Source organism: Nonomuraea recticatena (genome assembly GCF_039533245.1).
Lineage (GTDB): Bacteria > Actinomycetota > Actinomycetes > Streptosporangiales > Streptosporangiaceae > Nonomuraea > Nonomuraea roseola.
Genome location: NZ_BAAATE010000001.1, coordinates 617,773 through 672,380 on the forward strand (window position 1 = coordinate 617,773; position 54,608 = coordinate 672,380).

Sequence of the window (54,608 nt, forward strand, 5' to 3'; positions counted from 1 at the left end):
TGGCGTTGAGGTCGGGCATCTTCGTCTCGGCGATGCTGCGCAGCTGCTCGCGGCTCAGCTTGCCGACCTTGTCCTTGTGGGGAACCGCAGAGCCCTTGTCGAGGCCGAGCGCCTTCTTGATCAGCTCAGGCGCCGGGGGCGTCTTCGTGATGAAGGTGAAGCTGCGGTCCTCGAAAATGGTGATCTCAACGGGGATGATGTTGCCCCGCTGGGCCTCCGTGGCAGCGTTGTACTGCTTCACGAAGTCCATGATGTTGACGCCGTGCGGACCGAGGGCGGTACCGACCGGCGGGGCGGGCGTGGCCTGGCCAGCGGGAAGCTGGACCTTGACCAGTGCCGCGATCTTCTTCTTCGGAGGCATGTGTCCTTCTCCGGGTCCTGATTGCGGTGCTGTCCACCCGCGGGTGCGGGCGGACATGTCGGAAGGCCGCCCTTCGCGAGGGACGGCCTGCCCAACGTCTGTGACGACAGGGACGTGCGGGGGACTCCGGCGGCTAGAGCGCGCGCGGAGTCACACGTTCCCCATCGAGTGTATGCGAGGCTGTCAGATCTTCGAGACCTGGTTGAACGACAGCTCGACCGGGGTCTCGCGACCGAAGATCGACACCAGCACCTTGAGCTTCTGCGACTCGGGGCTGATCTCGCTGACCGAGGCGGGCAGCGTGGCGAACGGACCGTCCATGACGGTGACCGACTCGCCGATCTCGAACTCGACCGCGGGGCCCGTGGAGGCCTTGGCGGTGGCCTTCTTGGCCTCCTCGGTCGGCTCGGGCGCCAGCAGCTTGGCGACCTCGTCGATGCTGAGCGGGCTCGGCTTGTTGGAGAGGCCGACGAAGCCGGTCACGCCGGGCGTGTTACGCACCGCGGCCCAGGACTCGTCGGTGAGGTCCATGCGCACCAGCACGTAGCCGGGCAGCACGCGCTCCTTGACCGGAACCTTCTTGCCGCTCTTGAACTCCTGGACGGTGTGCGTGGGCACCTCGACCTGGAAGATGTAGTCCTCCATGTTGAGCGACACGTTGCGGCTCTCGATGTTGGACTTCACGCGGTTCTCGTAGCCGGCGTAGGAGTGAATGACGTACCACTCGCCGAGCTGGCCGCGCAGGGAGCGCTTGAACTCCTCGACGGGGTCGATCTCCTCGACCTCGTCGTCTCCCTCTTCCTCGACGACGGCCACCGGAGCCTCGTCGGACTCCTCGACGTCGTCGGCCTCGGGCTCCTCGACGTCGGTCTCCTCGACCTCGTCGATGGACTCCTCCGCGGCGACGTCGTCGTCCCACTCCTCGCGAGGGGTGTCTGAAGTCTCGGACACGGTGACTTTTCCTCTTTCGTCGAATCGAATGGTGGCCCGTCGGGCGTCACCCGCCGGCGTGGGATCAGCTGCCGCCGAAGATCCGCAGGACGCCCTCCGTGAACAGGGCGTCAAGCCCCGACACGATCGCAACCATGATCAGAACGAATACCAGAACGACCGTGGTGTAGGTGATGAGATCCTTGCGCGTCGGCCAGATGACCTTGCGCAGTTCATTGACGACCTGCCGATAGAAAAGGGCAGGAGAAGTGCGCTTCTGCTTCTTCTCGCCGCTCGGCTTGCCTGCGGTCTCGCTGTGCGTGTCGATCGCCACAGTCCTCACCTGATCTGTCGTATCCAACGCAGTTGCGCGGCGCGCTTACACGCCTTGCTGCGCGGACCGCACTCAGCAGGGCACGAGGGACTCGAACCCCCAACCGCCGGTTTTGGAGACCGGTGCGCTACCAATTGCGCTAGTGCCCTATGTCGTCAACCACACTACATGGATTGACTTACTGCCCGGGCCGATCGCCGCATCGACATGCGGCGGCAGGACCAGGCGAAAGTGTACGGAAGAATGACGGCTACGTCGAACCAGAACGAGATCGCCCTGGTCACAAGCCACTTGCCCGCATGGGCGTGTCGCCGTCTGTCACCATGTGAATATGTCCAGCCGCATCTCCGCACGCATCTCCGCGATCTCCGAGTCCGCCACTCTGGCCGTCGACGCCAAGGCGAAGGCCATGAAGGCCGCGGGCCGTCCCGTCATCGGCTTCGGCGCGGGCGAGCCCGACTTCCCGACCCCCGGCTACATCGTCGAGGCTGCGGTCGAGGCGGCGCGCGAGCCGCGCTTCCACAAGTACACGCCGGCGGGCGGCCTGCCCGAGCTGCGGCAGGCGATCGCCGACAAGACCCTGCGCGACTCCGGCTACCGGGTCGACGCCTCGAGGGTCCTGGTGACCAACGGCGGCAAGCAGGCCGTCTACCAGGCGTTCGCCACCCTGCTCGACCCCGGTGACGAGGTCCTGGTGGTCGCTCCCTACTGGACGACCTACCCCGAGGCGATCAAGCTGGCCGGCGGGGTGCAGGTCGACGTCGTCACCGACGAGACCACCGGCTACCTCGTCTCCGTCGAGCAGCTGGAGGCGGCCCGCACCGAGCGGACCAAGGTGCTGCTGTTCGTCTCGCCGTCCAACCCGACGGGCGCGGTCCACCCGCGCGAGCAGGTCGAGGCGATCGGCCGCTGGGCGGCCGAGCACGGCCTCTGGGTGGTCACCGACGAGATCTACGAGCACCTCGTGTACGGCGACGCGGAGTTCACCAGCATCGCCACCGCCGTGCCGGAGCTCGGCGACAGGGTCGTCATCCTCAACGGCGTCGCCAAGACCTACGCCATGACCGGCTGGCGGGTCGGCTGGCTCATCGGCCCCTCCGACGTGGTGAAGGCCGCGACCAACCTGCAGTCGCACGCCACCTCCAACGTCTCCAACGTCGCCCAGGTCGCGGCGCTGGCCGCGGTGAAGGGCGACCTGTCGGCGGTGGAGCGGATGCGTGAGGCGTTCGACCGTCGCAGGAAGACCATGGTCAGGATGCTCAACGAGATCCCAGGGGTGCTCTGCCCTGAGCCGCAGGGCGCCTTCTACGTCTACCCGTCGGTGAAGGCGCTGCTGGGCAAGGAGCTGCGCGGCAGGCGTCCGCAGACCTCGGCCGAGCTGGCGGAGCTGATCCTGGAGGAGGCCGAGGTGGCGGTCGTCCCCGGCGAGGCTTTCGGCACGCCGGGCTACTTCCGCCTGTCCTACGCGCTGGGCGACGACGACCTGGTCGAGGGCGTCAGCCGCCTGCAGAAGCTGCTGTCCGAAGCCGTCTGATCCACTCGGTGCGGCCTTGTCCTGGTCAGGAGGGGGCCTGGACGGAGGCCGCCAGGGGCAGCAGGTCGGCGGAGAGGGTGTCGCTGACGCGGATCCATGCGCCGGTGCCCGTGCGTTCGAGCCAGGCGATCATCATCCCGCCGCTCGGATGCCTGCCGACCAGGGCGGGTTTGCCGCGCACGGTGGTCTCGCGCGGCGAGGCGAGAACGGCGCGCTTGCGGTAGGTCTCCCAGTCGGCAGCGACGGTGCCGTGTTCCACCTGCACCTCGACGAAGCTCGACCCGGCGGCGTAGCGGGCCCATCCGCCCTCGACGCCGGGCTCGGGCGCGATGGAGCCGCCTCCTGTGCGGCTGAGCCCGGCAGGCAGATAGGTGAGCCAGAAGTTGTCGGCCACGACCGTGATGCCGGGCGAGGTGGCGGTGGGGGTCGAAGGAGGCGTGGGGGCGAGGGTCGGGACAACCGTGACCGGTGAGGTCCTGCCGAATCCCGAGGAGAAGATGGCGATGATCGTGAGGACGGTCACCGCCAGAGCGGCGAGGGCGAGCGCGGCCCGCCATCGCCCGCCGTGGGCGGTGACCAACCCGTCAGGCGCCATACCCCCTTAGATGCCCGCCTTCCCCTCTCTGATCACTCCGCTGGGCGGATCCCTTGCGCGATCTTCTGCAGCTCGGTGGAGACCGCCTCGGTGCCGAGCTTCTCGGCCCTGTCAGGGCTCATCATCACCTCGACCGCGAGGTCGTCGCGCACCTTGAAGCCGATGGTCGGAGTGCTCGGCTCCCTGCCCTGCTGCGTACCGGGCTTCCCGACCTCGCCCCCCTCGCCGACGTTGGCCACATAGGCCTGCCTGCCGCCGAGGTCGACGAGTTCGACACCGTCGCGCTTCAGGCGGGCCTCGACCTGCCTGCCCGCCTTGCCCTCGTGCACCATGACCTGGATGCCGTACCTGCCGGGGCGGCCGTCAGGAGTGTCGTAGCTGGTGGTGTAGCTGGTCCCGCCCCGTGCCTTCTTGCCGGACCACTTGTTCGACCACTTGCTCCACACCAGCCCTTCGGGCAGGTAGCCGAGCGTGATGCCGCCGAACGTGCGGCCGTCGCCCAGGTCGCCGAGCGTCTGGGGCCTCTCCTCCACCAGGTAGAGCTTGACGGTCGAGCTCGTAGACACCTCCGTGCCCGGCTTCGGCTCCTGGTCGAAGACGTGCTCGTGCCCTGTCAGCTTCTCGCCGACGAGACCTACCGCCCGCAGCGCCGCCTGGGCCTCGGCCAGCGTCATGTCGGTCAGGTCGGGCACCGTCACCTCGGTCACGATCTTCGCGGTCGTGGGCGTCTGCGCCGCGTCCGAGGAGCCCGAGCTCATCGGCAGGACCACGGGAGCCCCCGCCGCCAGGGCGGCGGTCACGAGGGCGGCCCCCGCGACCCTGAACCTGATCACGTGCCTGCGGTGCCTCCTGCGCACGCTGCCGCCCATCGTGGACGGCGCGTGCACGTCGGCCACCCGGGCGGCCATAGCCTCGGCCAGCCCCTCTTCGACCTTCATACGAGCGCTCCCTCCTTCATGTTCTCGCGGATTCTGGCGAGCCCCCGCGCCGCCTGACTCTTGACCGTGCCGAGCGAGCAGCCGAGCGCCGCCGCCGTGGCCGACTCCGACAGGTCCTCCCAGTAGCGCAGGACCAGGACGGCCCGCATCCGTGCGGGCAGCCTGCGCAGCTCGGCCATGAGCGCGTCGCGCAGGTCGAGGTCGGGCGCCGCCGCCTCGGTCTCCGGCGGCCTGGCGAACGTGATCTCCTGAATGATCTTGCGGCGGCGGGCCGCCGAGATGGCCGCGTTCACGACGACCCTGCGCGCGTAGGCGTCGGGGTTGTCGTGCCCGATCCTCGGCCAGTGCCGGTAGACCTTCTCCAGCGCGTGCTGGACGAGGTCCTCGGCGTCGTGCTGCGACGCCCCGCATACCAGGATCGCGGTGCGCAGCAGTGACGTGCTTCGGGCGGCCAGGAACTGGTCGAAGGCCGCCTCATGTTCTTCCGTCATCAACGAGGTCCCCTTTCGCCCCTCCCAACGCGTCAACCCACCGCGAGGTTGAGTGGCACCATATGGAAATGCCACGTCCCCTGGCCGAGCTGCCCAAGGCTCATCTGCACCTGCACTTCACCGGCTCCATGCGGCACTCGACGCTGATCGAACTGGCCAGGGAGCAGGGCCTGCACCTGCCCGACGCGCTCGAGGAGGACTGGCCGCCGCAGCTCCACGCCACCGACGAGCGGGGCTGGTTCAGGTTCCAGCGCCTGTACGACATCGCCAGGTCGGTGCTGAGGCGCGAGGAGGACATCTACCGGCTGGTGCGCGAGGCGGCGGAGGACGAGGCGGCCGAGGGCTCGCGCTGGCTGGAGATCCAGGTGGACCCGTCGGGGTTCGCCTCACGCTTCGGCGGGCTGACCGCGACGCTGGAGCTGATGCTCGACGCCGTCGAACGGGCCGCCAGGGCGGCCGACATCGGGATCGCGACGGTCGTGGCGGCGAACAGGACCAGGCATCCGCTCGACGCCAGGACGCTGGCCAGGCTCGCCACGCAGTACGCCGGCAGGGGCGTGGTCGGGTTCGGGCTGTCCAACGACGAGCGGAGGGGAAGGGCGCGCGACTTCGAGCACGCCTTCAGGATCGCCAGGCGGGCGGGGCTGCTGGCCGTCCCTCATGGGGGTGAGCTGCTCGGCCCCGAGAGCGTCGCCGAGTGCGTCGACGACCTCGACGCCGACAGGGTCGGGCACGGCGTGCGGGCGGCCGAGTCCGAGCGGCTGATGGAGCGGCTGGCCGACAGGCAGATCTGCTGCGAGGTGTGCCCGACCTCCAACGTGGGGCTCGGCGTGGTCGCGGGGCCCGAGGACGTGCCGCTGCGCAGGCTGTTCGACGCGGGGGTGCCGATCGCGCTGGGCGCCGACGACCCGCTGCTGTTCGGGGCCAGGCTGCTGCCGCAGTACGAGCTGGCGCGCGACCTCTACGGCTTCGACGACAGGGCGCTGGCCGAGCTGGCGCGGCAGTCGATCAGGTCGTCGGCCGCGCCCGAGTCGGTGCGCAAGGAGCTGATGAAGGGCGTGGACGACTGGCTCACCGCGCCCTCAGCGGAGTGAGGAGGCGATCTCCACCGCCCGCTCCTTGGAGGTGACGCCTTCGAGGCGGTGGGCGAGGTCGCCGTCGAACCAGATGAGAGTGGGTCCCGCCAGTCGCAGCGGGAGCCGGCTGCCGTCCTGCCTGTCGAGGCGGCTGAGCGTGTGCTCCTTGGCCAGCCACCAGCCGTCGCCGCCGACGTTCTCCGGCCACGGCTCGCGCAGCTGCTTCACGAAGTAGGGGGCCAGGCCCTCGAACTGGTCGAGCCGCACGCCGTCCGCCCAGAACAGCGAGACGATCCTGTCGCCGTCGCTGACCGTGACGCGCTCGGGCTCGCCCAGCGCGGCGGGCACCTTGACGGGGAACCCCGTGAGCCGCCGCGCCTCGGCCAGGTCGACCTCGTGCTCGCCCGGCAGCGGCACGGGTGTCGCGGGCGGCGCGCCCTGCTCGCCGACGCGCACCTCGATGCCCGCAAGGCGCAGGATGTGCACGACGGCGGCCCTGCCCTGCGGGGTGGCGGCGGTCAGCGCCACGATCACGACCGCGATGGCCGCGACGAGCCGCCACCTGGGCCGCCTTCTCGCCGGTGGCGCGGGCTCGGGCGAGGGCTCCTCGATGCGGGCCCGTACGGCCGCCGCCACCTCGGCGGGCGGCGGGGCGGCCGGCAGGTCGACGAAGTCGGCGAGCGCCATGAGCTCCGCCTCGAGGTCGTCGTCAGGCGAGGTCACGTCCCACCTCCTCCCTCAGTCTGGCCAGTCCGCGATGCGTCCTGGACTTGACCGTGCCGACCGGCCAGTCGAGCACCTGGGCGGTCTCCTGCTCCGACAGCTGCAAGAAGTACCTGCAGACCACGGCCTCCCGTTCCCGATCAGGCAGTCTGCGCACGGCGGCCAGCAGGCGCTCCCTGCGGTCGCCCGCGACGGCCGTGCCCTCGGGGTCGTCGGAGGCCTGCGTGGCGGCCATCGCGCCGAGCTTCAGCGCCAGCTCCGACCTTCGCCCTCGCGACCTGGTGAGGTTGTGGGTCTCGTTGGCGACGATCCGCAGCAGCCACGGGCGGAAGGGCGCGTCCCTCCTGAAGCCGCCCAGGTGCCTGAACGCCTTGACGAACGCTTCCTGCACCACGTCCTGCGCCTCGTCGCCCGCGCCGAGCATGGCGGCGGTGCGGTGGGCGAGCGCGCTGTAGCGGGCGACGAGCGCCTCGTAGGCGGACAGGTCACCGTCGAGCGCGCGGGCTATCGCCTCGTCGTCATCCATGGGCGAGTCAGATTCCATCCCATGCGGGGGCTCGCGCGAAAGAGGAAAGCGAGAAATGAAAGGCGGTGAGACGGCCCCTCCTCCACCTCACCGCCTTCGCCGACCGACACCCCCGGTCGTCGAACGGCTGCGAACAGTCTTCACGTCCTCACGTATCGTCACATCCGTAGATCGGCCCACGCGCATACCTATTTCTCGTGGCGAGGCGGAGGTCGGCAGGGCAGCCGAACAGCGGCGCCACCTCCGTCCGGCCGCGTCGAGCGGCGCCAGGCGCGCCCCACGGACATGGTCAGCTCGGCAGGGAGGTCACCCATGCCGCGATCTGCGCTCTGGACGAGAACCCGAGTTTGTCGAGGATGTGCTCCACGTGCGCGTCCACCGTCCGTTTGGACAGCACCAGCTGCTCGGCCATCTCCCTGTTCGACAGCCCCTCGGCGACCAGCTGGGCGACCTCCCACTCGCGGCGGGTGAGCGGGAGCTCGGCGCGTGGCTCCCTGCCGCCCGCCGCCGCGGAGACCGCCTCGTCGAGGCCGAGCCGCCGGCCTCTGGCGTAGGCCGCGGCGTAGACCCTGCCGCCCAGCTCTCGCTCGGCCTGCTCGACGCAGATGAGGTGGGGCCTGTTGAAGTGCCTGGAGTCGAACAGCAGCGGCCCGACCGAGCGCCAGATCGTGCCCGCGGCGCCCTGCAGCACCGCCGCCACCTCCGGCTCGCCCGCCTCGGCCCTGAGCAGGGCGACCAGTTCGACCGACAGCACGATGCCGACCAGGTCGTGGAAGCGGTGACTGACGCGCAGGCTGCGCAGCGCGAGCGACAGCGCCCGCCCCCTCGCCCCCTTCGCCCAGGCCGCGTACGCCTCCACGTAGTCGACGTAGGACAGCACCCACTGCTCCCCCACGCGCTCGCAACGGTCGCGCACCTGGTCGCACAGCTCGGCGCAGGAGTCGAGCTCACCGCGGAAGGCCAGCACGATCGCCAGTTCGACGCAGGCCATGAGGACGTTGCACTCGAGCACGCCGAGCTTCGCGTACCTCTCGACGGCCTCGGTGAAGAGCGGGACGGCACGGTCGTGCTCGTCGGCGATCAGCGCCGCGCACCCCAGACGATGGACGGCGTAGGCGACGGCCCGCTGGTCCCCGTGGTCCCTGCACTCCTCGAGGAAGCGCGTGCCCGAGTCGCTCTCGCCGATGAGGACGCAGACGTAGCCCGCCACCCACAGCGCCCTCATCCGCGCGGAGGTCGGCTCGGGCGCGGCCGACAGCGCGCGGCCGAGCCAGTGGCGGCCCTCGCGCAGCTGCCCGCAGCCGACCCAGTAGAACCAGAGGGTCGCGGCCATGTCGAGCGCCTGCTCGTGGGCGTCGAGGCAGCGCTCGAAGGCGGCTCGCAGGTTGCCGAGCTCGGCGCGGGTGCTGGAGAAGATGGCCTGCTGGCGGGGGCCGAACCAGTCGGCCTCGTTGGCGCGGGCGAGCCTGAGGTAGAAGTCGGTGTGGCGGGCGCGCAACGCGTCGGCCTCCGCGGCGCCGAGCCTTTCCAGCGACTCGGCGCCGTACTCCCTGACGGAGTCGATCAAGGAGTAGCGGACGCCTTCCTCCCGCTCCTCCCTGATCAGGATCGACTTGTCGACCAGGGCGCCGACCAGGTCGACGATCGCCGCGCGCGGCAGGCGCCCGCCGGAGCAGACCGACTCGGCCGCCACCAGGCCGAAGCCGCCGCTGAAGACCGACAGCCGCGCCCACAGCAGCCGCTCGTCAGGCGTGCACAGCTCGTGGCTCCAGCCGATCGCCGCCCTCAGTGTCTGGTGCCGGGGGCCGCCCGCCCTGCTGCCGAGGTCGAGCAGCTTGAACCGGTGGTCGAGACCCTCGACGACCTCCTCGACCGACAGCGCGCGCAGGCGGACCGCCGCCAGCTCGATCGCCAGAGGGATCCGGTCGAGCCTGAGGCACAGCTTCCTGACCAGCGCCTCGTTCTCCGCCGTGACGGCGAAGGCGCCGGTCGCGGCCTGGGCCCTGTCGGCGAGCAGGGCGACCGCGTCGGAGAGCGTGAGCGAGGGCACCGGCAGCAGGTGCTCGCCCTCGATCTCGAGCGCCTGCCGTCCCGCCACCAGGATCTTGAGCCCAGGCGACATTCTGAGCAGCAGCTGCACCAGCTGGGCGCAGCGCCCGACCAGGTGCTCGGTCCCGTCGAGGACGAGGAGCAGGCGCTTGTCGGCCAGGTGGGCGGTGAGGACCTCCTCATCGGTCCTGGCGGTCTGGTCGGTCAGTCGCATCGCGTCGGCGATCGCCGTCTCGATCAGGCCGGGATCGTGCAGGGTGCTCAGGTCGACGAAGAACACACCGTCGTCGAAGGCCCTGCGCGCGGAGTGGGCCGCTCGCATGGCCAGCCGCGTCTTCCCTACGCCGGCGACGCCGGTGAGCGTGACGAGCCGCGCCCTGCCGAGCAGACGCCTGACTTCCTTCAGCTCTGCCCGCCTGCCGACGAAACCGGTGACGTCGGCAGGGAGGTTGCCTCTCTCCATCACTGCCTCGTGTGTGGGGATTCACGGGTTAGCGCATAGTAACGCGCCGAATGCGCCCCGGAGTGTCCGTTCGCGAGTTCGGCGGATGAAGTGACCCGGAGATCCGAGCGGGCACTAGACTCTGCGGCACCGCATTCTTGGAGGAACAGCTCTCATGTCATCTGGGTACGACCGCGTGGTCCAACCGGCGGCCGGCGACGAGGCTCTGGAAAACCACCTCGGCGGCGACGAGGCCAAGAACTACCGGCAGTACGAGTTCGACATGGTGGCGCCCCACGTCGGTCGCTCCATGCTGGAGATCGGCTCGGGCCTCGGGCACTTCGCCGAGCAGTTCCTGCCCCGCCTCGACCGGCTCGTGGTCAGCGACTTCGACCCCTACTGCGTCGAGCAGCTGCGCAAGCGCTTCGCCGACCGCTCCGACATCGACGTGCTGCACTTCGCCCTCCCCGACGCGGTTCCGATGGAGGAGAAGGTCGACACCGTCGTCATGATGAACGTCCTCGAGCACATCGAGGACGACGCGGGGGCGCTGCGCTCGCTGGCCCGCGTCGTGACGCCCGGCGGCAGGATCATCATCTGGGTGCCCGGCTACATGCAGCTCTACGGGGACTTCGACAAGAAGGTCGGCCACGTTCAGCGCTACACGCCCAAGACGCTGAGCAGCTCGGTGGCGAAGGCGGGGCTCGACATCGACGTCATCAAGCCGATCAACTTCCTGGGCGGCATCGCCTGGTGGGCCGCGGTCCGCCGCGGCGGGGTCGGCTACCCCGACCCGCGCCTGGTCAAGATCTACGACCGCACGGTGGTGCCGGCGACGCGCCTGATCGAGCGCTTCATCCGCCCCCCGTTCGGCCAGACCGTCTTCTGCGTCGCCCGCGTGCCTTCCTGATCCATCCGCCTGGTAGCTCGCGCGGCGCTTTCCCGCCGCTCTCCGAGCCCGCCTCTTCAGGACCCTGTACGGCGAAGCCACCCCACGGCCACCGGAGTCACCGGTGGCCGTCGGTCTTTCACGCATGCTCCAGCAGGACTCCGGCCGATCACCGCAACGTCGCCCGTGAACCCGCGAGCCGGTGACCCCGAACCTGTGCCTCCCGCGAGCCGGTGACCTCTCATGCCCGCGGGCCGTGGGAGCCGGCGAGCTCTCGCGCCCACGCCCGCCCGGTCCCCGAAGCCGCCACGCCGGCGACCCCGCCGTCACGCGACCCCGGCCACGCGCGCTCGATGGCCGTCTCCCTGGACAGACCCTGGCCACGTGCCGAGGGTGGGCATGACCCGACCAGGCCGTACGGGATGATCATGGAAGCGGGTGTCGACGGCAGGCGAGGGGAAGGACAGAATCGGAGGAACGCGAGCGGAGGCCGTTATGACCGAGTACGCGCGGGCGCGAGAGGTCGCCGAGCAGGCCAGGCAGGCCGAGTGGGAGCGGCCGAGCTTCGGCAGGCAGCTCTTCCTCGGTGACTTCCGGCTCGATCTCGTCCACCCGATCCCCACCCTCGACGAGTCGGCCGCCAAGAGGGGCGAGGAGTTCGTCAGGGCCCTGCGCAGGTTCCTCGACTCGCGGGTGGATCCGGCGCAGATCGAGCGGACCGCGACGGTGCCCGACGAGGTGGTCAGGGGTCTGGCCGGCCTCGGCGCCTTCGGCATCACGATCGAGGAGGAGTACGGCGGCCTCGGCCTGTCACACCTGTACTACAGCAGGGCGCTCATGCTGGTCGGCTCCTACTGCCCCGCGCTGTCGGCGCTGCTGTCGGCGCACCAGTCGATCGGGGTGCCGCAGCCGTTGCGGCTGTTCGGCACCGAGGAGCAGAAGCGTGAGTTCCTGCCGCGCTGCGCCCGAGGGGAGATCTCGGCGTTCCTGTTGACCGAGCCCGATGTCGGCTCCGACCCCGCGCGCCTGTCCACGACCGCGACCCTCGACGGGGACGACTACGTGCTCGACGGCGTCAAGCTGTGGACGACCAACGGCGTGGTGGCCGACCTGCTGGTGGTGATGGCCAGGACCGGCAGGAAGATCAGCGCCTTCGTGGTCGAGGCGGACTCGCCCGGCATCACCGTCCAGCGGCGCAACTCCTTCATGGGCCTGCGCGGGATCGAGAACGGGGTGACGCGGTTCGAGGGGGTCCGCGTCCCCGCCCGCAACAGGATCGGCCGCGAGGGCGACGGTCTGAAGATCGCGCTCACCACGCTGAACACCGGCCGGCTGTCACTGCCCGCCACGTGCGCGGGCAACGCCAAGTGGGCGGTGAAGATCGCCCGCGAGTGGTGCAACGCGCGTGTGCAGTGGGGGCACAGGGTCGGCGAGCACGAGGCGGTGGCCACCAAGGTCGCGTTCATCGCGGCCACCGCCTACGCGCTGGAGGCGGTGTGCGACCTGTCGAGCAGGCTGGCCGACGACGAGTCCAACGACATCAGGATCGAGGCCGCGCTCGCCAAGCTGTTCGCCAGCGAGATGGCCTGGCGGGTGGGCGACGAGCTGGTCCAGATCAGAGGCGGGCGCGGCTACGAGACGGCCGAGTCGCTGGCCGCGCGCGGCGAGCGCGGCGTGCCCGCCGAGCAGATCCTGCGCGACCTGCGCATCAACCGGATCTTCGAGGGCTCCTCGGAGATCATGCGGCTGCTGATCGCGAGGGAGGCGGTGGACGCGCACCTGTCCGTCGCGGGCGAGCTGATCGACCCTGACGCCTCCAGGCAGGACCGAGCCAGGGCGCTCAGGCGGGCCGGCGCCTTCTACGCCAGGTGGCTGCCGGGGCTGGTCGTCGGCGAGGGCACGCTCCCCGTCGCCTACGGCGCCTTCGGCCCGCTGGCCCATCATCTGCGGCACGTGGAGCGGACCAGCCGCAAGCTGGCCAGGTCCACCTTCTACGCCATGTCGAGGTGGCAGGGCGGCCTGGAGCACAGGCAGGCCTTCCTGGGCAGGATCGTCGACATCGGCTCCGAGCTGTTCGCGATGACCGCGGTCTGCGTGCGGGCCGAGGAGGACTCCCGCGACCTCGGACGGCGTCCCATGGAGCTGGCCGACGTCTTCTGCCGCCAGGCCAGGATCAGGGTGGACACGCTGTTCGACAGGTTGTGGGACAACAGCGACGCCCATGACGCGAGGGTGGCGGGATACGTCCTCGACGGCCGCTACACCTTCGTGGAGGAGGGGATCCTCGACCCCTCCGTCGAGGGCCCGTGGATCGCCGCTCCTGCGGACGGCGAGAACGTCCACCGGCACATCCGCTAACGGCGGCGCATCAGCGGGCTCGGCGACCAGCCGGCTGTGTCGTCCCTGCACACCGGGGGACGCTCTCGGCCGCGCCCCCTCTCCTGGCAGGCGGCGGCCATGGCGCAGGAGGACATCCGCTCTCGGCGGGTGGATATGGTGATATGCGGCGTTTTGTAGTACTTCGCCGGGGGCGATCGCGAGGGGGACGGGTGGCGGAGTCGTTCGGCAGGTTGCTGCGAAGCTTGCGACACGCCGCCCAGTTGACGATCGAGGAGCTTTCCCACACGTCCGGCGTGAGCGTACGGGCCATCGGCGACATGGAGCGCGGAGCCAGCAGGGGCCCGCAACGGCGCACCGTGGAGGCGCTGGCCGAGGCGCTGCGGCTCGACGACGCGCGGCGAGTGGCGCTGTCCGAGGCGGCACGGGCCGGACGACCGCGCCAGGAGGCCCCCGCGCCGGGGGCGTGTGAGCTGCCCCGCGGGGTGGGCGACTTCACCGGGCGGACACGGGAACTGCGTGCGCTGCGCGAGCTGGCGGCTCGTGCGGGAGACGAGCAGGCCGCCGTCGTGGCGGCCGTCTCCGGAGCCGCCGGCATCGGCAAGACGGCGCTGGCCGTGCGAGCCGCAGGGCAACTGGACGATCTGTTCCCCGACGGCCGCTTCTACCTGGACCTGCGCGGCATGGATCCGATCCCGCTGGACCCGGGGACGGCGCTGTCCCGGCTGCTCAAGGCCCTGGGCGTGGCCGAGCGACGCATCCCCGCCGACGAGGAGGACCGCGCGGGCCGATACCGGGCCCTGCTGCGCGAGCGGCGGTGCCTGATCATCCTGGACAACGCGGCGCACGAAGGCCAGGTGCGTTCGCTGCTGCCCTCGGCAGGGCCGGTGATGACGCTGGTCACCAGCCGCAGGCCGCTGGCAGGGCTGGAGGGCGTGCACCAGCTCCCGCTGGCGCATCTGGCCGCGGAGGAGGCGGCCGCCCTCCTGGGCGCGATCGTCGGCCCTGAGCGCGCCGCGGCCGATCCTGACGGGGTTGCCCAGGTGGCGAGCCTGTGCGGGAACCTGCCGCTGGCGCTGCGCATCGCCGGGAACCGGCTGCAGAGCAGACCCGGCTGGACGGCAGGGCAACTGGCCGCACGCCTTGGCGACGAGGGACGGCGAGTGGAGTCCCTGTCCGCGGGAGACCTGTCCGTGGCCGCCGCCTTCGCGCTGTCGTACCGGCAGCTCTCCCTGCCGGCCCGGCAGAGCTTCCGCCGCCTGGCGCTGGCCGCGGCGCCGGAGTTCGGCGCGCCGATGACGGCGGTCCTGGCCGAGCTCGGCAGGGCCGAGGCCGAGGACGCCCTGGAGGAGCTGGTCGACCTCGGCCTGCTGCAGTCGCCGTACGTGGGCCGCTACCGCTTCCACGACCTGGTACGGCTGTTCGCCCGCGCCCGGCTGTCCGAGGAGGAGCCCGTCCAGGCCCAGCGGCAGGCCCGGCGGCGTATGGACGACTGGCTGCTCGAGGTCGCCACGATCGCCGGGCGCTGGTTCGAGCCGGACTACGGCGCCCCGCCGCAGGACTGGAGCTCCCTCGTCGAACTGAACAGCTCGCAACAGGCGCAGGAGTGGCTCCAGACGGAGGGCGAGGCCTGGCTGGCGGCGCTGAGACAGGCCTTCCGCGTCGGCGAGCACGCGCGCGTCGTCGAGGTGGCCGAGGCCATGCACTGGTTCTCGGACCTGTGGATGCACTGGGGGCACTGGCCCGAGGTGTTCGATCTGTCCTCCAGGGCCGCCCGCGCCATGGGCGACCGCGCACAGGAGGCGGCGCATCTCAACTACCTGTCCTGGGCGCAGACCTACTGCCAGGCTCGCTTCGACGAGGCGGAGGCGACCGCCCTGCGCGCGCTGGAGCTGGCCCGCGAGATCGGCGACGTGCGCCAGCAGGGCTGGTCGCTGATCTACGCCACCTGGTCGCTGTGGGCTCGCGACGACCAGCCGAGCAAGGAGAGCGGGCTGCGCTACACCCGTCAGGCGGCGGAGTGCTTCCAGCAGGCAGGGGACACGGAGGGCTACGCCCAGGCCATGAGCAGCATGGGAAACTGCCTGCGCAGGCTCGGCCGGGTGGAGGAGTCCGTCAGGCACAACCTGGCCCTGGTGGAGCGGCTGCGCGATCCCGCCTTCGGCGGCTCGCCCGCCATCGTCAACCAGGCCGTCGGCGCGACGCTGGATCTGGTGGGTGACGGCTACTCCGCCCTCGGACGCTGGCAGGAGGCCGCCGACCACTACCGCCAGGCGTTGTGGGAGATGAGCGAGCGCCCGATCAGCCGGGCCGTGGCCACGACGCTCACCAGCCTGGGCAAGGCGTTGGTCCAGCTGGAGCAGGTCGAGCAGGCCCGCGAAGCGTTCCGTGAAGCCATGGAGCTGTACGAGGCCTCCGGTGACGCCGTCAGGGCGGCCAGGGTGCTGGAGCTCCTCGAGCAGGTCGCCCGGTCAGCTGCAGTCACGCGTCCACAAAACGCTGGATGAACGTCAGGGCGGTGCCGCAGACCTCGCGCCAGCCGCCGTCGACGGTCAGCGAGTGCCCGCGGCCGGGCATCTCGAGGATCTCCGTCAGGTGGTGCTCGTTGCGGACCTGCCTCTCGTAGGAGGCGTGGGCGACGGCCCAGGGGACGACGCGGTCCATCTCGCCTGACATGAGCAGCAGCGGGCCCCTGTCCTTCGCGGTGCGGTCGACCTCGGGCTCGCTCCACGGGTCGAAGGCGGCGGCTGCATGGAGTGGCGGCACACCCGGCGCGGGGACGGCGAACGTCTCGTACAGGCGCTCGGCCTCCGTCTCGTCGACGGCGTTGGCGAAGGCGTGTCGGAACTGGTCGTAGGTGAGCGGGACGGCGCTGTCGGCGACGGCCTGGTCGGCCGGCGCGCGGACGGGGGCACGCGGAGGGGAGAACGGCAGCGGCAGCGCGCCCTGGACGGGCGCGGGGCTGATCGCCACGGCGGCGCAGGCCAGGCCGCGCCCTGCGAGGATCTGCGTGAGCAGGCCGCCGGTGCAGTGGCCGACCACGGCGGGCCTGCGATCGAGCCCGCCGATCAGGTCCGCGAAGTGGCCGGCCACCTCGCCTGCCGTCCTGGCAGGCGCCGTCCCGGCCGGCGCGGCCCCGAGCGGCGCCGCGCTGGGCCAGGCCGGAGTGACGGGGGCGAATCCCGCCTCGGCGAACACCTGAGCCCAGCGCTCCCAGCTGGTGGGCAGCAGCCACAGGCCGTGGACGAAGACGACGGGGATCCTGCCGGTGAGGTTGGCGTGGCGTATCTGGGCGTGCTCGAAGCTGGAAGGCATCAATCCGTCCCTGGTCGGGGGGTCGGCACGGGACCGCCGGCTTGGCGGCGGTCCCCGTACGGGTCAGGAGGACGGCCTCAGCTCGTGGCGAGGGCCTTCCGGAGCGTGCCGACGGCCAGCTCGATCGCCGACCCGGCCGCCTGGGTCTCGCGCAGGGCGTTGAGCATGACGAAGTCGTGGATGATCCCCTGGTAGCGCACGGCGGTCACGGGCACCCCTGCCGCGCGCAGCTTGTTCGCGTACGCCTCGCCCTCGTCCCGCAGGACGTCCGCCTCGGCGGTGATGACCAGCGCCGGAGGCAGGCCGGTCAGCTCCTCGGTCGTGGCGCGCAGTGGGGAGGCGGTGATCTCGGCTCGCTGGGCCTCGTCGGTGGTGTACTGGTCCCAGAACCACTGCATGCCGTCCCTGCGCAGGAAGTAGCCCTCGGCGAACTGCTGGTAGGAGCCGGTGTCGAAGGACGCGTCCGTCACCGGGTAGAACAGCACCTGCTGCCGCAGCGCGACCCCGCCGCGCTGCTTGGCCATCAGTGTCAGCGCGGCGGCCATGTTGCCGCCGACGGAGTCGCCGGCCACCGCGACACGCGTGGAGTCCAGACCCCTGGCCGCGCCCTCGGCGACGATCCACCGGGCGACGGTCCAGTTCTGCTCGATCGCCACCGGGTAGCGGTGCTCGGGCGACAGGTCGTACTCGGGGAAGACGACGGCGGCGCCCGCGCCCACCGCCAGCTCACGCACCAGCCGGTCGTGGGTGTGGGCGTTGCCGAAGACCCAGCCGGCGCCGTGGATGTAGATGATCACGGGAAGGTCGCCCGTGCTGCCCGCGGGCCTGACGACGCGGGCTCGGACCTCCTCGGTGGGGCCACCGGTGATCGTCACCCACTCCTCATCCACGGCGGGCTTGTCGACGGGGCCGGACTGGACGTCGTTCACGATCGTGCGGCCCTCGTCCGGCGTGAGCTGGAAGAGGTAGGGCGGCTGGGCGGTGGCCTCGGCGAAGGCTCGCGCGGCAGGTTCCAGGACAGGCTTGCTCATCATTACTCCAAAGGGGAAAGGCGGGGCCCTCGGCACAGGGGGGCTCCCGTTCACCGCACATCCAAGCAAGCGGCACCGGGCGAGGACGAGGCAGAAGCACAGGCAGAAGTGCGCTTCCGCCTCGTCTCCCCTTGTCGTGGCCTGTTTGGATCGCCGCTGAAACCACTGACCCCTTGCCGACAAGGAGCGCTTCCATGACGGAGAGCACCACCCCTACCGTCGTCCTCGTGCACGGCGCGTTCGCCGACGCCGCCAGCTGGTCCGGCGTCATCACCGACCTGCAGCAGCACGGCATCCCCGTGGTGGCCCCGCCCAACCCGCTGCGCGGCCTGGCCTCCGACGCGGCGTACGTCGCCTCCGTGGCTGCCCAGATCGACGGCCCCGTCGTACTGGTCGGCCACTCCTATGGCGGTGCGATCATCACCGTGGCAGGCGCGACCGAGAACGTCGTCGGTCTCGTCTACGTCGCCGCCTACGTCCTCGAGGAGGGCGAGAGCCTCGGCGAGCTGCAGGGACGATTCCCGGAGCCGCCGCTGGCGGCGAGCCTGCGGCAGGCCTTCTACCCGGTCGTGGGCGCCGAACCCGCCGTCGAGTTGACGATCGCTCCCGACAGCTTCCCTCACGTCTTCGCCGCGGACGTGCCCGGCGAGGTCACCAAGGTTCTGGCGGTGGCGCAGCGGCCGCTCGCCGCCCAGGCCTTCACCGAGACCGCGAGCACGGCGGCCTGGAAGACCAAGCCCTCATGGGCGGTCATCGCCGGCGCCGACCAGGCGATCAACCCCGACGTCCAGCGGTTCGGGGCCAAGCGGGCGGGAGCGGCCGTCGTCGAGGTCGCGGGCGCTTCGCACGCCGTCGCGCTGTCCCACCCGAAGGAGGTCTCCGACGTGATCCGCGAGGCGGTTCGGGCCACCTCGGCCTGACCTCTGTTTGACTGATCCGGTCTAGACCGGCTTCGGCGCGTTGTTTTCAAACCGATACGCGCCGGTATAGACCAGGTGATGAATCCCGCCCTACCCTGACGCAAACGCGTGGTGCTGACAGGCGCGCGCATCTCATCCCTGGGCGGGTTCCGCCGGCTGGTATGGACCAACGGCCCGTCCGACGAGAAGGCGGTATCTACGGTGAACATCAAGCTTGTGGGCGGCGCCGCTCTCGGCCTCGCCACCATGCTGGTCCTGTCCAGCTGTGGCGGCGGCGACGCCGGCACGCCCGCCGAGGGCGGTTCGACGGGGGCGGCGGCCGGCGGCGAGCAGGTCACGCTGAAGATGGTGGCCGCCGACTACGGCGACAACCCCACGGCCGACAACGCCGGCACGAAGTTCTGGAAGTCCGTGGTGGACGGCTTCCAGGCGGCCAACCCGAACATCAAGGTGGAGGTCCAGGTCATCTCCTGGAACGACATCGACAAGCAGGTCGCCACCATGGTCCAGAACGGCCAGGTGCCCGACATCCTGCAGACGGGCGACTACTCGGGCTTCGTCAAGGACGGCCTGCTCTACAAGACCGACGAGGTCCTCTCCCCCGAGGTCTCGAAGGACATGCTCACGAAGTTCGCCGACTTCGGCAAGGTCGACGGCACCGCGTACGGCATCCCGTTCGTCTCCTCGGCCCGCGCGCTCTTCTACAACAAGGAGCTGTTCGAGAAGGCCAAGATCACCGAGCCGCCCAAGACGTGGGACGAGCTCAAGGCCGCCGCGGAGAAGCTGAAGGCCGCGGGCGTCAGCCAGCCGTTCGGTCTCCCGCTCGGCCAGGAGGAGGCCCAGGCCGAGTCCTTCCTGTGGATGCTCGGCAACGGCGGCGGCTACACCGACGCCTCAGGCAAGTGGACGATCAACGCCCCCGCCAACGTCGAGGCCTTCCAGTACGTGAAGGGCCTGGTCGACGCCGGCCTGACCACCCCGAACCCCGGCACCAAGGACCGCAAGACGGTCTGGGAGGACTTCGCCGCGGGCAAGGTCGGCATGGTCAACGGCGGACCCATGTCGATTCCGATCTTCGACAAGGGCGCTGTGAACGGCAAGTACGCCGTGGCCCCGATCGCCGGCAAGACCGGTCCTCTCGACACCACGCTGGGCGTCATGGACTGGATCATGGCGTTCAACAAGAACGGCCACGCCGCCGAGATCAAGAAGTTCTTCGACTACTTCTACACCGGCGACGCCACCCAGAAGATCGTCGACAACTACAAGCTGCTGCCCGTCACCAACGGCGGCATCGAGAAGCTGTCGGGCGACGAGAAGCTCAAGCCGTTCCTCGACGCGCTGCCCAACGCGAGCTTCTACCCCTTCAAGGACCCCAAGTGGTCCGAGGTGAACACCGCGATCAAGCAGACCATCGGCGGGGCCGTCAAGGACGACCCGGCGAAGGTGCTCGGCGACCTGCAGAAGGTCGCCGAGGGCAGCTGATCCTCGGAGTCGGTACGGCCGGCGCTGCCCCCAGCGCCGGCCGTACTCCCATGGAAGGTTCTTCATGAAAAGGTTGCGCGTTCTGGAACCCCTGGCCTGGGTGGGGCCGGCGGTGGTGCTGATCGCCCTGGTCGTCCTGTGGCCGGTCATCGAGATGGTTCGGACGTCGTTCCTCGAGGTCAGCCGGTTCGGCGTGGTCCGCGGCTGGAACGGCACCGAGAACTACGACAAGCTCTTCGCCGAGACCGACTTCTGGCCGGTGATGCTGCGCAGCCTCATCTGGGTGGTCGCGGTCGTCGGCTTCACCGTGCTGATCTCGCTGGCGCTGGCCCAGCTGTTCAACCAGCGCTTCCCCGGGCGCAAGATCGCCCGTTGGGCGCTCATCGCCCCCTGGGCCGCCTCGGTGCTCATGACGTCGATCATCTTCAAGTGGATGCTCGACCCCGAGGTCGGCATCATCAACCTCATCAGGCGTGATCTCGGGCTGATCCCCGCGATGGGCGGCGCCGACGCCGACCAGCTCGGCCAGGCCGCCACCGCGTTCCCCTGGCTGATCTTCGTCGCGGTGTTCGTGTCCGTGCCGTTCACCACGTACGCGCTGCTCGCGGGGCTGGCGACGATCCCCTCGGACGTCTACGAGGCGGCCAAGATGGACGGCGCCTCCAAGTTCAGGACGTACTGGTCGATCACGCTGCCGCTGCTGCGGCCCGCGCTGACCGTCGCCGCGCTGATCAACGTGATGAACGTCTTCAACAGCTTCCCGATCATCTGGTCCATGACCCACGGCCAGCCGGGCTACTCCACCGCGACCTCGACCATCTTCATGTTCATTCTGAAGGGCTCGAACATCGGTGAGTCGGCGGCCATGTCAGTCGTGAACTTCGGCATGGTGATCGTCCTCACCGCCATCTTCCTCAAGATCTCCAAGTGGAAGCAGGAGGTGGCGTGATGGCCCACTCCCGTCCCGTGGCGGGCGGCGCGATGCCGTCGGTCAAGAAGGTGGTCATCGCGGGCTCGGCCTACGTGATCGCGTTCATCTTCCTCTTCCCCTATCTGGTCATGCTGCTCACCGCCCTGCGCCCGCAGAGCAGCCTGCGGGAGGCGGAGTACTTCCCCTCGTCCTTCGAGTGGTCGAACCTGCTGAACTTCTGGACGGGCGGCCTGGCCGACAACCTCCTCGTGACGCTGAAGGTCGCGGCGGGCTCGACGCTGCTGGTGCTGCTGGTCGCGCTGCCCGCGGCCTACTACTCGGCCAGGCACAACTTCAGGGGGCGCACGGCCTTCCTGATCCTGGTGCTGATCACCCAGATGTTCCAGCCGACCGCGATGCTGGTGGGCATCTACCGCGAGTTCTACCAGTTCGGCCTGGTCGACTCGACGTGGTCGCTGATCCTCGTCAACGGCGGGTTCAACCTGGCCTTCGCGGTGTGGATCCTCAACGCCTACTTCGCCTCCATCCCCAGGGAGCTGGAGGAGGCGGCCTTCATGGACGGCAACGGCCGCTTCGGCGCGCTGTTCAGGATCACGCTGCCGCTGGCCATGCCCGGTGTCATCACCGCGCTGATCTTCACCTTCATCGCGGCGTGGAACGAGTTCGTGGTCGCCCTGACCCTGACGACCAGCCCGGAGAACCAGCCGCTGACAGTGGCGCTGAACTCCTTCATCGGTCAGTACTCGGTCGACTGGCAGAACCTGTTCGCCGGTTCGGTGATCGCCACCCTCCCGGTGATCATCCTGTTCGCGCTGATCGAGCGCAAGGTCGTCGGCGGCCTGACAGCCGGTTCGATCAAGTAGCGCCGATCTCGGTGGTGTCCTCCGAGATCGGCGTCGACGATCTCGGAGGGCTCCTGGCCCGTCACGGGCGGCTCCCTCTCCGCCGACATTAATCCGTTGCGTGCCGCGCTCGCCCTGCCTTAATGTCTGAGCCATGCGCCTTTACCTGTAATGCGCGGGGCTGACCAGATCAGCCACCCGCCACTCAGCACTTGAGACCCGTCCGTCCAGACGCGGCAGCTGAGCTTGCCCGACCGGCCATCTTCGATGCGGCCGCGTCGCAAGTTGCGTAAAGGAGCACTCTTATGCGAGTTCGTTCAGGCAAGAAGAAGCACGGCACCAACCTGCCCGGCAGGCAGGCACCGCAGCTTCCCCGCCAGATGCCCAAGATGCCGCAGCGGCCCATCGCGCCGCCGCGCCGCATCCCGCCCAAGGGCCGCTGATCTACGGGCAGATCGATTCATACGGCTCTCTCGGCAGGTGCCGCTGCCACTCCCTCCTGATGAAGGAGTCGCCCGCTACCGCGCAGACCGCCGGTAGCGGGTCGGAGGGAAGAGCGACGTCCCACAGGCGTACCAGGCCGTCCCTGCCCGTCGTGGCCAGCGTCTTCCCGTCCGGAGTGAACGCCACGTCGTAGACATCTCGACCGTGGCCCATGAGGGGCTCGCCGACAGCCCGGTGGGTGGCGACGTCCCACAGCCTGATGGCTCCACCGCTCCCCACGGTGGCCAACGTGGCGCCGTCGGGGCTGAAGGCGATCGCCTGGATCGCGCTGTCATCTCCCGCGAACGGGGCGCCGTGCGGACTTCCGGTGGCGGCGTCCCACAGCTGGACGAGTTCGGAAGGGCTGCCCGTCGGATCCGCCGCCACCGTGGCCAGGACCTTGCCGTCGGGGCTGAAGGCCGCCATGTTCAGGTCGCTGTGCCCGTCGGTGAGCGGCCGGCCCAGGCGGCGGCGCGTCGTCAGATCCCACAGCGCGGCCTCGCCGTCGTTTCCCGTCGTGGCCAGTGTCCTCCCGTCAGGGCTGAAGGCGACGGAGTCGATGCCGGTGACGGGTGGCACGATCAGCGTCCCGTCAGGATCGTCCACCTGCGGCTTCTCCACGCCGTGGGCGGTCTCGATCACGCCTGCCGGCCCAAGGGTGCGCAGATCCCACAGTCGCACGCGCTGGTCTCCGTGCGAGGTCGCCAGCCACCTGCTGTCGGGGCTCGCCGCCAGGCCTGAGACTCCGCTCGTGCCCGCGAGCGGCTCGCTGAGAGTACGGCCGTCCCACAGCACCACGCCCTCCCCGTATTGAGGACCAGCCTCCTGCCGTCGGCGGTGAAGAGCATCGCGGCCGCTCCTGTCGGGAGGTCGCGGATGGGCCGTCTGGTACGCAGGTCCCAGAGCCTGACGCGCTCGGCGTCGGCCGCGGCCAGGGTGTGCCCGTCGGGGCTGATCGCGAGAGTGTCGAAGCCGGTGCCCTCGAGCCTGTCGAGCTGCCTGAAGGTCGACACGCGCCACATCATGGCCGCGTCGCTGCCTCTGCTGAGCAGCGTCCTGCCGTCCGAGCTGAAGGCGATCGACTGGATGGTGGCGGTGTGGCCGGTGAGGGGCGCTCCCAGCTGCTGTCCTGAGGACAGCTCCCAGATTCTGATCCTCCTGTCCTCGCCTGTGACCGCCAGCGTCCTGCCGTCAGGGCTGAAGGCGATGCCGGTGGCGTTGACGGACGTTGGTGCCGACCCCTGAGACCGCGGCGATCGCCGCAGCCGCGACGGTCGTCCCCGTGATCGCCGTCCGCGCCAGTGGCGCGACGGCGCTGGCGGCGAGCGTCGCCAGCGTCACGTACGGCGCGCGGCACTTCGCCCCGTCGGCCGCGAGCCTGACCCCGATGACGCCCAGCTGGAGGGATTCACCCGCCGAACGCGCCCAGGCGGCGACCTCCTGTCGCATTCTCTCGACGAGACGGGGGTCCTCGTTCATGATCGAATACTAGCCCGGACCGGCGTCGGCCGGCCCGGGCGAACGTCGGGTCAGAGACGCTCGATGATCGTGACGTTGGCCTGGCCGCCGCCCTCGCACATCGTCTGCAGGCCGTAGCGGCCGCCGGTGCGCTCGAGCTCGTTCAGCAGCTTGGTCATCAGGATCGCGCCGGTGCCGCCCAGCGGGTGGCCGAGGGCGATCGCGCCGCCGTTCGGGTTGACCTTGGCGGGGTCGGCCCCGAGCTCGCGGATCCACGCCAGCGGCACGGGCGCGAACGCCTCGTTGATCTCCGTGACGTCGATGTCGTCGATCGACAGCCCGGCCTTCTTCAGCGCCTTCTGGGTCGCGGGGATGGGCGCCGTGAGCATGTAGACGGGGTCGTCGCCGGTGAGGGCGAGCTGGTGGATGCGGGCGCGCGGGGTGAGCCCGTGGTCACGGACCGCCTGCTCGGAGGCGATGAGCAGCGCGCCCGAGCCGTCGGAGATCTGCGACGACGTGGCCGCGGTGATGACGCCGTCCTCCTTCAGCGTCTTGAGGCTCGCCATCTTCTCCAGGGTGGTGTCGGGGCGCGGGCCCTCGTCGTCCTCCACGCCGTTGACCGGGACGATCTGGTCCCTGAAGTAGCCGTTCGCGATCGCCTTGGCCGCCCTCTGGTGCGACTCGAAGGCGAACTTCTCCAGCTCCTCGCGGGTCAGGCCCCACTTCTGGCACATCAGCTCCGCGCCGCGGAACTGCGAGATCTCCTGCTTGCCGTACCGCTCGACCCACATCTCGCCGAACGGGAAGGGCATGCCCTTCTCCAGGGCCGCGGTGATCGACGAGCCCATCGGGACGATGCTCATCGACTCGACGCCCGCCGCCACGACCAGATCCTGCGTGCCGGACAGCACGCCCTGCGCGGCGAAGTGGATCGACTGCTGGGACGAGCCGCACTGGCGGTCGATGGTGACGCCCGCGGTCGTCTCGGGCAGCCCCGCGCTCAGCCAGGCGTTGCGGGCGATGTCCATGCTCTGCGGGCCGAACTGCATGACGCAGCCCATGATGACGTCCTCGACGGCCGCCGGGTCCACGCCGGTCCTGTCCATGAGCGCCTTCAGCGTGCGCGCGGCCAGGTCGGTGGGGTGGACGGTGGAAAGGCCGCCCTTCTTCTTACCGACGGGGGTGCGGACCGCCCCGACGATGTATGCCTCTGCCACAGTGCCTCCCGGGTCAAAACCGAGCAACATTCGGTCAGTGAGAGGTTACAACAGAATGTTGCTCTGTGCCTGTGAGAGTCGCCTCACCCCAGTGTCTCCGCAGGGCTCGCCCTGTTCGCTCTCCAGCTCCAACAATCTTCCCGTACGGCTCCCGCCGGGTGGAGGCCACCGTGGGATGCCGGTTGCCGCCCGTCCATCACGCGTCCTCCAGCACGACTTCGCTTCCCGCCGTCACGTCGCACGTGGAGCCGGGCGACGTGACGGCGCCCGGCCGGAGTCGTGCTGGAGCGGCGTGATGGACGGGCGGTCAGGGGTGACGGCGGTGGGCTGGGGTAGGCCTGCCGTACGGGCAGGACCCGAGCCGCGGCGCGGCGGATCAGGAGCGGTGAGAACCGGTCATCGTCGCGTAGACGATGATGTTGTCGGTGTAGTGCCCCGTGCTGCGGTTGTAGGCGCCGCCACACGTGATCAGGTGCAGCTGCGCGTTGTCCTGGTCCCCGTAGACGCGCTGGGTCGGGAAGGTCGCCTTGCCTGTCTGCTCGACCCCGCCCACGGTGAACACCGCGGTCGTGCCGTCGCGCCGCTTCACCTCGATGACGTCGCCGTTGCGGATCTCGCCGAGCCTGCTGAACACCGCGCTTCTGGTCCTGGTGTCCTTGTGCCCCAGCATCACCGCGGGGCCCGCCTCACCCGCCGTGGACCCGTGCCGGTACCAGCCGACCAGGTTCGGATTGTCGATCGGGGGGGTCTGGATCGCACCCTTCCTGTCCACGCCGACCGACGAGACCGGTGCGTTGATGCCGAGCCGCTTGATGACCACCCTGAGCGGGTTCGACGGCTGCATGGGCGGTGCGGGCACCACCTGGGGCAGCGGCGGCGGGGCCGTCGGGGGCGCCTCGAACAGCGCCTGCCTCGGCTGCCCCGAGGTGATCGCGTCGGGCTGGCTCGACAGCGACAGCGACTGCCGCCCCTCCGACAGGCCGTACTCCTCGGGGTTGAGCAGCATGAACACCAACCCCACGACCACGGTCAACACGCCCGCCACCGCGGCGAGGATCAGCGTGGACCGCAGGATTCTGCTGCCGCGATCGTCATAGGGCTCGGGGTAGTGCGGCGCCACGGGGGTCAACCCCTGGAGACGGAGCGGCGACGCAGGACCAGCCCGCCCGCCGCGGCGGCCAGCACGACCAGCGATCCGGTGAGCACGAACATCCGCCCGTCAGGCCCCATGTCCCCACCACCACCGGTCTCGGCGGCACCCTTGGGCGTCTTGGTCACCTTCCCGTTCCCCCCACCGACAGGCGTCTGGGTAACGGTCGCGGTGACGGTACGAGTGGGCTTGGCACTGGCGCTGGTGCTCGCAGAGGGCGAGGGCGAGGGCGAAGGCGACGCGCTCGCAGCGGTCACTGTGAAGGAGTGACCCTTCGGGGCTGGGCTGGCCTGGACCGTGCACTTGTACTGGTACACGGACGTCGACGTTCCGAAGTAAATGTCCGAAGCCTTCAACGTCACCGTGCCGGCCGTGGTGGGCTTCACCTTCAGAGTGACGCTAGGGAAGGAAGTGATTGGCGAGCCTGCGGTTGTGGTGCTGAACGTGGTTTCCCCGGTCACCGACGTGCCCGATACGCCAGCTCCGCTCACAGAGGCGCTCGCGATGAACTTTGCGCTTGTGAAGCCGCTCGCAGGTACCGTGAGCTGCGCTGCGCCGCTTGCATAGGTGGCGGACCAGTTGATCGACTGCTCCTTATTTGCCTCCGCACCAGTCGGCATCGTCATGGTCACATTGAGGCTGGTGTCTTTGGAGTCGGTGTTCGTCGACGTCGCACACTTGTACGCGACGACCGTCTCCCCGCCGGTGCCCGTGCCTCCACCCGTCTTGACTTGGATGACCATGCTCGGTGCCGTTCCCGTCGTGGGCGTGCATTCAGTCTCATCCGACGTGGACAACGTGAAGTACAGGCTGCCGCCAGTAGCGGCCGGTACAGGCGTTACTGTCAACTGCCCCGTCGTTGTGGGAGCAGTGAAAGTGCCCACGAGTTCCGGAACAGCCGTGAACTCTGCGCCCGTCGCGAGGGCCGGGACCGGCACAGAGGTCTTCTGTGCCGTCACCGTCGGCGCGGCGATGGTCGCCACGTTGACATCGCCCTCAATGGTCATCGTGCCAGCGGTCACGTCTCTAGCGGCCTTGGGCTTGGCGGTGAAGGTCCACTTGAGTTCGACAGAACCGCCAGGTGCCACGGATTCAGGCCCGCTGATGGTCGCCGTCACCGGATGGCCAGCGAAGGGGCCGCCTGTGCAGTTGAACGTGACGGTCATCGACGGTGCCGCAGCGACCTCAGCCGCTGCCTCGGCGGACGAGGCCAGGCCGACTATCGAGCCGACGAAGAGAGCCAGCGTTCCCGCGAGGCCCAGGGCGGAGGTCTTCAGGGCGAGGCGGCGCCGCGCCTTTGACTTCTGCACTGTCTCTCTCCGTTCCAAACACAGCAAGTGACCAACTGCAACTGGCGTAACAGGATCCCAGTCCTTGGTCACGGTTCGGTAGAGATCCTACGAACTCTCCCTGTGAATCGTCATCAAACTTCCAATATCCGCCCAAATTTCCCCGTCCGTTATCCCTTCTTCTTGGACAGGGCGGCGTAGACGATGACGTTGTCGTCGTAGTGGCCGTTCGCGCCGACCATCCCGCCGCAGGTGATCAGCCGCAGCTGGGAGTTGGTGACGTTGCCGTAGACGCGCTTGGTCGGGAAGGCCGACTTCTTGACCTGCTCGATCCCGCTCACCGTGAAGCGGGTGACCTTGCCGTCGGACCTGTAGACGTAGATGAAGTCGCCCTTCGCGAGCTCCTTCAGCCGCCTGAACACCGCGGCGCCGCTCTTGGTGGTGACGTGCCCGTTGATGATCGCCGGACCCTTCTCACCGGGGACCGGGCTGAAGCGGTACCAGCCGGTCAGGTTCGGCTTGCTCGTCGGCGGGGCCTGGAGCTCGCCCTTGGAGTCGACGGTGACCCCGCCGATCGGCGCGTTCACCTGGATCTTGGGGATGCGGATGCGGGTCGGCTTCGCCTTCTTGGCGGTGGGCTTGATCGGCGCCACGACCGCGCCGGCAGGGGCGGGCGGGGGCGCGCTCAGCACGGCGGGGGCCAGCGGCTTGTTCGGACCGCCAGGACCGACGCTCGGCAGGACGAACGCGTTGGCCACGTTGTACATGCCGATGGTCTCCCCGCCCTGACCGGACTGGGCCATCGGCACGGCGCCGTCGGAGCCGTCGTCCACCGGGGTGATGAAGGCCAGCAGGCCGGCCATGATGGTCGCCACGCCGCCAAGCGACCCGGCGATCAGCAGCCCGGGAAGGGCCCTGTTCAGCAGTGACTTCTGCTCGGTCATGATCCGCCCCTCCCTCTAACGCCGGTTCCCGGCGTGCGCGGCGCGCCGCCGTCTCATCACGACCCCGCCCGCCGCGCTCCCGAGGAGCAGCACGGACCCGCCTGCCAGCAGGACGTACGGCTGCTGCGAGGCCACGGGCGCTTCACCGGACGGCACACCGCCGAAGGGCGTCTTCTTCACCTGGGCCGCGACGTAGTTGGTCGCGGTCGGCCCCGCCGTAGGCTTCGACGTGGCGGTGGGGGTGCTGGTCGTGTTCCCGTGCACCGAAACGAGCCTGTCGGCAACGGTCCTGTCGTCGTGGTGGTTGTTGTTGCCGTTGTTGTTGTTCTGGTTCGGCTGGCTGGTCGACGTCGAAGGACTCGGCGAATGGGTGGGCGTGACCGACGGCGAGGGCTGCCCCGTGGTGGGCGTGTCCGTCGGCGACGGACCTGGCCTGTCCTTGACCGTCACGTCGATCGACACCGGGCCGCTCACGATCTTGCAGGTGGCTCGGTGGAAGTCCGTGGGCACCGCGTCCTTGTTCGTGATCACCCGGAAGGCGTCGAGCCACGCCTTCCTCGTCGACGCGTTCGTGATCTTGATCTTGTGCTCGCCGTACGGGAGCCCGTTCAGCTCCCACAACGTGTGCCCGCCGTTGTGCACCTCGTTGACCGGGTCGCCGATGGCGTTCTTGGAGGGGTCCACGGACCCCCGCACCCCGCCGTCGAGCTCGATCTCGACCGGGCCGCCCTCGTGGTCTCGAGGCCCCACGTACTGCACACCCGTGCCGACGAACTTGAGCTCTGCCCAGGCGTACTGGCTGGAGGTCTCGTGGTAGTCGTTGTGGATGTGGTTCTCGGACCTCGGACGGTCGTCGAACGGCGTCCACCCGGGCCCGTAGGTGATCACGTGGCCGCGCGGGTTGTCGATGTCGTTGCCGTCGTTGACGTTCGCCTCACCGTTCGGCGGCGCGAAGTCGACGACGATGTCCTTGGGCTCGATCTTGATCACGCCCGGCTTGTTGAGCAGCCCCGGGTCGGAGATCCCCGCGGGCAGCGGCAGCTCCTTGTCGTACTGGAGTCCCTGCGCGATCGTGGTCGCACCCGTCGGCTGCAGGATGTTCTGCCAGGCACCGGCGATCTGGACGTTGCCCATGATGTTCATCACCGAGCCGCCGGCGTAGTAGCCGGGCGAGGTGAAACGGCTGGCGTCCTTGTAGGCGAGCGACCACTTGAGGTCGAGCGCCCCGCCGACGACGAGGTCGGTCGCGAACGTCAACCTGGTCCTGAGCCGGACCGGCGGGTACTTCGCGATGCTGGCGGGGCTGGTTCCCGAGCACTCGTAGTCGATGACCAGATCCGCGGGGGCCGCCGAGGCGGGGGCCGTCGGCAACAGTACGCAGGCGGCTGCGGTCAGCCCCACCGATCCGGCTGCTAAAGCGCTGCGCCACCGAGCCACGGCACACTCCGATCTCCCAGAAACCAAGAGGAGATCTTAAGGTTTCAACCACCTGCTACACAGGAGAAATGGCACGACTAACGACACTTGTGATGAAGACGTGTCCCAGCGCCCGAACATAAGGTCACCCTGCGCTTGATGAAGCCTACGAGGGCTCAGGGTTTGCGACCGACGGCTCCCAGATAGCCGCTGCGGTCGGGGGCGCCGGGGTACTGGTCGGCGCGGGGACGCCAGGTCTCGACCGGGACGACGCCGGGCTCCAGCAGGTCGAAGTTCTCCATCAGCCGCGAGGCGAGCCGGATCGCGCTGGACGATGTCGCCCGCCGCCGTCCTGCTGTAGACCGCCCTACTCTCGGCCACCTTCTCTGCCTCCCCACGCACCGCGTAGCCGTGGGAGATCACCAGATACCCGCCGGACGGCAGGCCGTCCCGCAGGGTCGAGACGATGCCGGCCACCTGCTCGTCGTCGGGGAAGAAGTGGAGGACGGCCAGAGCCAGGATCGCCACCGGCTGATCGAAGTCGAGGTGGGCGCGGACAGCCGGGTCATCGAGGATCTCCCGCGGCTCCCTCAGGTCGCCTGCGACGGCGACGGCCCTGCGGTTGTCCTCCAGCAGGGCGCGGGTGTGGACCAGGACGAGCGGGTCGTTGTCGACGTAGACGACCTGGCCTCCTCGGCGATCTAATGCACGTTCTCCCGGGCGGGCAGGCCGGTGCCGAGGTCGAGGAACTGGCGCACCCCTGTGTCGGCCAGCTCGCGCAGCGCCCGGCCGAGGAAGGCGCGGTTGGCCCTGACCAGCGCCCCGATGTCGTAGTCCATATGGGCGCCCAGGGAGACGATCTTCTCGGCCGCCTCCCTGTCCGCGGCGAAGTTGTCCTTCCAGGCTAGTTGCAGAAGTACGCTCATAGACATGCCGAAGATCGTGGTACCCACCAGCGGAACACGTCCCATCTACGGTGGCAATGTTCGGATCAGCGATGACCCGGAGGTTCTCGACCCGCAGACTGGTGAGCTGCGCCGATTGGAAAAGGGCATCGCCAGGCAGAAGGAAGACATCCTGGCGGAAGCGGAGAAGCTCGGGGTAGAGATCGGGTTCTGGTACGAGGAGAACGACGTCTCAGCCTTCAAGAAGAAGCGGATCGTTCTCCCCAACGGCCGAAGCGTCTGGAGGGTGATCCGCCCGGACTTCCGCGAGATGCTGGCCGATTACGAGGACGGCACCATTCAGGGGATCATCTACTACGACCTGGACAGGATGACTCGCCAGCCGCGCGATCTCGAAGATCAGATTGACCTGGTCGAGTTCTACAAGCGACCGGTGGAGACGGTTACCGGGCAGATGGATCTTCGCACGTCCTCCGGTCGGGCCATGGCGCGCGTGATGGTGGCCATGGCCAACAAGGCCAGCGAGGACACCTCGCGGCGGGTGGCACGGGCGCGGCTTCAGCGGTGCTGGCGACGTCGTCAGCCAGCAGCCACCACACGCGCCCAGTGACGGGATCGGTAGCGGGCTCGCCGCACACCTGGCACAACCGGTGATCCATACAGCGCCATTGCCGCAGCGTGTTGACGAGCTTCCACTCCGGCCGTCCGCCACGGTTGATGCCTTGGCGGGCGCGCAGCACCCCATACATCCAGTCGTTCGGGTGGGGATCGGGGTAGGTGAGGCGCAAGCCTCCCGCTTCAGGGTGGTGGGTGAAGGTCAGGCAATGGGAGGACGCTTCCCCTGACCACAAGCGATGCACTGATATACGTAGTGCGCTTATCGTGCCTAGGTGATCGTTTGGAAGGCGAGTATCCCCAGGTGGAAGCAGCTCTACGAGATCCTCGTGGAGCGGATCAACACGGGCGAATACCCGCCAGGAGAACGCATGCCATCGGTCATGGCGTTGATGGATGAGTTCGGTCTGGCCGTGGCCACGACACAGAAGGCCGTCGCCAAGCTGCGTGAGGACGGACTGATCTACACCGAGCCCGGCTTGGGATCATTTGTAGCCGTTCCGGACAAGGAGTCCCCTGACCAGACGTAGCACGTCAGGGGGAGGGAAAACCACTGGTGATTGCGCCTCCAAGCCGCCACGCTGAGCGGCACGACTGTTGCAGGAGGGTGCGGTGGGCGGACCTGCGGCAGGGTTATGGCTGTCAGGAGAGCGAAGCGCGCTCGAAGCTGCCCCGTGGCTGGAGAGCTTCTGCGAAGTGCGGATCGAGAGCGACGACTCGCTTGAGTTCTACGTCCGCCAGCCATCAGCGGTCGGCCTCTACGGCCTCGAACGGCTCTCACTCAGTCCGTTCCATCTCGGACCGGAGTCGCTGGAGGACTACCAGGAGCTGGATTTCCCGGGGCTTGACCGCCCGCCCACCGCAGAGTTGGCCCTGCTCGCCCACTCCTCGGGGCGGGACAACCACCTTCTCCTCGGGCATCTTGCCCATTTCCTTGCCGAACGATTCGACGCGCTGATCGACTTCGGCGGCCTGCTCGGTTACGGATTCTCCCTCCACGACCTCTCCCGCGAGGACGAGAAAGATTGCCTCGCCGAGGTCCGGGCCCTGGTGTCGTCGCTCCCGGGCCGCGTCTGGGAGATGCCGTACGCCGCGCACGGCGGAGGTTACGGGTATAGCCACGTCGGCGATCTCGAGTTCCTGGCCGCATGGCTGGGCCATCCCAACTTCCACATGATCACGTAGCAGTACAGGAGAAGGGCTGGCCAGGGGGTTACCCGGATGCGATGAGACTACTTCCGGAACTAGCTTGCTTGCCGCCCAGGAGGTAGTCGTAGATGCGGGCCGCGCTCGGCACACTCGGATCGATGCCCGCGGGTGTGCACCCCTCGGTCACCCCCTCATATCACCACATATCCGATCATTGGCGGGACAGGTCCATGGTCCAGTTGGTGCGCCAGCTCGCCCCTTCGTCGTAGGAGAACGACTGTTCCCAGCGGGCGGTCTCGGGTGTCGGGCGGGTCCACTCGAAGCGGACCTTCACCGGCAGCCCTCCGAGCACGTCGTCGCAGACGAACTCGCCGCGCCCGTCGCGCCAGGCTCCTTCCACCGGCGGGTCGAGCTGCCCCGGCTGGCGGGTGGAGGCCCACCAGATGCGCCACACACCGGCCTCCGGATCGAACTGGCGGAGGGTGAACCCCTCGAAGGTGTCGGCGTGGAGGCGGTCGATGTGACCGAGGCCGCCGAGGATGGGCTCGGCGTGCGCGGTGGCCTCGAACTCCACCCACTCGGAGCAGGCAGGGTCGGTGACGTCGGCGAGTTTGCGGTTGCGCACCCGCCAGTCGCCGAAGATGAAGTCGAAGTCGTGACGGCCGTCGGAGGAAGGGCTCAACGTCTGCTCCTTGTCGGGGGGTGGCCCACTCTAGGGAGCCGCTCCGACAGTTTCCGCCTGCCGTACGAATGACCAGAATTGTATTCTGTTGCCGTAACCCCAGCATGGAGGCGACTGATGCAGCGAGACCTCTTCGAGGAGGAGCACCTGCTCTTCCAGGAGACCGTCCGAGAGTTCATGGCCCGCGAGGTCCTCCCCCACCACGCCCAGTGGGAGAAAGACGGCATCGTGCCGAGGGAGGTCTGGAAGAAGGCCGGCGAGCTCGGCATGTTCGGTTTCTCCGTGCCCGAGGAGTACGGCGGCGCGGGCATCACGGACTTCCGCTACAACGCGGTGATCGTCGAGGAGATCATCAGGACCGGCGCGTCCGGCCTGGGCTTCTCGTTGCACAACGACGTGATGGCCCCCTACCTGGTCGACCTCACCAACGACGAGCAGAAGCAGCGCTGGCTGCCCGGGTTCGTCTCCGGTGAGCTGATCACCGCGATCGCGATGACCGAGCCGGGAGCGGGCAGCGACCTTCAGGGCATCAGGACCACGGCGGTGCGCGAGGGCGACCACTACGTGGTCAACGGGCAGAAGACGTTCATCACCAACGGCATCAACGCCGACCTCGTCGTGGTGGTGGCCAAGACCGATCCCTCGGCGGGGGCGAGGGGCACGACGCTGCTCGTCGTCGAGCGCGGCATGGAGGGCTTCGGCCGAGGCAGGAACCTCGACAAGATCGGCATGAAGGCGCAGGACACCGCCGAGCTGTTCTTCGAGAACGTGCGGGTGCCGGTGACCAACCGGCTGGGTGAGGAGGACGGCCAGGGCTTCTTCCAGCTCATGAACAACCTGCCGCAGGAGCGCATGTCGATCGCCGTCGCGGCCGTGGCGGCGGCGGAGGCGGTGCTGGAGCAGACGATCGAGTACTGCAAGACCCGGCAGGCCTTCGGCCGCACCATCGGCAGCTTCCAGAACACCAGGTTCGTGCTCGCCGAGCTCGCCACCGAGACCGAGATCGCCCGCCACTTCGTCGACAAGTGCGTCGTCGCGCTCAACGCGGGGCAGCTGTCGGCCGTCGACGCGGCCAAGGCGAAGTGGTGGACCACGGAGCTGCAGAACAAGGTGATCGACCGCTGCCTGCAGCTGCACGGCGGCTACGGCTACATGATGGAGTACCCGGTCGCCAAGGCCTGGGTGGACAGCAGGGTGCAGACGATCTACGGCGGAACCACGGAGATCATGAAGGAGATTATCGGCCGCTCCTTCGGCTTCTAGACCATACTGGTTCATATGGACGGCGGCCTGATCCTCCTGGTCTTCCTGGCGTTGCTGTTCGCCTGGGCGCTCAACCGCGTGCGCAGAGCGCTGCGCCTCGGCCCCGTCGGCTATGTCGGCGTGGTCGTCGTCTTCATCATCGTCATGCTGGCGATCTGGGGTCAGACGCTTCGAGGATGACCCTGGCGACCAGCTCGGGGTCGTCGCTCATCGGCACGTGCCCGCAGCCCTTGAGCAGCTTCACCCGCTGGTTCGACCAGCGGGCCGCCCGTACGGCCTGCCGCCGGAGCAGCAGCCGGTCGTGCTCGCCCCACGCGATCGTGATCGGCGACTTCGGCGGCGCGGGCGGCATCATGCCCGTGAAGGAGTCGAGCGTCTCGTTGAAGCCTGGAGCCGAGGCGAGCGCCTCGGTGGCGGCGGCCAGGGCGACGCGTCCGAGCCGCGAGGGATGGGCGACGAGCAGGCCCGCGCCGAGGAAGCCCAGCGGCTCGGAGCCCAGCAGCCGCGACAGCGCCCCAGAGCCCGGGGCCTCGGCCCCTTCAGCGGCGCCGCCCTCCGCTGAGGCCCGCATGGCGCGCAGCACGCTCTGGCACCACAGCAGCTCCGCCCTCGACCAGAACCCGGCAGGGGAGATCGCGGTGGCGGTGCGGACCACTCCGCGGGAGGCCAGCTCCAGCGCGATGTAGCCGCCGAGGGAATTGCCCGCCACGTGCGGCTCGCGCACGTCGAGCATCGCGCAGAACGACTCCACCGCGTCGGCCAGCGACTCGGCCGTGTACGGCGTGCCGGGCGGCAGCCCCTGCGACCTCCCGAACCCCGGCAGGTCCACCGCGATCACATCACGCGAGGCGGCGAGGCGGTCCATGACCGGAAGCCACGCCTGCCAGTGGTGGCCGATGCCGTGGACGAGGATCAGCGGCGGGCCGTGACCGCGCCGCTCGAAGGCCAGCTCCATGGCAACGAGTCAATCACTACCTGCTACGCGTGGGAATCTCGAACCAGACCGCTTTGCCTTCCCTGGTGGGTCTGGAGCCCCAGCGCTTGGCGAGCTGGTCGACCAGGTAGAGCCCGCGGCCGCCCTCGTCGTTCTCGCCGGCGCTGCGGATGCGCGGCAGGCGCAGGTCCTGGTCGAAGACCTCGACCCAGACCGACTCCTCGCCCCTGCGCAGCCTGAGGGTGAACTCCTTGTCGCTGACCAGCTCCTCCTCGAAGCCCGGCACGTCCCACGACTCCTCGAACGGCAGCGGCGGCCCCTCGACCACCAGCTCCCTGCGCGGGATGCTCGCGGTGGCGGCGTGCAGGACGACGTTGGTGACCACCTCGGAGACCAGCAGGCAGGCCAGCTCGGCGCGTTCGTCGGGCACGTTCCACCCGGAGAAGGCCTCGGCCGCCATGCGCCTGGCCTCGCCGACCATGATCGGCTGGGCGGGGAAGGTGCGCTCCTCGACGTCGAGGTCGACGGGGCTGGCGCGCAGCACGAGGATCGCCATGTCGTCGTCGATCTCGCCTGGCACCGCGCGGGTGGCGGTGTCGGCGATGCGCTCGACGTTCTCCTTGGTGCAGGCGGCGAGCTTCTCCTGCAGGATGCCCAGGGTCTCCTCGTCGGAGGGCATCCTGCCGCCGAAGTCGCGGCCGGGACGCCGGTCGACGAGGCCGTCGGTGTAGAGGACCAGCGCGGCGCCCGGCGGCAGCGTGCGGGTCTCCTCCTTGTAGACCAGATCGGCGTGCATGCCCTTGGCGCGCACGCCGAGGGGCTGGCCGACCTCCTCGATGCTCATCTCCAGGCACTGGCCGTCGTGCAGCAGCAGGGGGGGCGCGTGGCCCGCGTTGGCGAAGGACAGCTGGCGCGACCAGGCGTCGTAGACGAGGTACTGGCAGGTGACGATGGGCGGCACGCTGATGTCGGCGCCCGACTCGTCCTGCTCGGGGGTGGCGATGATGCGGGTCCACTCGTCGAGCCTGGCCAGGATGTCGGCGGGCGGCTTGTCGTCCTGGGCGAAGGCGCGCAGAGCGGCGCGCAGCTGGCCCATGATGGCCGCCGCCTTGGCGCCGCGGCCCTCCACGTCGCCGATGACGATGCCGACCCTGCCGGCCGACAGCGGGATCACGTCGTACCAGTCGCCGCCGACCTGGGTCTGGATGCCCTGGCCGTGAGAGGCGAGCGGGGCCGCCGGGTAGTAGCGGACGGCTATGTCGAGGCCGTCGAGCGCGGGCAGGGCCCTGGGCAGCAGGTGCTTCTGGAAGGACTCGGCGGTGTGCCGCTCCTCCTCGAACAGCAGCGCGTTGTCGACGGCGAGCGCGACGCGGGTGGCGATGGCGCCGACGAAGTCACGGTCGAAGGCGTCGTAGTGGGGGCTGCGCCGGTCGGTGAGGTTGGACAGGCCGAGGTACATCAGGCCGAGCGTCTCGCCGCGCACGCACAGCGGGGCGACCACCGCGGAGGTCATGCCGATCTCGCCGCACAGCCGGGCGCTGCCCTCGTGGGGGCTGGGGAAATTGCTGGAGGCGAAGTCTTCGACCAGGATCGTCTCCTGGCGGCGCATCGCGGTGTCGGCGTAGTGGCCCGCCGGATAGCGGATCTCCGAACCCACGGGCTTCCAGGTGTCGGGCGGCGGGGTCCAGCCCTGCACGTGCTGGGAGACCCTGCGCACCAGCCGCTCACCCTCCATCAGCTCGATGAAGCAGTGGTCGGCGAACTGCGGCACCAGCATCTCGGCGACCCGCTTGAGCGTCTCCTCGACGTAGAGGGAGCCCGCCAGCCGCTCACCGATGCGTTCGAGCAGGCCGAAGCGGTCCTTCTCGCGCTCGTTGCTGCGCATGGCCTCGCGGGCGGTGATCACGATGCCCGTCACCGACCCGGAGTCGTGACGCAGCGGCACCGCCTGGGCCCTGACGTAGATCATGGTGCCGTCGCCGCGCTTGACGTCGAAGGTGCCCTCCCACACGCCGCCCTTGAGCACGTGCTTGGCGAGCTCGACGGCGAGCGGGTGATCCTTCTCCATGATGCCGAGCGAGAGGACGGAGCCCTCCCGCACCGACCCCTTGCCCTGGCGCCCGAACAACTTCTCCGCGAACGGATTCCAGTACAGGAGGTTGCTGAAACGATCCGTCACCACGACGGCCATCTCCGCGTGGTCGAGGACCGCTGACGCCGACAAGAAGTCGACCGCTTCCTGAGACAAATCCCCCCAGCGTTTCATCCGGAGACCACTCCTCGGGGAGGCATGTGCGCAAAGCGAACCACGGGCGCTCCTGCAACAGTCGTGTCCGGGGAGTGGAGGGACTCCCATCTGGGATTCAACCAAGCAGCAGCGCCGTCGTCAGCGCATCGAGACGAATACGTGCGCGGCGATCTCACGCGGAAGCTCCGCGGGAGTCTCTGTCGCGTCGTTATCACCTGTCACCCGCACACCGTCGTCGCTCGCCGCGAGCGTCACCTCGCGTCCGGGTTGTATCCCAACTTGCTTGAGTTTAAGCATCACAGCGGGATCGCTTTGCACTTGTTCGCTAATTCGACGCACGACTACGGGTACTTCTCTGGGTCCTGCGAGGTCAGCCATGCAAGGGAAGGTCTGCCACGCGTCGCCCTGTGGCCCCTGCGCGCCGAGCTCCTCCAGACCTGGGATGGGGTTGCCGTGGGGGTCGACCGTCGGATTGTCGAGCAGCTTCACCAGCCGCTCCTCGACCGACTCCGACATCACGTGCTCCCAGCGGCAGGCCTCGATGTGCACCTCCTCCCACGGCAGGCCGATGACCTGGGTCAGCAGGCACTCGGCGAGGCGATGTTTGCGCATGACGCGCGTGGCGAGGGTGCGGCCGAGGTCGGTCATGGCCAGATGGCGGTCGCCCTCCACCCTGACCAGCCCGTCGCGCTCCATGCGCGCCACGGTCTGGCTGACGGTGGGACCACTTTGCTGGAGCCGCTCCGCGATGCGCGCACGAAGGGGAACGATCCCCTCTTCCTCGAGTTCGTAGATCGTACGGAGGTACATCTCCGTCGTGTCGATCAAGCCGTGTGCGGTCAAGGCTCCTCCCGTCCTGAATGCTACGTCGGTCGTGGGGCACAGAAGCCACAGAAACCCTAGTGGGAGAACGACCAACGATGGCAAAGGACGGAAACACCGGAGCGGCCCGGTTCCTTCCCGAGCGGCTCACCCTGCCCGAGCTGCGGCGCGCCGCGGCTCACTGCGAGGGTTGCGATCTCTATCGCGACGCCACCCAGACCGTGTTCGGCGAGGGCCCTTCGCAGGCCCGATTTCTGATCGTCGGCGAGCAGCCGGGCGACCAGGAGGACCGCAAGGGCGCTCCTTTCGTGGGGCCCGCGGGCCGCATCCTGGACAAGGGGCTGGAGGAGGCGGGCATCGACCGCCAGGAGGCCTACCTGACCAACGCCGTGAAGCACTTCTCCTTCACGCTCAGGGGGAAGCGCAGGATCCACCAGAAGCCGACCATCGCCGAGATCGAGGCGTGCAACCCGTGGCTGAACGCCGAGCTGGCCCTGCTGAAGCCGGAGATGGTGGTGGTGCTCGGCGCGACGGCGGCGCGCGCCCTGCTGGGCGCGGCCTTCAAGGTCACCCAGCACCGGGGCGAGGTGCTGGAGCTGGGCGAGGCGCTGGCCGTCGCGACCATCCACCCGTCGGCGGTCCTGCGCGCCCCCGACCGCGACGAGGCCTACCAGGGGTTCCTGTCGGACCTCAGGCTCGCTCGCCACTCCTGTAGTTCCTGAAGGCAGGTACGGCGAGCCCCACCAGCAGGACGGCGACCGCGCAGGCGAGACCGCCGCCCACCCACGCGCCCGTCATCCCGACGGCCGTGGCGGTGGCCCCCGCCCGCAGGTCGCCGAGGCGCGGCCCGCCGGCGACCACCACCATGAAGACGCCCTGCATACGGCCCCGCATCTCGTCGGGCGCGTGCAGCTGGAGGATCGACTGCCGCCACACCGAGGAGACCACGTCGGCCACGCCGCCGACGGCCATGAACGCCACCACCAGCCACAGCTCGTGCACCATCCCCGCGGCGGCCACGGCCAGACCCCACACCGCGATGACGATCACCAGCGCGACGCCCTGCCGCCTGACCCTGACGACCCATCCGGAGAACAGCGCGCCCGCCACCGACCCGATCGCCATCGCGGACGTCAGCCAGCCCAGGGCGATCATCGAGCCGCCGAAGCGCTCGGCGACCAGCTCGGGGAAGAGCGCCCTCGGCAGCGCGAAGACCATGGCGATGATGTCCACGACGAACGACATCAGCAGGACGGGGCTGCCCATGATGAAGCGCAGCCCCTCCAGCACGGCCTTCGCTCCCGGGCGGACCACCTCGCCGAGCGGCTGGAGGGCCGGCAGCCGCAGCGCGGCGTAGAGGCTCGCGCTGAAGAGCACCGCGTCGATGGCGTAGGCGGCGCCGAAGCCGCCGGTGGCGAGCACGACGCCGCCGATCATCGGGCCGAAGACCGCGCCGAGGCTGAAGACCAGCGAGTTGAGCGCGTTGGCGGCGGGCACCAGGTCAGGAGGGAGCAGCCTGGGGATGATCGCCCCTCTGGTGGAGGAGCTGATCGCGAACCCCGCTGCGCCCAGCGCGACGGCGACCAGGAGCACGTGGACGTTGCCGAGCCCGAGCATCGCCTGGGCCACGAGGAGGATCGTGCTCGCCCACGCGACCACGCAGCCGATGATCAGCAGCTTGCGCCTGTCCATGGCGTCGGCTACCGCGCCGCCCCACAGCCCGAAGACCACCAGCGGGATCAGGTTGGACAGGCCGAGCATGCCCACCCAGAACGAGGAGTGGGTGAGGTCCCACACCTGCTGGCTGACCGCGACCACGGTCACCGCGACGCCTACGTGCGAGACGGCCTGTCCCGCCCACAGGCGCCGGTAGGCCGGCACGCGGAGCGGTCGCGTGTCGACAACGAAATCCCCGAAAGCCATTCACGGCACATTAGGGGGCGAGTCGCTCCAGGACCCAACCAGGGTGAACCCGCCGGTAGCGCAACCTGTCGTGCATCCGCTCCAGCTGGCCCTGCCAGAACTCCACCTCCGTGGGCACCACGCGGAAGCCGCCCCAGAAGTCGGGAACGGGCGGCTCCTCCGGCCAGCGCGCGGCCAGCTCGGCGTAGCGCGCGTCGAGCTCCTCCCTCGACCTGACGACCGCCGACTGGCGTGAGGCCCACGCGGCGATGCGGGAGCCGTACGGCCTGGAGTTGAAGTAGGCGGCCGACTCCTCGTGGGCGAGGCGGGCCACGCTGCCCTCGACGCGGACCTGACGGCGGATCGGATGCCAGGGGAACAGCAGCGAGGCGCGGGCGTTCTCGGCCAGGTCGCGGCCCTTGCGGGACTCGTAGTTGGTGAAGAAGACGAACCCGTGCTCGTCGTAGCCCTTGAGCAGCACGGTGCGCGCGCTCGGCCTGCCGCCCGCCGAGGCGGTGGCGACCACCATCGCGTTCGGTTCCGGCAGTCCAGCCTCCAGCGCCTCCTCGAACCAACGGGTGAATTGCGTGATCGGATCGGCCGCTACGTCGGTTTCGAGCAACGGCCTGCCCTCATAGGTACGGCGGAGCCCCGCCAGCGAAGTGGCATCCACGAGAAGGTATTCTTGCGCGCTTGGTGGCGATCCCACGCATTGCCCCCTACCAGCAGTGATGAGGTTTCGGCGTGCCCGAAGACGAAGCACGCTCACGTAGGGGGTTAAATTGACCCGCCGGTATCTCGACATCAACAGAAGCGGACGGGCTCCGGGGATGCGAACACACTCCGAAGCGGGCCGCGACCATGAGTACGGATTGCCCACACGGCAAGAAAGGGAGGCGGCCGAGAATGTCCGACTTCAAACCCGGCCTCGAAGGCGTTGTGGCTTTCGAGACCGAGATCGCGGAACCGGACAAAGAGGGGGGCGCCCTTCGCTACCGGGGCGTCGACATCGAAGATCTGGTCGGCCGTGTCCCGTTCGGGCACGTCTGGGGTCTGCTGGTCGACAACAAGTTCCAGCCCGGCCTTCCGCCGGCTGAGCCGTACCCCATCCCTGTCCACTCCGGTGACATCCGCGTAGACGTGCAGAGCGCGCTGGCCATGCTGGCTCCGGCCTATGGCTTCAAGGCTCTGCTCGACATCGACGACGCGCAGGCTCGCGACGACCTCGCGCGCGCGTCGGTCATGGCCCTGTCGTTCGTGGCGCAGTCCGCGCGCGGCCTCGGCCTGCCGATGGTGCCGCAGAGCAGGGTCGACGAGGCGGCGACCATCACCGAGCGGTTCATGGTCCGCTGGCGCGGCGAGCCCGACCCCAAGCACGTCAAGGCCATCGACGCCTACTGGACCTCCGCCGCCGAGCACGGCATGAACGCCTCCACGTTCACCGCCCGCGTCATCGCCTCCACCGGCGCCGACGTGGCCGCCGCGCTGTCGGGTGCGGTCGGTGCGATGTCCGGCCCGCTGCACGGTGGCGCCCCCGCCCGCGTGCTGCACATGATCGAGGGCGTCGAGAAGCTGGGCGACGCCAAGAAGTACGTCCAGAGCGAGCTCGACGCCGGTAACCGCCTCATGGGGTTCGGCCACCGCGTCTACCGCGCCGAGGACCCGCGCGCCCGCGTGCTTCGCCGCACCGCCAAGGAGCTCGACGCTCCTCGGTACGAGGTGGCCGCAGCGCTGGAGAAGGCCGCTCTCGAGGAGCTGCACGCGCGCAAGCCCGACCGGGTGCTGGCCACCAACGTGGAGTACTGGGCCGCCGTGGTCCTCGACTTCGCCGAGGTTCCCTCCCACATGTTCACCTCGATGTTCACCTGCGCCCGCACGGCCGGCTGGGCCGCGCACATCCTGGAGCAGAAGCGCACGGGCAGGCTGGTCCGCCCAAGCGCGAACTACGTGGGCCCCGCCACGCGTCCGCTGAGCGACGTGCCGGGCGCCGACGAGGTCGTCGGCATCATCTGACACCTCTTCCTCGGTAACGGCCCGCTGATTCCTCCAGCGGGCCGTTTCTCGTTTCCCCCCCAAGAGGGTGCGAATCTCATATCCCGGACCCAGGACAAGCCATGCGAGACGGCTCAGTAGGCTTGGGCAGGTGGCTGACATCGTGATTCCCGCTGACATCAAGCCCGCCGACGGCCGCTTCGGCTGCGGGCCCTCGAAGGTCCGACCCGAGCAGCTGTCCGCGCTCGCCTCCTCGGGCGCGAGCGTGATGGGCACCTCCCATCGACAGAAGCCGGTCAAGAACCTGGTCGGCAGAGTCCGCTCCGGCCTGGCCGACCTGTTCTCGCTGCCCGAGGGCTACCAGGTGGTGCTCGGCAACGGCGGCACCACCGCCTTCTGGGACATCGCCGCCTTCGGGCTGGTGCGCGAGAAGTCGCAGCACCTGTCCTTCGGCGAGTTCTCCTCCAAGTTCGGCGCGGTCGTCAGCAAGGCGCCGTGGCTCGGCGAGCCGACGATCATCAAGTCGGAGGTCGGCACCCACCCCGAGGCCGTGGCCGAGGAGGGCGTCGACGTCTACGCCCTCACCCACAACGAGACCTCCACCGGTGTCGCGATGCCGATCAGGCGGGTCGGCGGCGACGACGCCCTGGTCCTGGTCGACGCGACCTCGGGCGCGGGCGGCCTGCCCGTCGACATCTCCGAGACCGACGTCTACTACTTCGCGCCGCAGAAGAGCTTCGCCTCCGACGGCGGGCTCTGGATCGCGATCATGTCGCCGCGCGCGCTGGCCCGTGTCGAGGAGATCGCCGCCTCAGGCCGTTACGTGCCCGAGTTCTTCAGCCTGCCCGTCGCGATCGACAACTCGGGCAAGGACCAGACCTACAACACCCCGTCGGTGGCGACGCTGTTCCTGCTGGCCGAGCAGCTCGACTGGATGAACGGCAACGGTGGCCTGGCCTGGACGACCTCGCGCACCGCCGACTCCTCGCAGCGCCTCTACACGTGGGCGGACAAGTCGTCGTTCGCCACGCCGTTCGCCGCCCCCGAGTTCCGCTCGCAGGTGGTCGGCACGATCGACTTCAGCGACTCCGTCGACGCGGCGGCGGTGGCCAAGGTGCTGCGCGCCAACGGCATCGTCGACACCGAGCCCTACCGCAAGCTCGGCCGCAACCAGCTGCGCGTCGCGATGTTCCCGGCGATCGAGCCCTCCGACATCGAGGCCCTGACCACCTGCATCGACTACGTGGTCGAGCGCCTCTAGCCGCCCTTCGCCCGGCGGGACAGCTCGTCGGGCGACGCGAGCGCGTCCTCAGGCCCGACGCTCCGCTCGAACCTGGCCGGCACCGGCAGCCTGTCGGTGCCGGCGGCGAGCGTCTCGAGCATCAGCTGGGTGACGCGCTCGTCGCGTGTCCGGGCCCGCCGCTCCACTGACCCCTGCGCGCCGCTGAGCCGTCCGCTGAGGGCCTGCGGACCCGGCCGCGACCCGGAGGTTCAGTAGGCCGGGTACGTCGGCGTGGCCAGCCGCTTGCGGCGCAGCACCCAGGCGGCCGCCACCCCGCCGACGAGGCCGAACAGGTGGCCCTGCCATGAGACGCCCACCTGGGTGGGGTCCAGGCCCCACACCAGCGAGTAGTAGGCCACGGCCACCCCGATGCCCACGAGGATGTCGAGGGCGCGCCTGTCGAAGAGCCCCCGTGCGACCACGAACCCGAAGTAGCCGAAGACGAGGCCGCTCGCGCCCACGGTGGCGACGCCGGGAGGCGTGGCGACCCAGGTGCCGACGCCGCCGACCACCATGATGATCAGGGTCGCCCACAGGAACTTGCCGAGCCCGCGGAAGGCGGCGAGGAAGCCGAGGACCAGCAGCGGCAGCGAGTTGGCCATCAGGTGCGCGAAACCGACGTGCAGAAAGGGCGCGAACAGGACTCCGATCAGCCCGTCCGGCGACCAGGCGATGATGCCGAGTTCGGCGTCGAGGTCGCCGGGTGTGACGTAGTCGAAGATCTCGACCGCCCACATGACGACCACCATGCCCCCCACCAGGAGCAGCGCGCCGAGCGCACCCTGCAGCAGGCCGCCCGCGCCACGCTTGACCGACTCGTAGGGGGAACTCATGCGCTCTCCTGCCGCCGAAGGTGGATCGTCTCCCTTTACGGTAATGCGGGGTTTCCCCTCATCGGCATAAAGAAACAGGCTCCTCCCGAGAACGGGAGGAGCCTGACAAGCAGGGCTACTCGCCCCTCCACTGCGGGGCGCGCTTCTCGGCGAAGGCCGCCGCGCCCTCCATCGCGTCCTTGGAGCCGAAGACGGGGTTGATGATCGGCCCCTGCTTCTTGAACATCTCCTCGATCGACCAGTCGGCGGACTCGATGATCACCTTCTTGGTCGCCGCGAGCGCCAGTGGGGCGTTGGCCGCGATCTTCCTGGCCAGTTCGAGCGCGCCCTCGAGCGCCCCGCCCGGTTCGGTGATCCGGTTGACCAGGCCCAGCTCGTACAGCCTGGAAGCCGGGTAGTGGTCACCGGTCAGGGCGATCTCCATGGCCACGTGGTAGGGGATCCTGCGCGGCAGGCGCATGATGCCGCCCGCCCCCGCCACCAGCCCGCGCTTGGGCTCGGGAAGGCCGAACTTCGACTCCGACGACGCCACGATCAGGTCGCACGACAGCGCCAGCTCGAAGCCGCCCGCGAGCGCGTAGCCCTCCACCGCCGCGATCAGCGGCTTCTTGGGCGGGGCCTCCGCGATGCCGCCGAAGCCCCTGCCCTCGATGACGGGGAAGTCGCCCGCGAGGAAGGCCTTCAGGTCCATGCCGGCGGAGAACGTGCCGCCGGCCCCTGTCAGGACGTAGGCCGACACGTCGGTGCGGGAGTCCAGGGAGTCCAGCGCCGCGACGATGCCTCGCGCGACGGCGCCGTTGACGGCGTTGCGAGCCTTCGGGCGGTTGATCGTGATCACCGCGACGCCGTCGGACTCCTCGATCAGAACCTCTTCTGCGGACACGCGCACCTCACTACTTGGGCTGGAAGCGGATGCCACCGTCGAAGCGGATGACCTCGGCGTTCATGTAGTCGTTCTCGACGAGGGAGCGCACCAGGTGGGCGAACTCGTCGGCGCGACCCATGCGCTTGGGGAAGACGACGGGGGCGACGAGCTTGGCCTTGAACTCGTCGGCGTTGCCCGAGAAGCCGTAGATGGGCGTGTCGATGATGCCGGGGCAGATCGTGTTGACGCGCACGCCGATCGCGGCCAGGTCGCGGGCCGCGGGCACGGTCATGCCCACGATGCCGCCCTTGGACGCGGAGTAGGCCAGCTGCCCCGTCTGTCCCTCGAGCGCGGCCACGGAGGCGGTGTTGACGACCACGCCGCGGTGCCCGTCCTCGGAGACGGGGTCGGTCTTGGCGATGGCGGCCGCGCCGATGCGCATGAGGTTGAAGGTGCCGATCAGGTTGACCTCGATGACCTTGCGGTAGCTGGCGAGGTTGTGCGGAGCGCCCTCGCGGTTGACGGTCCGCTCGGCCCAGCCGATGCCCGCGCTGTTGACGATCACGCGAACCGGCTTGCCCGTGGCCACGGCCGCGTCGACGGCCGCCTGCACGTCGCCCTCGTCCGAGACGTCCGTCCTGACGAAGACTCCGCCGAGTTCGTCGGCGATCGACTTGCCGCGCTCCTCGTTGAGGTCGGCGATGACCACGGTCGCGCCCTGGCGGGCGAGCTCGCGGGCCGTGGCCTCGCCCAGCCCGCTGGCCCCGCCCGAGATGATTGCTACTGCTCCGTTGACGTCCATGCCACGGACCCTAACGCGAGAACCGAATGAAGTTCTACTCGGGGTGCCCCAGTTTCTCTTCAGATCTCGCCCACGGCCGTGTCGACGTCCGAATAGACCTTTATCCGCCGGTCGAGGCCGGTGGTGCGGAGGATGCGGGCGACCGGAGCCTGGGGCGCGGCCAGCGAGACGCCGCCGCCTTCGCCCGTGGCCAGCCGCCAGGCCTCGATGAGCACCGACAGCCCGCTGGAGTCCATGAACGACAGCGCCTGGAGATCGAGGACGAGCCGCGCGCCGTCCTGTTTGATGGCGTCGCGCACCTCGTCGCGGAGGAAGGGTGCGGTGAAGAGGTCGAGCTCTCCCTCCACGGCCACCACCACGGCATCGCCCATGGCATGACGCGCCAGCCGCAGCTTCATCTGCCCTCCTCGATGAGCCACTGTACTTCCACATCCCCAGGGGGGCCTCATGGACAAACTACGATCACCACTATGCAGGACGACCTTTCTGGAACCCGCGTACGCCTGCCGGCCCTCGCGATCAGCCCGATCCGGGCTGTTCTGCGTAGGATCGCCTATGCCTGCGCCGCTCTGGGCGTGGTGTTCCTGCTGGTAGCGCTGGATCTGGACGGGTACAAGGACAGCTACGACGGCAAGGTCTCGCTGCTCGACGCGCTCTACTACGCGACGGTGACGGTGTCGACCACAGGGTACGGGGACATCACCCCTGTGACGCCCCTCGCCAGGACAGTGAACATCGTGGCCGTCACCCCGCTGCGCATCGTCTTCCTCGTCATCCTCGTGGGCACGACGCTCGAGGTCCTCACCCAGCGCACCCGCGACAACTTCCTGATCGACCGCTGGAGGTCCAGATTGCGTGACCACACCGTGATCGTCGGCTACGGCACCAAGGGCAGGGCCGCGATCCGCACGCTGCTCGAGAACGAGCGGGCCAAGGAGTCGATCGTGGTCATCGACCCGCGCGGCGACGCGATCGAGGAGGCCAACGGCGACGGCTTCGCCGGCGTGGTCGGCGACGCCACCCGCAGTGACGTGCAGAACAGGGCGGGCGTCAGCAGGGCGAAGGAGATCATCGTCGCCACCCAGCGCGACGACACCACGGCGCTCGTCACGCTGACCGCGCGTCAGCTCAACAAGCGCGCCACGATCGTGGCCGCGGTGCGCGAGGCGGAGAACGACCCCCTCATACGGCAGAGCGGCGCCGACGTCGTCATCACCTCCTCCGAGGCGGCGGGCAGGATGCTCGGCGTGGCCACCCAGAGCCCCGCCGTCAGCGCGCTGATCGAGGACTTCCTGGCCTACGGCAAGGGGCTCGACCTGGAGGAGCGCCCCGTCAAGCCGCACGAGATCGGCAGGTCGCCCTCCCAGTGCGACGGCGTGGTCGTCGCGGTCGTGCGCGATGGAAGGATCATGACCTACGCCGACCAGGAGGTCTCCTCGATCATGGAGGGCGACCGCGTGCTGGTCGTCAACGCCCCTCAGGAATAGCGAAGCCGTACGGCAGCTCGAGGCGGTGGGCGGCCAGCAGCGCGGGGTCGGCCAGCAGCGAACGGGTGGGCCCGTCGGCTGCGATCACCCCTCCTGACAGGATCAGCGAGCGCTCGCACAGCTCCAGCGCGTACGGCAGGTCGTGGGTGACCATCAGCACGGTCACGTCGAGCGAGCGGAGGATCTCGGCCAGTTCCCTGCGGGCGGCGGGGTCGAGGTTGGACGAGGGCTCGTCCAGCACGAGGATCTCGGGCTCCATGACGAGCACGGTGGCCACCGCCACCCGCCGCCGCTGCCCGAAGGACAGGTGGTGCGGCGGCCTGTCGGCGTGGTCGGCCATGCCCACCCTGTCGAGGGCGTTCTTGACCCTGCGCTCCAGTTCCTCGCCCTTGACGCCCATGTTGGCGGGGCCGAAGGCCACGTCGTCGCGGACGGTCGGCATGAACAGCTGGTCGTCGGGGTCCTGGAAGACCAGCCCGACCCGCTGCCTGATCTCCTTCAGCGTGCCGGGGCGCACCTCCGTGCCCGCCACCCTGACCAGGCCGTGGCCGGCGGTGAGGATGCCGTTGAGGTGCATGACGAGCGTGGTCTTGCCCGCGCCGTTCGGCCCGAGCAGCGCGACGCGCTCGCCCCTGCCGATCGTCAGGTCGACGCCGAACAGCGCCTGCGTGCCGTCCGGGTAGGCGTAGGCGAGCTCGCGCACCTCCAGGGAATTCACCACCATGACGCTCCAAGGACGGCCAGTGCGGTGACCGGCAGGGCCAGCGCGACCACCCACTGCCGCCCTGATCCCGAAATTTCGTGAATGACGGGGAGGGATCCGTTGTACCCCCTGCTGAGCATAGCCAGGTGGACCCGCTCACCCCGCTCGTAGGAGCGGATGAACAGCGCTCCCGCCGAGCGCGCGATCACCGGGATCTGCCGCACGTCGCGCGCCACGAAGCCGCGCGACTCCCTGGCCACCCGCATCCGCCGCATCTCTTCCATGATCACGTCCAGGTAGCGGAGCATGAACATCGCGATCTGCACCAGCAGCGAGGGCAGCCTCAGCCGCTGCGCGCCCAGAAGGATCATCCGGGGCTCGGTCGTGGCCGCAAGCAGGATGGAGGCCACGACGCCGAGCGAGGCCTTGGCCAGGATGTTCCACGCCGCCCACAGCCCCTGCACGCTCAGCGAGAGGCCGAGCACCTCGGCCCTCTCCCCCATCCCGATGAACGGGATCGCCACCGCGAACGCCACGAACGGCACCTCGATCACCATCCGCCGCGCGACGTGGCCGAGCGGCACGCGGGCCACCACCGCCACGGCGGCCAGCAGCAGCGCGTAGCAGCCGAACGCCCAGAAGGACTCCCGCGGCGTGGCCACGACGACGACCGCGAACGCGAGCACCGCCACCAGCTTGCAGTGCGGCGGCAGCCGGTGGACCGGCGAGTCGCCCGGACGGTAGAGCTGGTGGTGGTGTCCCGCGCCCATGCTCAGACCTCGGTCCTGCTGCCCCTGCGGCGGGCGGCGTAGGCGATGGCCGCCGCCACCACCAGCGTGATGCCCACGCCGACGAGGCCCGCGACGCCGACGGGGACCCCGCCCACGTCGCCGTAGTCGGCCAGCGCCCACGAGCCGAGCGGGTGGTCGGTGGCCTGGCCGAGGAAGCCCTTGTCCTCGGCGACCGCCTCCAGACCGTCGGGGTCGGAGGAGGCGAAGAAGGAGACCACGCCCGCGAGCAGGAGCGTCACGCCGATTCCCCCGATCAGGAACGGCCTGACGCCGCCCGCGGCCTTGCTGTCGGCGGCGGGCGCCGCGACGGTGGAGGTCGCGCCGTCCGCGCCCTTCAGCACGAGCGGCGCGCTCAGGCCGCGCGCGCCGTACACCAGGTCGGGCCGTACGGCCAGCACCGCGCCGACGGTGGCGGTGGTGATGAGCGCCTCTCCGATGCCGATGAGCACGTGGACGCCGCCCATGGCGGCCGCCACGGCGGCGGCGTCGACCGGCGCGGTGCCGCCGACCGCGAACAGCGCGGAGAAGGCCAGCGCGGAGACCGGCACCGAGACCAGCGCGGCGAGGAAGGCGCCGGCGCTCACCCCCGCCCTGCTCCTGACGGCCCTGGTGACCAGGCGGAAGACACCCCAGCCGACCAGGACGGTGACCACGCCCATGATCAGCACGTTGATGCCCAGCGCGGTGACGCCGCCGTCGGCGAAGAAGACGCACTGCACGAGCAGCACCACGGCCATGCACAGCACCCCTGTGTAGGGCCCGACGAGTATCGCGGCCAGCGCGCCGCCGAGCAGGTGTCCGCTGGTGCCCGCCGCGACGGGGAAGTTGAGCATCTGGACGGCGAAGATGAAGGCGGCGACCAGACCGGCCATGGGCGCGGTGCGGTCGTCGAGCTCTCTCTTCGCGCCACGCAGGCAGACCGCCACGCCCGCCGCCGCGACGACACCGGCGGAGACGGAGGTAGCGGCGTTGAAGAAGCCATCGGGTACGTGCACAGCCAAGCCTCCATGGAGGGGGATCAAACGTCCCTACTTTAAGTGATGGCTTTGCACCTGCATATATGTGGCAATTAGTCGAGGAGCTTCCGAAGGAGGGCGCGTGGTGTGATCTTGCGCACGACGGTGCTCAACCTGCCCTTGCCCGCCGTCGCGTAGGGCCTGACGCTGCTGCGCACGGGGCCGCGCCACCAGCTGCGCGGCTCGGCCACCGTGTCCGCGTCGGCCTCGATCCTGAAGCGCGCGGGCGGACCCCCGAGCTCCAGCTCCAGGTAGGCGTCCCAGGTGCCGGGCGCGAACCTGCCCACCGCGGGCCTGGAGGCGAACATCCCGCCTGGCAGCGACACCACCCGTTCGGTGCGCTCCCTGCCGGTGTGCCGCTCGCGCCAGACCAGCTGGCGCACGGCCCCCGCCTCGGGGATGCCGTCTCCCCCGACCGTGATGGCCCCGTCGATCACCAGCCGGTGCCCGAGCGCCCACCTCGTGCGGGTGAGCCGCACGGAGCCCGGCACGGTGAGCACGTGCCCGCCGATGTCGAGGCTCAGGTTGCCGTTGGACCTGGTGAAGTACGGCAGCGCGACCACGTTGCCGACCAGCCGGGGCGCGGGCCTGGTGATGCCGCTCTCCCTGTCGGCGCCCAGCCTGCCCAGGCGGACCACGCCCTCGCACTCGACGGCGACGTGCAGGTCCCACACGCCTGAGGTCAGCTCGGCCAGGTCGATCCTGGCGGAGAAGGCGTGCCCGTCGGTCTCGGCGGGCACGGCCACCTCGCCCGCCTCCTCGTTCCTCGACCGCAGCACCAGCGCGACGCCGCCCTGGCCGTCCAGGCCGTCGAGGGTGGCCTCGCCCTCCACCACCAGCCTGTCGCCCTCCCACCGCAGCCCGGTCAGGCGGCGCCACACGGTCGCCGCCTCGATGTCGGCCAGCCGTACGAGCCTGTCGATGTCGCCGAGAGCCGACAGGCGCTGCCTGTCGGTGGTGGGCAGCCTGGCCATGACGCCGGGGGTCATCCACTCGTCGCACAGCGCGGCGACCTCGTGCGCGATCTCCTTGCGCCGCACCTCGTCGGCCGCCAGGAAGGGCGCGCCGAGCTGGGCGAAGATGTCGAGCCTGAAGTGGCGGCGCAGCAGGTGGTCGCGCAGCGGGCCCGGCTCGACGTGCTGGGCCATCAGCGCGATCGGTCTTCTGATCATGGCGAGCCAGCCGAGCGGGTCGCGGCTGGAGGGCTGCTGCATGATGCTGCTGCCGTCGGGCCTGGCGACCAGGTGGTAGCAGTCGTAGTCGGCCACGACGGAGATGACCTTGGCGTGGCAGTAGGCGTGGACGCTGAAGTAGATGTCCTCACCGACCAGCTGACCCTCGGCGAACCTGATGCGGTGCCTGTCGAGCAGCTCCCTGCGGAAGAGCTTGAAGCAGCTCAGGCTGTTGTAGACGGCGCTGGTGCCCAGCTCGGCCCGGTCGGCGCTGGCCTGGAACATCGAGACCGGCGCCCTGCGGCCGTGGCCGACGATCTTGCCGAGGACGATGTCGGAGCCGTTGCGGTCGGCGACGGCGAGCATGCGCTCCATGGCCTCGGGCCCGAGATGGTCGTCGGCGTCGCAGAAGAAGACGTAGCGGCCCCTGGCGTGCTCGATGCCGGTGTTGCGCGGGCCGCCCGCGCCGCCGGAGTGCTCGGCGCGCACCACCCTGATCACGCCTCGGTGGTAGTGGGCGTAGAGGTCGAGCAGGTCGGCGCTGCCGTCGGTGGAGCCGTCGTCGACCACGACGATCTCCTTGTTCACCCGCTGCACGAGAGCGGAGGTCAGGCTGCGATCGAGAAAGTCCCTGCAGTTGTGAACAGGGATGATGACGCTGACGTCGACACCCCCGTCGTCGGACCCCGTTGGTTGTTCAGCCACAGCCGTGCCCCTCAGCCGTCACGTTCCGCTTGCATCCCGTTTCAGTATGTGACTAGGGAAGGGCGTGGCGTGGCCGATCGGGCGTGTTCATGCCCGTCCTTTTAGGCCAGCAGACATATGCCTCAGAGCTGCGTATTTGCAGATTAAAAGGGGTGTCGCGGGAGCGCTGAATTCCTCCCGGGCGTAGAGAATCATCCCCGCAGGGAACAGTGCCCTACCCCCGGCCCTCCCGCGTGATCCGGAAGTACGTATCGCGCGTCTACACTCAGGCAACCTTGACCGGGGAGGTGGCAGGAATGGGAACGGAACTCAGCCGTCAGACGACCGAGGATCCAGCCGTGCGCTCTGCCGAGCGCATCGTCTCCTCCGCACGACTGGGCGAGCTGTACGAGTGCTCGGCGCTGTTGCGCCGCACACGGCAGCGCGCCGAGGAGATCGTGAACGAGGCACGGGTCCTGCTCGCGGAGGCCGAACTCTACGGAGACCCCATCCGCGTGCTCGCGCTCAACGCCCAACTCGAGGAGGCACGTGCGGCCTACCGCAGAATTCTCCAGGCCTACACCACGATCTGCAGGAAGATCGCCGAGGAGCGGAGCGCCATCATCATGGCGCAGGTCGAGGAGACCAGGACCGCCATGAACGAGGGATTGTCAGGCGTCGCCTGACAGGCGTACCGTCAGGATATGCCTGACACGTGGAAGGACAGACTCCGCTGCTCGTTCTGTCACAAGAAGAGCACCGAGGTCGCCAAGCTCGTGGCGGGGCCTGGCGTCCACATCTGTGACCAGTGCATCGGTCTGTGCAACGAGATCCTCGAGGCCGAGCGGCTCGACGCCTCGCCCGAACCCAGGCTCCCCATGTGGGAGGAGATGAGCGTCGAGCAGATCCTCGGCCACCTCCCCAAGATCGCCGCCGTACAGGTGCAGATCGACGACAACCTCCACGACTGGGTGCGCCACCTGCGCACCCGCGACGTGAGCTGGGAGCGCATCGGCGCCTCGCTCAACATGACCAGGCAGTCGGCCTGGGAGCGCTTCAGGTAAACCGGTGTGGCCAGTGGGGCGTCTCATGATCAGGGAGGCCCACCATGCAGGTTCTCGATGGCCTCGCGGCGACCGACCTGACCGAGCTCAGGCTTGAGCTTCTGCTGGTCAGCGCGCTGCATGAGGAGGCCGATCGGCTGGCCGCCGAGTGAACGGGCTCCAGCTCCCCGGCCAGGGCCGGGGAGCTGGAGCAGGGGGCTCAACGCAGGTCGGGCGGCAGCCGCCGCCTCTTCAGCGCCAGATGCAGGTGGAGCCTGGTCAGGCCGTCGTCGAGATCGGCGCCGAGCGCGCCGGCGATGCGGCCGAGACGGTAGTAGAGCGTGGTCCTGTGCAGGTGCAGGCGGGCCGCCGTGCGCTGGGCGTTGCCGCCGAGGTCGAGATAGGTCTCCAGGGTGTGGGCCTGCTCGCCGTCCAGCGGGGCCAGCGGGTCGTCGGCCGCGCCGAGCAGCACGCGGTAGACCCCCAGCTCCGACCACGAGACGTGCGAGGGCAGGGCGGGGTCGGCCGCGGCGAGATGCGCGGCGGCCAGCGCCTGCCGGTAGCTCTCCGGAGCCGTGTCGAGCCCGGCGGGGTCGCTGTAGCCGCGGGTGACGCCCTCTTCGAGGGGAGCGCTCTCCGCGGGATGGCGCAGCAGGTAGGCCGCGTGCGTGTCGGTCATGAACCCGCCGATGGCGTGACGCTCCCTCCGCGCCGAGACGGGGATGACGACGCACACCTGGACGAGCTGGGGCGGCATCCTCTCCCAGCCCTGTCCTGTGGTGAGCAGACGGCGGACCAGCGTGTCGGGGTCCTCCCGCCAGTCGGCCGCCAGATCGCGAGCGGCCTCCTCCGCCAGGGCCAGCGCCTCGTCGTCGAGCGACTGGCCGGGGTCGAGCAGCCACAGGTAGCCGAGGCAGCGCCCGCCGTGCCTGATGGGCACGCAGACCCGCGCGCCCATCCCGAGCTCGGGGTTGGCGGGCAGGCGCACGGGGGAGGTGGCGGTGGCGATGCCGTGCCTGTCCTGCCACCTGCTGACCTCGGGGGCGATCTGCCTGGACAGGATCGCGGCCACGCGCACGGGATCGGCGTCGGCGTGCATGGAGCTGTAGGCGAGCAGGTGGCCGTCGGGGTCGTCGACCGAGACGCTGCGCTCGATGACCGCCGCGAGCGCGTCGAGCCTTGCCTGCATCCGACAAGTGTAGGAGCGGGTCCCTTCATCCACACCATGCGCCGGCGCGAAGAGCCTGCCTAACCTGACCCCATGCTCGCCCCTCGCTCCTGGGTACCCGCCGCCTCCGAGGACCTCGTCCGACGCGGCGCGGCCGAGGTCGCCGCCCAGAACCCGCTGTCCACGCTGGCCGAGATCGACAGGCTCGCCGCCCGCAACCACGAGATCCACGACGTCGAGTGCGTCAACCTCAACCCCGCGGCCAACATCATGAACCCGCGCGCGGAGGCGCTGCTGTCGGCGAACCTCGGCTCGCGCCCGTCGCTCGGCTATCCGGGCGACAAGTACGAGATGGGCCTCGAGGCGATCGAGCAGATCGAGATCATCGCCGCCGCGCTGGCCGCCGAGGTCTTCTCCGCCCGCTACGCCGAGGTCCGTGTCGGCTCCGGCGCGCTGGCCAACCTCTACGCCTTCATGGCGACGTGCCGTCCAGGCGACACGATCATCGCCCCTCCGCCCTCCATCGGCGGCCACGTCACCCACC

The 54,608-nt window shown here is 69.5% G+C and carries 57 protein-coding genes, 1 tRNA gene and 3 pseudogenes (2 of these 61 only partly in view); 22 read left to right on the plus strand and 39 right to left on the minus strand.

Annotated elements, in window-relative coordinates; translation table 11 throughout:
* From rplK to ABFX50_RS02925, 4 genes are all read right to left on the minus strand, one after another.
* A protein-coding gene (gene rplK / locus ABFX50_RS02910) for a 50S ribosomal protein L11 (RefSeq protein WP_183650935.1) crosses the window boundary here: on the minus strand, positions 1-361 show its 5' portion. 71 nt of this gene lie to the left of the window's left edge; the window shows 361 of its 432 coding nt (coding positions 1-361); its start codon is at positions 359-361; the stop codon falls past the left edge of the window.
* Between the two features lie 183 nt (positions 362-544).
* Positions 545-1,312 carry a transcription termination/antitermination protein NusG gene (gene nusG / locus ABFX50_RS02915; protein ID WP_346142909.1) on the minus strand — a complete coding sequence of 256 codons (768 nt, stop codon included), beginning with the start codon at positions 1,310-1,312 and terminating at the stop codon, positions 545-547.
* Positions 1,313-1,376: 64 nt separating this feature from the next.
* Positions 1,377-1,625: a preprotein translocase subunit SecE gene (secE, locus tag ABFX50_RS02920; RefSeq protein ID WP_183650941.1), complete on the minus strand. Its 249-nt coding sequence runs from the start codon at positions 1,623-1,625 to the stop codon at positions 1,377-1,379.
* Positions 1,626-1,701: 76 nt separating this feature from the next.
* Positions 1,702-1,774: transfer RNA gene (locus tag ABFX50_RS02925), tRNA-Trp, on the minus strand.
* 182 nt (positions 1,775-1,956) lie between these two features.
* Between ABFX50_RS02925 and ABFX50_RS02930 the strand changes: the two genes are divergently transcribed.
* Positions 1,957-3,159 carry a pyridoxal phosphate-dependent aminotransferase gene (locus tag ABFX50_RS02930; RefSeq protein ID WP_346142911.1) on the plus strand — a complete coding sequence of 401 codons (1,203 nt, stop codon included), beginning with the start codon at positions 1,957-1,959 and terminating at the stop codon, positions 3,157-3,159.
* A gap of 25 nt (positions 3,160-3,184) precedes the next feature.
* Here ABFX50_RS02930 and ABFX50_RS02935 read toward each other — a convergent pair whose 3' ends face one another.
* From ABFX50_RS02935 to ABFX50_RS02945, 3 genes are read right to left on the minus strand one after another with little or no spacing between them, the layout of a single operon-like run.
* A complete protein-coding gene (locus ABFX50_RS02935; RefSeq protein ID WP_346126329.1) occupies positions 3,185-3,754 on the minus strand; it encodes a hypothetical protein in 570 nt (189 codons plus the stop codon).
* A 32-nt stretch (positions 3,755-3,786) separates the two neighbouring features.
* Positions 3,787-4,692, minus strand: a complete 906-nt coding sequence (locus ABFX50_RS02940; RefSeq protein ID WP_346142913.1) for a PASTA domain-containing protein — start codon at positions 4,690-4,692, stop codon at positions 3,787-3,789.
* Positions 4,689-5,183: a SigE family RNA polymerase sigma factor gene (locus ABFX50_RS02945; RefSeq protein ID WP_346126331.1), complete on the minus strand. Its 495-nt coding sequence runs from the start codon at positions 5,181-5,183 to the stop codon at positions 4,689-4,691. Before ABFX50_RS02945 ends, ABFX50_RS02940 begins: the two co-directional genes overlap by 4 nt.
* Before the next feature lie 62 nt (positions 5,184-5,245).
* On the opposite strand from ABFX50_RS02945, the gene ABFX50_RS02950 reads away from it, so the two are divergent.
* Positions 5,246-6,277 carry an adenosine deaminase gene (locus ABFX50_RS02950; protein ID WP_379504766.1) on the plus strand — a complete coding sequence of 344 codons (1,032 nt, stop codon included), beginning with the start codon at positions 5,246-5,248 and terminating at the stop codon, positions 6,275-6,277.
* Here the strand turns inward: ABFX50_RS02950 and ABFX50_RS02955 are convergent.
* The 3 genes from ABFX50_RS02955 to ABFX50_RS02965 all read right to left on the minus strand — a co-directional run bounded on the left by ABFX50_RS02955 (position 6,266) and on the right by ABFX50_RS02965 (position 10,020).
* Positions 6,266-6,982, minus strand: a complete 717-nt coding sequence (locus ABFX50_RS02955) for a hypothetical protein (RefSeq protein ID WP_346142917.1) — start codon at positions 6,980-6,982, stop codon at positions 6,266-6,268. The genes ABFX50_RS02950 and ABFX50_RS02955 overlap by 12 nt on opposite strands.
* Positions 6,969-7,508: an RNA polymerase sigma factor gene (locus tag ABFX50_RS02960; protein WP_183650963.1), complete on the minus strand. Its 540-nt coding sequence runs from the start codon at positions 7,506-7,508 to the stop codon at positions 6,969-6,971. Before ABFX50_RS02960 ends, ABFX50_RS02955 begins: the two co-directional genes overlap by 14 nt.
* Before the next feature lie 289 nt (positions 7,509-7,797).
* Positions 7,798-10,020, minus strand: coding sequence for an ATP-binding protein (locus ABFX50_RS02965; protein ID WP_346142920.1), 2,223 nt, complete (start codon positions 10,018-10,020; stop codon positions 7,798-7,800).
* Between the two features lie 154 nt (positions 10,021-10,174).
* Between ABFX50_RS02965 and ABFX50_RS02970 the strand changes: the two genes are divergently transcribed.
* The 3 genes from ABFX50_RS02970 (at position 10,175) to ABFX50_RS02980 (ending at position 15,732) form a co-directional block, all read left to right on the plus strand.
* Positions 10,175-10,909 carry a class I SAM-dependent methyltransferase gene (locus tag ABFX50_RS02970; protein WP_183650969.1) on the plus strand — a complete coding sequence of 245 codons (735 nt, stop codon included), beginning with the start codon at positions 10,175-10,177 and terminating at the stop codon, positions 10,907-10,909.
* Between the two features lie 474 nt (positions 10,910-11,383).
* Entirely contained in the window at positions 11,384-13,246 is a 1,863-nt protein-coding gene (locus ABFX50_RS02975) for an acyl-CoA dehydrogenase family protein (RefSeq protein ID WP_346142922.1), read from the plus strand.
* Between the two features lie 143 nt (positions 13,247-13,389).
* Positions 13,390-15,732 (plus strand): ATP-binding protein, encoded by a 2,343-nt coding sequence (locus ABFX50_RS02980; protein ID WP_346142924.1) that lies wholly within the window; start codon positions 13,390-13,392, stop codon positions 15,730-15,732.
* Here the strand turns inward: ABFX50_RS02980 and ABFX50_RS02985 are convergent.
* The gene (locus ABFX50_RS02985) at positions 15,707-16,540 is read right to left on the minus strand and encodes an alpha/beta fold hydrolase (RefSeq protein ID WP_346142926.1); all 834 of its coding nucleotides are present in this window, start codon (positions 16,538-16,540) and stop codon (positions 15,707-15,709) included. The genes ABFX50_RS02980 and ABFX50_RS02985 overlap by 26 nt on opposite strands.
* Before the next feature lie 77 nt (positions 16,541-16,617).
* Positions 16,618-17,571: an alpha/beta hydrolase gene (locus tag ABFX50_RS02990; protein ID WP_379504770.1), complete on the minus strand. Its 954-nt coding sequence runs from the start codon at positions 17,569-17,571 to the stop codon at positions 16,618-16,620.
* Between the two features lie 194 nt (positions 17,572-17,765).
* Between ABFX50_RS02990 and ABFX50_RS02995 the strand changes: the two genes are divergently transcribed.
* The 5 genes from ABFX50_RS02995 (at position 17,766) to ABFX50_RS03015 (ending at position 22,192) form a co-directional block, all read left to right on the plus strand.
* Complete coding sequence (locus tag ABFX50_RS02995) at positions 17,766-18,491, plus strand: alpha/beta fold hydrolase (RefSeq protein ID WP_346142930.1); 726 nt, start codon at positions 17,766-17,768, stop codon at positions 18,489-18,491.
* A 201-nt stretch (positions 18,492-18,692) separates the two neighbouring features.
* Positions 18,693-19,976: an extracellular solute-binding protein gene (locus tag ABFX50_RS03000; protein WP_346142932.1), complete on the plus strand. Its 1,284-nt coding sequence runs from the start codon at positions 18,693-18,695 to the stop codon at positions 19,974-19,976.
* Positions 19,977-20,040: 64 nt separating this feature from the next.
* On the plus strand, positions 20,041-20,925 hold the full coding sequence (locus ABFX50_RS03005; protein WP_183650976.1) for a carbohydrate ABC transporter permease: 885 nt from the start codon (positions 20,041-20,043) through the stop codon (positions 20,923-20,925).
* Entirely contained in the window at positions 20,925-21,770 is an 846-nt protein-coding gene (locus ABFX50_RS03010; RefSeq protein ID WP_183660230.1) for an ABC transporter permease subunit, read from the plus strand. The genes ABFX50_RS03005 and ABFX50_RS03010 overlap by 1 nt, the downstream gene beginning before the upstream one ends.
* A gap of 284 nt (positions 21,771-22,054) precedes the next feature.
* On the plus strand, positions 22,055-22,192 hold the full coding sequence (locus ABFX50_RS03015; protein ID WP_183650979.1) for a hypothetical protein: 138 nt from the start codon (positions 22,055-22,057) through the stop codon (positions 22,190-22,192).
* Between the two features lies 1 nt (position 22,193).
* Here the strand turns inward: ABFX50_RS03015 and ABFX50_RS03020 are convergent, their stop codons facing one another.
* The 11 genes and pseudogenes from ABFX50_RS03020 to ABFX50_RS03070 form a co-directional block, all read right to left on the minus strand.
* Positions 22,194-23,030 (minus strand): WD40 repeat domain-containing protein, encoded by an 837-nt coding sequence (locus tag ABFX50_RS03020; RefSeq protein ID WP_346142935.1) that lies wholly within the window; start codon positions 23,028-23,030, stop codon positions 22,194-22,196.
* Positions 23,031-23,299: 269 nt separating this feature from the next.
* A pseudogene (locus ABFX50_RS51260) lies at positions 23,300-23,497 on the minus strand (WD40 repeat domain-containing protein); the annotation flags it as partial.
* On the minus strand, positions 23,424-23,711 hold the full coding sequence (locus tag ABFX50_RS03030) for a hypothetical protein (protein ID WP_346142938.1): 288 nt from the start codon (positions 23,709-23,711) through the stop codon (positions 23,424-23,426). The pseudogene ABFX50_RS51260 and the gene ABFX50_RS03030, both read right to left, overlap by 74 nt.
* Positions 23,712-23,761: 50 nt before the next feature.
* Entirely contained in the window at positions 23,762-24,907 is a 1,146-nt protein-coding gene (locus tag ABFX50_RS03035; RefSeq protein WP_183650988.1) for an acetyl-CoA C-acetyltransferase, read from the minus strand.
* Positions 24,908-25,283: 376 nt separating this feature from the next.
* On the minus strand, positions 25,284-26,027 hold the full coding sequence (locus ABFX50_RS03040; protein ID WP_312895663.1) for a class F sortase: 744 nt from the start codon (positions 26,025-26,027) through the stop codon (positions 25,284-25,286).
* A gap of 5 nt (positions 26,028-26,032) precedes the next feature.
* The gene (locus ABFX50_RS03045) at positions 26,033-27,439 is read right to left on the minus strand and encodes a hypothetical protein (protein WP_346142940.1); all 1,407 of its coding nucleotides are present in this window, start codon (positions 27,437-27,439) and stop codon (positions 26,033-26,035) included.
* A 77-nt stretch (positions 27,440-27,516) separates the two neighbouring features.
* Entirely contained in the window at positions 27,517-28,290 is a 774-nt protein-coding gene (locus ABFX50_RS03050) for a class F sortase (RefSeq protein ID WP_346142942.1), read from the minus strand.
* Positions 28,291-28,305: 15 nt separating this feature from the next.
* On the minus strand, positions 28,306-29,691 hold the full coding sequence (locus ABFX50_RS03055) for a hypothetical protein (protein ID WP_346142944.1): 1,386 nt from the start codon (positions 29,689-29,691) through the stop codon (positions 28,306-28,308).
* A 191-nt stretch (positions 29,692-29,882) separates the two neighbouring features.
* On the minus strand, positions 29,883-30,008 hold the full coding sequence (locus tag ABFX50_RS03060; protein WP_346142945.1) for a hypothetical protein: 126 nt from the start codon (positions 30,006-30,008) through the stop codon (positions 29,883-29,885).
* Between the two features lie 106 nt (positions 30,009-30,114).
* Positions 30,115-30,360 (minus strand): annotated as a pseudogene (locus tag ABFX50_RS51265) (SAM-dependent methyltransferase); the annotation flags it as partial.
* 47 nt (positions 30,361-30,407) lie between these two features.
* Entirely contained in the window at positions 30,408-30,632 is a 225-nt protein-coding gene (locus ABFX50_RS03070) for an SAM-dependent methyltransferase (RefSeq protein ID WP_346142949.1), read from the minus strand.
* Between the two features lie 4 nt (positions 30,633-30,636).
* Here ABFX50_RS03070 and ABFX50_RS03075 point away from each other — a divergent pair, with 4 nt between their 5' ends.
* From ABFX50_RS03075 to ABFX50_RS03085, 3 genes are all read left to right on the plus strand, one after another.
* Positions 30,637-31,221: a recombinase family protein gene (locus tag ABFX50_RS03075; RefSeq protein WP_346142951.1), complete on the plus strand. Its 585-nt coding sequence runs from the start codon at positions 30,637-30,639 to the stop codon at positions 31,219-31,221.
* Positions 31,222-31,501: 280 nt separating this feature from the next.
* Entirely contained in the window at positions 31,502-31,756 is a 255-nt protein-coding gene (locus ABFX50_RS03080) for a GntR family transcriptional regulator (RefSeq protein WP_346142953.1), read from the plus strand.
* 82 nt (positions 31,757-31,838) lie between these two features.
* Positions 31,839-32,411 carry a DUF6368 family protein gene (locus ABFX50_RS03085; protein WP_346142955.1) on the plus strand — a complete coding sequence of 191 codons (573 nt, stop codon included), beginning with the start codon at positions 31,839-31,841 and terminating at the stop codon, positions 32,409-32,411.
* Positions 32,412-32,586: 175 nt separating this feature from the next.
* On the opposite strand, the gene ABFX50_RS03090 is transcribed toward ABFX50_RS03085, so the two are convergent.
* Complete coding sequence (locus ABFX50_RS03090) at positions 32,587-33,057, minus strand: hypothetical protein (protein ID WP_346142957.1); 471 nt, start codon at positions 33,055-33,057, stop codon at positions 32,587-32,589.
* A 117-nt stretch (positions 33,058-33,174) separates the two neighbouring features.
* Here ABFX50_RS03090 and ABFX50_RS03095 point away from each other — a divergent pair, with 117 nt between their 5' ends.
* Positions 33,175-34,320, plus strand: a complete 1,146-nt coding sequence (locus tag ABFX50_RS03095; RefSeq protein WP_346142959.1) for an acyl-CoA dehydrogenase family protein — start codon at positions 33,175-33,177, stop codon at positions 34,318-34,320.
* 15 nt (positions 34,321-34,335) lie between these two features.
* Positions 34,336-34,500 carry a hypothetical protein gene (locus ABFX50_RS03100; protein WP_346126352.1) on the plus strand — a complete coding sequence of 55 codons (165 nt, stop codon included), beginning with the start codon at positions 34,336-34,338 and terminating at the stop codon, positions 34,498-34,500.
* Here ABFX50_RS03100 and ABFX50_RS03105 read toward each other — a convergent pair.
* The 3 genes from ABFX50_RS03105 to ABFX50_RS03115 all read right to left on the minus strand — a co-directional run bounded on the left by ABFX50_RS03105 (position 34,463) and on the right by ABFX50_RS03115 (position 38,345).
* Complete coding sequence (locus ABFX50_RS03105) at positions 34,463-35,275, minus strand: alpha/beta fold hydrolase (protein WP_183651007.1); 813 nt, start codon at positions 35,273-35,275, stop codon at positions 34,463-34,465. The two genes, ABFX50_RS03100 and ABFX50_RS03105, sit on opposite strands and share 38 nt — an antisense overlap.
* Before the next feature lie 16 nt (positions 35,276-35,291).
* On the minus strand, positions 35,292-37,520 hold the full coding sequence (locus tag ABFX50_RS03110) for an ATP-binding SpoIIE family protein phosphatase (protein ID WP_346142961.1): 2,229 nt from the start codon (positions 37,518-37,520) through the stop codon (positions 35,292-35,294).
* 120 nt (positions 37,521-37,640) lie between these two features.
* Positions 37,641-38,345 carry an iron-dependent transcriptional repressor DtxR gene (locus ABFX50_RS03115; protein ID WP_281388171.1) on the minus strand — a complete coding sequence of 235 codons (705 nt, stop codon included), beginning with the start codon at positions 38,343-38,345 and terminating at the stop codon, positions 37,641-37,643.
* A gap of 77 nt (positions 38,346-38,422) precedes the next feature.
* Between ABFX50_RS03115 and ABFX50_RS03120 the strand changes: the two genes are divergently transcribed.
* Positions 38,423-39,046, plus strand: coding sequence for a UdgX family uracil-DNA binding protein (locus ABFX50_RS03120; RefSeq protein WP_346142964.1), 624 nt, complete (start codon positions 38,423-38,425; stop codon positions 39,044-39,046).
* Here ABFX50_RS03120 and ABFX50_RS03125 read toward each other — a convergent pair.
* Complete coding sequence (locus ABFX50_RS03125; RefSeq protein WP_346142966.1) at positions 39,015-40,247, minus strand: MFS transporter; 1,233 nt, start codon at positions 40,245-40,247, stop codon at positions 39,015-39,017. The genes ABFX50_RS03120 and ABFX50_RS03125 overlap by 32 nt on opposite strands.
* A 10-nt stretch (positions 40,248-40,257) precedes the next feature.
* Positions 40,258-40,899, minus strand: coding sequence for a pyridoxamine 5'-phosphate oxidase (gene pdxH, locus ABFX50_RS03130; RefSeq protein WP_183651019.1), 642 nt, complete (start codon positions 40,897-40,899; stop codon positions 40,258-40,260).
* Between the two features lie 233 nt (positions 40,900-41,132).
* On the opposite strand from pdxH, the gene ABFX50_RS03135 reads away from it, so the two are divergent.
* Together ABFX50_RS03135 and serC are read left to right on the plus strand one after the other, a co-directional pair.
* A complete protein-coding gene (locus ABFX50_RS03135; protein WP_183651022.1) occupies positions 41,133-42,239 on the plus strand; it encodes a citrate synthase 2 in 1,107 nt (368 codons plus the stop codon).
* Between the two features lie 130 nt (positions 42,240-42,369).
* Positions 42,370-43,479 carry a phosphoserine transaminase gene (gene serC / locus ABFX50_RS03140; protein ID WP_183651024.1) on the plus strand — a complete coding sequence of 370 codons (1,110 nt, stop codon included), beginning with the start codon at positions 42,370-42,372 and terminating at the stop codon, positions 43,477-43,479.
* Here serC and ABFX50_RS03145 read toward each other — a convergent pair.
* The 5 genes from ABFX50_RS03145 to ABFX50_RS03165 form a co-directional block, all read right to left on the minus strand.
* Positions 43,476-43,646: a hypothetical protein gene (locus ABFX50_RS03145; protein WP_346142969.1), complete on the minus strand. Its 171-nt coding sequence runs from the start codon at positions 43,644-43,646 to the stop codon at positions 43,476-43,478. The two genes, serC and ABFX50_RS03145, sit on opposite strands and share 4 nt — an antisense overlap.
* Positions 43,647-43,709: 63 nt before the next feature.
* On the minus strand, positions 43,710-44,333 hold the full coding sequence (locus ABFX50_RS03150; protein ID WP_246452039.1) for a rhomboid family intramembrane serine protease: 624 nt from the start codon (positions 44,331-44,333) through the stop codon (positions 43,710-43,712).
* A gap of 115 nt (positions 44,334-44,448) precedes the next feature.
* Positions 44,449-45,216, minus strand: coding sequence for a crotonase/enoyl-CoA hydratase family protein (locus ABFX50_RS03155; RefSeq protein ID WP_346142971.1), 768 nt, complete (start codon positions 45,214-45,216; stop codon positions 44,449-44,451).
* Positions 45,217-45,226: 10 nt separating this feature from the next.
* A complete protein-coding gene (locus tag ABFX50_RS03160; protein ID WP_344839377.1) occupies positions 45,227-46,000 on the minus strand; it encodes an SDR family NAD(P)-dependent oxidoreductase in 774 nt (257 codons plus the stop codon).
* 59 nt (positions 46,001-46,059) lie between these two features.
* Positions 46,060-46,398, minus strand: a complete 339-nt coding sequence (locus ABFX50_RS03165) for an STAS domain-containing protein (protein WP_183651030.1) — start codon at positions 46,396-46,398, stop codon at positions 46,060-46,062.
* A 72-nt stretch (positions 46,399-46,470) separates the two neighbouring features.
* Between ABFX50_RS03165 and ABFX50_RS03170 the strand changes: the two genes are divergently transcribed.
* Positions 46,471-47,487: a potassium channel family protein gene (locus tag ABFX50_RS03170; protein ID WP_346142973.1), complete on the plus strand. Its 1,017-nt coding sequence runs from the start codon at positions 46,471-46,473 to the stop codon at positions 47,485-47,487.
* Here ABFX50_RS03170 and ABFX50_RS03175 read toward each other — a convergent pair.
* The 4 genes from ABFX50_RS03175 to ABFX50_RS03190 all read right to left on the minus strand — a co-directional run bounded on the left by ABFX50_RS03175 (position 47,468) and on the right by ABFX50_RS03190 (position 51,874).
* Positions 47,468-48,211: an energy-coupling factor ABC transporter ATP-binding protein gene (locus tag ABFX50_RS03175; RefSeq protein WP_346142975.1), complete on the minus strand. Its 744-nt coding sequence runs from the start codon at positions 48,209-48,211 to the stop codon at positions 47,468-47,470. The genes ABFX50_RS03170 and ABFX50_RS03175 overlap by 20 nt on opposite strands.
* Entirely contained in the window at positions 48,202-48,960 is a 759-nt protein-coding gene (gene cbiQ, locus ABFX50_RS03180) for a cobalt ECF transporter T component CbiQ (protein ID WP_346142977.1), read from the minus strand. Before cbiQ ends, ABFX50_RS03175 begins: the two co-directional genes overlap by 10 nt.
* 2 nt (positions 48,961-48,962) lie before the next feature.
* Positions 48,963-49,976 (minus strand): energy-coupling factor ABC transporter permease, encoded by a 1,014-nt coding sequence (locus tag ABFX50_RS03185; protein ID WP_346142979.1) that lies wholly within the window; start codon positions 49,974-49,976, stop codon positions 48,963-48,965.
* A gap of 74 nt (positions 49,977-50,050) precedes the next feature.
* Positions 50,051-51,874, minus strand: a complete 1,824-nt coding sequence (locus ABFX50_RS03190) for a glycosyltransferase family 2 protein (RefSeq protein WP_346142981.1) — start codon at positions 51,872-51,874, stop codon at positions 50,051-50,053.
* 338 nt (positions 51,875-52,212) lie between these two features.
* Between ABFX50_RS03190 and ABFX50_RS03195 the strand changes: the two genes are divergently transcribed.
* Positions 52,213-52,539: a hypothetical protein gene (locus ABFX50_RS03195; protein WP_346142982.1), complete on the plus strand. Its 327-nt coding sequence runs from the start codon at positions 52,213-52,215 to the stop codon at positions 52,537-52,539.
* A gap of 18 nt (positions 52,540-52,557) precedes the next feature.
* Positions 52,558-52,725, plus strand: a pseudogene (locus ABFX50_RS03200) (ClpX C4-type zinc finger protein); the annotation flags it as partial.
* A gap of 391 nt (positions 52,726-53,116) precedes the next feature.
* On the opposite strand, the gene ABFX50_RS03205 reads toward ABFX50_RS03200, so the two are convergent.
* On the minus strand, positions 53,117-54,085 hold the full coding sequence (locus ABFX50_RS03205) for a PucR family transcriptional regulator (RefSeq protein ID WP_346142984.1): 969 nt from the start codon (positions 54,083-54,085) through the stop codon (positions 53,117-53,119).
* A 72-nt stretch (positions 54,086-54,157) separates the two neighbouring features.
* Between ABFX50_RS03205 and ABFX50_RS03210 the strand changes: the two genes are divergently transcribed.
* Positions 54,158-54,608: the 5' end (the start) of a serine hydroxymethyltransferase gene (locus tag ABFX50_RS03210; RefSeq protein ID WP_346142986.1), read on the plus strand. It continues 851 nt past the right edge of the window; 451 of the gene's 1,302 nt are visible here — the first part of the coding sequence; it begins with the start codon at positions 54,158-54,160; its stop codon lies beyond the right edge, outside the window.

Coding starts and splice junctions, on each gene's coding strand:
- ABFX50_RS02930 (WP_346142911.1), top strand. CDS start 1,957: ATGTCCAGCCGCATCTCCGCACGCATCTCCGCGATCTCCGAGTCCGCC.
- ABFX50_RS02935 (WP_346126329.1), bottom strand. CDS start 3,754: ATGGCGCCTGACGGGTTGGTCACCGCCCACGGCGGGCGATGGCGGGCC.
- ABFX50_RS02940 (WP_346142913.1), bottom strand. CDS start 4,692: ATGAAGGTCGAAGAGGGGCTGGCCGAGGCTATGGCCGCCCGGGTGGCC.
- ABFX50_RS02945 (WP_346126331.1), bottom strand. CDS start 5,183: ATGACGGAAGAACATGAGGCGGCCTTCGACCAGTTCCTGGCCGCCCGA.
- ABFX50_RS02950 (WP_379504766.1), top strand. CDS start 5,246: ATGGAAATGCCACGTCCCCTGGCCGAGCTGCCCAAGGCTCATCTGCAC.
- ABFX50_RS02960 (WP_183650963.1), bottom strand. CDS start 7,508: ATGGATGACGACGAGGCGATAGCCCGCGCGCTCGACGGTGACCTGTCC.
- ABFX50_RS02965 (WP_346142920.1), bottom strand. CDS start 10,020: ATGGAGAGAGGCAACCTCCCTGCCGACGTCACCGGTTTCGTCGGCAGG.
- ABFX50_RS02970 (WP_183650969.1), top strand. CDS start 10,175: ATGTCATCTGGGTACGACCGCGTGGTCCAACCGGCGGCCGGCGACGAG.
- ABFX50_RS02975 (WP_346142922.1), top strand. CDS start 11,384: ATGACCGAGTACGCGCGGGCGCGAGAGGTCGCCGAGCAGGCCAGGCAG.
- ABFX50_RS02980 (WP_346142924.1), top strand. CDS start 13,390: ATGCGGCGTTTTGTAGTACTTCGCCGGGGGCGATCGCGAGGGGGACGG.
- ABFX50_RS02985 (WP_346142926.1), bottom strand. CDS start 16,540: ATGCCTTCCAGCTTCGAGCACGCCCAGATACGCCACGCCAACCTCACC.
- ABFX50_RS02990 (WP_379504770.1), bottom strand. CDS start 17,571: ATGAGCAAGCCTGTCCTGGAACCTGCCGCGCGAGCCTTCGCCGAGGCC.
- ABFX50_RS02995 (WP_346142930.1), top strand. CDS start 17,766: ATGACGGAGAGCACCACCCCTACCGTCGTCCTCGTGCACGGCGCGTTC.
- ABFX50_RS03005 (WP_183650976.1), top strand. CDS start 20,041: ATGAAAAGGTTGCGCGTTCTGGAACCCCTGGCCTGGGTGGGGCCGGCG.
- ABFX50_RS03010 (WP_183660230.1), top strand. CDS start 20,925: ATGGCCCACTCCCGTCCCGTGGCGGGCGGCGCGATGCCGTCGGTCAAG.
- ABFX50_RS03015 (WP_183650979.1), top strand. CDS start 22,055: ATGCGAGTTCGTTCAGGCAAGAAGAAGCACGGCACCAACCTGCCCGGC.
- ABFX50_RS03030 (WP_346142938.1), bottom strand. CDS start 23,711: ATGAACGAGGACCCCCGTCTCGTCGAGAGAATGCGACAGGAGGTCGCC.
- ABFX50_RS03050 (WP_346142942.1), bottom strand. CDS start 28,290: ATGACCGAGCAGAAGTCACTGCTGAACAGGGCCCTTCCCGGGCTGCTG.
- ABFX50_RS03060 (WP_346142945.1), bottom strand. CDS start 30,008: ATGGAGAACTTCGACCTGCTGGAGCCCGGCGTCGTCCCGGTCGAGACC.
- ABFX50_RS03070 (WP_346142949.1), bottom strand. CDS start 30,632: ATGAGCGTACTTCTGCAACTAGCCTGGAAGGACAACTTCGCCGCGGAC.
- ABFX50_RS03075 (WP_346142951.1), top strand. CDS start 30,637: ATGCCGAAGATCGTGGTACCCACCAGCGGAACACGTCCCATCTACGGT.
- ABFX50_RS03095 (WP_346142959.1), top strand. CDS start 33,175: ATGCAGCGAGACCTCTTCGAGGAGGAGCACCTGCTCTTCCAGGAGACC.
- ABFX50_RS03100 (WP_346126352.1), top strand. CDS start 34,336: ATGGACGGCGGCCTGATCCTCCTGGTCTTCCTGGCGTTGCTGTTCGCC.
- ABFX50_RS03105 (WP_183651007.1), bottom strand. CDS start 35,275: ATGGAGCTGGCCTTCGAGCGGCGCGGTCACGGCCCGCCGCTGATCCTC.
- ABFX50_RS03110 (WP_346142961.1), bottom strand. CDS start 37,520: ATGAAACGCTGGGGGGATTTGTCTCAGGAAGCGGTCGACTTCTTGTCG.
- ABFX50_RS03120 (WP_346142964.1), top strand. CDS start 38,423: ATGGCAAAGGACGGAAACACCGGAGCGGCCCGGTTCCTTCCCGAGCGG.
- ABFX50_RS03125 (WP_346142966.1), bottom strand. CDS start 40,247: ATGGCTTTCGGGGATTTCGTTGTCGACACGCGACCGCTCCGCGTGCCG.
- ABFX50_RS03135 (WP_183651022.1), top strand. CDS start 41,133: ATGTCCGACTTCAAACCCGGCCTCGAAGGCGTTGTGGCTTTCGAGACC.
- ABFX50_RS03150 (WP_246452039.1), bottom strand. CDS start 44,333: ATGAGTTCCCCCTACGAGTCGGTCAAGCGTGGCGCGGGCGGCCTGCTG.
- ABFX50_RS03160 (WP_344839377.1), bottom strand. CDS start 46,000: ATGGACGTCAACGGAGCAGTAGCAATCATCTCGGGCGGGGCCAGCGGG.
- ABFX50_RS03165 (WP_183651030.1), bottom strand. CDS start 46,398: ATGAAGCTGCGGCTGGCGCGTCATGCCATGGGCGATGCCGTGGTGGTG.
- ABFX50_RS03170 (WP_346142973.1), top strand. CDS start 46,471: ATGCAGGACGACCTTTCTGGAACCCGCGTACGCCTGCCGGCCCTCGCG.
- ABFX50_RS03175 (WP_346142975.1), bottom strand. CDS start 48,211: ATGGTGGTGAATTCCCTGGAGGTGCGCGAGCTCGCCTACGCCTACCCG.
- cbiQ (WP_346142977.1), bottom strand. CDS start 48,960: ATGGGCGCGGGACACCACCACCAGCTCTACCGTCCGGGCGACTCGCCG.
- ABFX50_RS03205 (WP_346142984.1), bottom strand. CDS start 54,085: ATGCAGGCAAGGCTCGACGCGCTCGCGGCGGTCATCGAGCGCAGCGTC.